Genomic DNA, 57671 nt, shown 5'->3' with positions numbered 1-57671 from the left:
CGTCGCAGCAAGGCAGTTCGCAGCGACGACGTCATTCACGTGAACGAAATCACGAGTTTGATTACCGTCTCCGTGGACCGTGATATCCTCATCGCGGACGGCTTGATCGAGGAACACGTCGATGACACCACTGTACTGTCCGCCGCGTTGTCGAGGGCCATAGACGTTGAAGTATCGAAGCGCAACCGTTTCAACTCCGTAAAGCTCGTGATAGAGTCGACAGTATTCGTCGGCCGTGTGTTTCTCGAGTCCGTATGGAGAAGACGGGTGCTTCGAGTCTGCCTCTTCGATCGGCATCGTCTCCGGATCACCGTAGATCGCCGCGCTGGATGCGAAAACGAACCGAGCGTTCTCTCGGCGAGCGTGCTCAAGCAGGCAAAGCGTCGCGTCGACGTTCGTTTCATGACTGTCGACAGGTGAGTCGATCGATCGCTCGACGCTCACGTTCGCGGCTTGGTGGAAGATCAGATCCACACCGTCGACAGCATCGGCGACGGTTTGATCCTCGCGAACGTCCCCCTCTATTAGTGTCGCCCGATCGTCAACCCACTCACGACGTCCTCCGGAAAGATCGTCGAGGACGACCACCTCGTTGTCATCAGCCAGGGCTTCGACGAGATGGCTTCCGATGAATCCCGCGCCACCAGTGACGAGGATCGAGCGCCCAGTCGGCGTATTCATACCATACAGTCACGGGTCAGCCGTAAGTTTCGTTCGAAGTCGGAACTACGTCACCGAACCGCTTCGACGACGTCGGCAAGTACTTTCCAGATCTGCCGTACGATCAGTTTCAGATCGTATGAGAATGATTGTCGTTTCACGTACTGGAGGTCGTATCGAAGCTTCTTGTCCGGCTCCGCACCCGTCACGTCGTGGACCTGTGCTACCCCCGTCAATCCAGGTTTCACGAACCAGCGTTTCCGCCAATCGATGACACCCGTCTGGATATCGGTGTCGAGCTCGGGACGTTCCGGTCGTGGACCGACGACGCTCATATTTCCTCTCAGCACGGACCACAGCTGTGGGATCTCATCGAGGTGAGTCTGCCGGAGCACACGACCGACTCGTGTCACCCGAGGGTCGACCTCTCCCTCATCCTCGTCGCTGATCTTTACGCCCGAAAGCTCTTCGGCGTTCTCGATCATCGACCGGAACTTATATACTTCGAACGTCTCGCCGAACACCGCCGTTCGCTCCTGGCTGTAGAGGATCGGCCCGCCGTCCTCCAGTTTGATCGCGGCGGCGATCCCCGCGATGACCGGGCTCAAGACGAGCAATCCGGACAGCGAGAACGCCACGTCGAAACCGCGCTTCAGGATGTGGTCTTGAACGTCCCACGGTTCGACGTCGACGTCGACGAGCGTCCCCACGTCGTCGTCGCCGGTCAACACCCGGTCGGAGTGCTCGCGGTGGACCTTCGCCGCGACCCCGTGTTCATAGCACGCGTCGAGCGCGCCGAAGAACTCCGCGCGATCGGTGTGCTCGAAGGCGAGCACCGCCGTGTCCACGTCGTACTCGACGAGCACGTCCTCGATGCGCGAGAGTCCCCCGAGCCGATCCAACCCCCTGATCTGCGCCCCACCGTCCGCGACCGCGGTCGCGACCGCCCGCGGCTCGCCCGATCCCGCGATCGAATCGAACGAGCTCGTCGGACAGAGGTAGCCGAGCAGGGGCAGGTCCACGTCGCCGGCGAGCCGTTCGATCTCCGCGGGGTCGTCGCCGACGACGATCACCCGATCCGTCTCGGTGCTCGGCCGCCGCCGGATCCACACGAACCACGCGGGGAGGAGAACGAGCAACGCCGGCGTGATCGCGATGAGCGTCGTCCGCGGGAGGCGGTAGGTGTAATCGAAGTAGCCCACGGCCGCGAGCGCGAACATCGCGACCATGACCCGCTTCTGGGCGAGCGCGACGGTGTCGAGGATGCGCCGTGGCCGCGGCTTGTACAACGGCACGAAGGCGGCGGTGACGACGACCACCGTCGTGGCGATCTCGAACAGCAGCTCCGTCCCCATCGGCGCGTCCGCCGCCAGTCGACCGACGACCGGAAGCCGACCCAACAGCCCGTGAACGACGGCACTGTTCGCGACCGTGACCGCGATCACGGTCAACAGCGCGACGCCGGCGACGCTTTCGAGCCGATACCGCCATCCGGAGAGCATCGAAGACATGTACCGACCGAAATGATAAAAATACTGTGAAGTCACGGGTACGGACTCCGACGTCGAAAACGCAGCGTTCCGTGAGACCCGGAACCAGAACCGAGCTCCCGCGACGGACGATCGAGATTCAACCGCCAACCGCGACGCGTCCTCCACTGGAGGCCGCCCCGTCGGGCACGGTCACCGTCCGGTTTCCGGTTACAGTCTCGTCTCCGGCGGATCCGGTTTCGACCTCGACCGTGTACTCGCCGGGATATGCAACGACGACGGTGTAGTTCCCGTTTCCGTCGGCGGTCGTCCGCCGCTCGTAGGCGAACGATCCGCCGGCGACGTCGACGGTCGTTTCGACCGTCACGGTCGCGTCCGGGTCGGTCTCTCCGGCCACGGTGGCGCCGGTCACGGGTCGGAACACCTTGATCGCGGCGGCGTCGGTGACGTGCTCGAGCCGGAACCGTCCGGAACCGTTCGCCGCCGGGGTCGCGCTCCCGTTCGCCTCGAACAGCTGGGCGTACCCGGAGTCCGGAGGCGCGTCGGCGTCCTCGATCTCGTGGATCGCCACGTATCCCACGCGGCCCTGGAACCGGTCGGCATGGACGTCCGGGTTCGGATCGCGGACGAACGGCTCGTAGTTACGCTGGGCGTAGGCGTAGCTGTTCGATCGCCCGTTCACGCCGTAGTTGAACATTCGGTTACGGCCCCACTCGGTCAGGACGTAGTCGGGGCCCTCGGTCGCGTTCGCGTCGGCGTCGATCCACTCGATCGCCTCGACTTCCGCGTCGGTCGCGGCGACGTTGTCCATCACCGCCGGCACCATGAAGAGGCTCAGACTCGCGACCAACAGGACGGTCGCGGCGGCGTAGCCGGCGTCGCGCCCGGAGACACCCGCGGGCCGGAGATCGAGTCGCACTCGGTCGGATCGCTCTCCGAAGGGCGTCGGTCGAGCCGCCAGGTCGATGACCGACAGCAGGTACACGATCCCCACGCCGGAGAGCACCGCGACGACCCCCGTGGCCTCCCCCGCGAAGCGGATCTGGACGAGTCCGAAGGTGACGAGCGTCGAGGCGTAGCCGATGATCACCAGCCACCGCGGCTCGTGATCGTACACGCAGCGCGCGCCGACCCACGCGAGCACGGGCAACGCCACGAACAGGAACCAGCCGAAGTGGTCGATCGGCCCGAAGATGACGCCGTAGTCGGTCGCAAAGAGGCTCCGCGTCTCGGCGATCCCCTCGCGACCGAGCAGCGACCCCGCGGTTCGTTCGGCCAGCCGATCGGCGACATCGGGGAGGAATCGGTTCACTCCCATCCAGATCGGGAGGACACTCGCCGCCGAGACCGCGAGATGGACGCCGGGATGAATCCCGAACCACCCGAGCACGGCCGCGGCGACCGCGACCAGCGCCACCCCGACCGCGACCAGAAGCGGCGCGTACACCGCGACGGGCTCCTGCCATCCGGCGCTCGTGTGGAGCACGTACGCGAGGAGGAACCCGAGCCCGAGCGCGCTCACGACGGGCGTGGCAGCGACGAGCGGGTTCCACCCGGCCCGCATGTCCGAGGCCGCCCGCAGCGTCGCGTACACGGCGAGTCCAACGAGAAGGATCGGCGATCCGTTCCAGGAGTGTGCCATCGCGGCGAAGACGACCCCGAGCCCGGCGACCACCAGCCACGTCGCCGGCGACGTGAGGTGGCCGAGCCGCGCGTCCGGATCGCGCGTCTCGTGATCCCGCGCGAGCCACGTTACGCCGACGATCGAGAGGGTGAGCCAGACGTAGTCGATCGCGTGGTGATCGAAGAAGCCGATCCCCGAGTAGAGCGCGTGTCCGGGGAGCAGCGCGAGGACGACGACTGAGGCCACCGCGACCCGCTCGTCGTTCGTCGTCCAGACCGCGATCAGGTAGACGCCGAGCCCGACGACGAGCGCCGCGACGACGGGGATCCACGCCACGATCGCCGCGGCGTCCTCGACTCCCCCACCAAGGAACTCCGTCGCCCACCAGCCGAGCGTGTACGCGAGCGGCTCGCTGTTCACACGCCCGCCGAGCACTTCAGCGATCGCCTCGAACGCGAGTCGGTCGGGGCCCGCCTCGGCGAGCCGCTCGACCCAGTAGAGGTAGTGGTACGGGTCGTTGCCCGGCAACACGACGCGGCCGTCACGGAACACGCTCCCGATCGTGACGATACGGAACGCGAACAGAAAGAGGAACGCCGCGAGGAGACCGCCGAGCAGGTCGCGGTGGAGCGCCGCGCGCCACCCGCGGAGCATCCGGTTGATCGTCCCGTCCTCGCCACCGCTCAGCCCGCTCACCGCACTCGCGAGTCCCCCCGATCCGGCCGCGTTGCTCGCGCCGGACTGATACGCCTCTCCCTCCAGCGCGGCCCGAACCGCCTCCCGATCGGCAACGCGATACTCGTCGCCCTCGCGCTCGACGATCCCCCGCGAGACCAACTCGCCGAAGGTCCCGGAGTCGACGTCGACGTCGTCGAACTCCCAGGGGCCGGAGTCGTCCGCCGCGAGGACCGATTCGAGCGCCGACTCGACCGCCGGTCGCTCCTCGAGGAGCTCCCGCGTCGCCGCGTGCGGGTCCGCCATTACCCGACCCTGTGCGGGCGACCGGGTAAAATCCTCCGTTGTCGCCGGGTCGTGCGCGCCTCACCCCGCCGTATACCGGGCGTTTTAGGTCCACGCCGCCGCCACCGAGCGTACATGCCTCGGATCCGCCTCCCGCTGATCCCGCGGGGCGTCCGGGTGGCCGCGGTCGCGCTCGTCGCGCTCGTCATTCTCCGCTACTCCGTCGTGCCCGCGCCGGGCAGCGGCACCTTCCGAACCGGCCCGTTCGGCCTGCTCGGCTACTCCACCTGGCTCCACCTGCTCGCGTACGGCGGCCTCGCCGCCGCGGCCGCGTACGCCCTCCACGACTCGCCACGGCCCGACTGGCAAGTCCTCGGCGTCGTCTTCCTCGCGGTCGCCGCCTACGGGATCGGGATCGAGCTGCTCCAGTCGACGCTCACCGCCCGGACTGCGGCCTACGGCGACGTGCTCACCAACGCCAGCGGCGCGGGCCTCGCGGTCGTCGCCTGGCGGATCGTGACCCGGTACGTGCGGTTCTATCGCGTCCGCCGCGTCGCGGACCTCCGGGTTCCCGTGGAGTAGCGGGCAGGACGCCGTCTCACCGGCGTCGTGAGACGAGCGATATCGAGGCGGTTCGGCCCGGTCGAGAGTATCGGGGAGAGGAATTCAGCCTTCGAGATACTGCCGTCGGAGTCGATCGACGTACTGCGCGTCCCAGTCCTTGATCTCGACGTAGTAGGTGAGTGCGGCCGAAACATATTAGACGGGGAGAACCGCCCAGGTTGCGAGCGTACGGAGGACGCGCGGCGTCGTGAAGAGGACGTTCCGGTCGTCGAGCGCGAGGGTGATGAGGAGGTAGTTGGTCGTATTGAACTCGTCAGTGACGAACAGGTCCGCCTCCAATTCGTTGGCCAGCCGGATACAGTTGGACTCCCCGCGATCGAGGCCGTACTCGAGCGGATCGTCGACATCGTGGGTCGACAGATGGTTGGCTGCCTGGAACACGAGGTCGGCAGCCGTAGACAGCAAGTCACCGCTCCCCGTCACATCGGTACGTTCGCCGAGGACGCTTGCAGGAACGTGAACGTCGTACGCGGTGAGGAGCGCTTTGAGAGGATCCGCTCCGGAGGGTGCCCTCGGACGGGCGTCAACGACGGGAAGAGCCAGATTCAACAGCACGTTGGTGTCGACGACGGCGACGGCTTTCTCCGGCATCCTCAGACGTGTGACTCGTCTTCCGGGGATTCAGACGAAGCGGAATCCGTCCATTCCGGGACATCACCGTCGTAGAAGGCATCGTCACTCGGAACGTCGTCCTCGAATCGAGGTTCAGGGGGAGTCCGATCGATCGATTCTCGGAGGAGTTTCATTCGGAGTGCCTCCTCGTGGCCGAGAATCGTTTCGACGGTGTCGTAGTCGACGCGGCCGTCGTAGTAGGCGTCACCGAGACGCCGGCGGAACGCCTCGTCGTTCGCGAGCGCTTCGAGTTCGTCCTCGAGGGCTTCGATGAGGAGGCGCGTCCGTGACACGTCGAGGATCTCGACCACGCTGTCGGCCCGTTCGATGAAGGACTTCGGGGCGTTGAAATCGACGCGGGTTTTCTCCTCAGCCATCGATCTATGTGTAGAACCTACACATACACAGATTCATCGCCGGCGCTCTCGCCACGAGGAGGAGCTACACCGATCCGACCGAGCACCGCCGCTGGTCGGTGTAGCGTCGCGATAAAGAAGGTCCGCGAATGACCGGCGCGGAGCCGGTGGTTAGCCTGACGGTGTGGCTGCCTTAGTCGCGACGCCGCGTCGCGAGCAGGGCAGCGGCGACGAGGGCGACGAGCGCGCCGAAGCCGGGCGTGCTGTCGTCCGTCGAGCCGTCATCACCGGAGCCGTCGTCGGAGCTACCGTCGTCGGGGGCTTCGGCGGTCAGCGTGGCCGTCTGGCTGTCGTCGTTGGTGAAGACACCGTGGTCGTAGTCACCGCCATCGAGACTGGACGTCCTGATCGGCGATAGTGTTACTGCCGACCTGGAACGTCATGGTCTGGGTGGTCGCGTTCTCGCCCGTGCTCTCGGCCGTCGCGGGGATGTCGATGACGTCACCGGACGTGACCGTCACGTCCTGCGGGTTGAGACCGGAGACCTGGAAGTTGGCAGGCTCGCCGACCGTCTCGACGATCCGCATATCGGAGCCCTCGACGGAGCTACCGGCGACATGGAAGATGACCGTGCCCGTGTCGTTGACGGACTGAGCGCTCACGTCGAATTCGGCGCTGAAGGTTCCGTCGCTGTTGATCTGGACGTCAGACGTCTCGACGAACGAGGGCGAGACGCCCTCAGCCGACTGGATGCGCACGCTGGCATCCGAGCCGGGAGCAACGTTTGTCGTTCCGCTGATGGTCGCAGACTCGCCGAGACCGATCTGGACCTCGTCACCGTCCATGTTGTCGAAGATCGCATCGCGCGCGGCGATCGTAAACTCGGCCGTCGACGTCGTCGAACTCCCAGGGGCCGGAGTCGTCCGCCGCGAGGACCGATTCGAGGGCTGACCCGACCGCCGGTCGCTCCTCGAGGAGCTCCCGCGTCGCCGCGTGCGGGTCCGCCATTACCCGACCCTGTGCGGGTGACAGAATAAAACCCTCCGTTGTCAGTGACCATGACTGAAGTCCGATCTCTTTCGCATTACGTCGTGAGGATCGAAACCACAATCCTCGAGGGCCCGAAACGGAGACCATGCCCGAAGACAGCGAACAACAGACCCGAGACGCAATTATGAAGGCCGCGTTCAACGCAGTGGCAATGAACGGATATTCCCAGGTTTCTATCACCGATATCACCGAGGAATTTGGGAAAAGTCGATCACTTCTCTACTACCATTATGATTCAAAAGATGACATTCTCGTCTCTCTTCTCGAATATGTACTCATCGAGCTCATGGCTGAACTGGAGAATGAATCGACTGAGACAGCTCGAGAGGAGCTCGAATTGCTACTTGAGAAGCTGTTACCGTCATCAAACGACGCAAGCGAGCGTGAGATGTACGCGGTGATTCTTGAGCTGCGTGTACAGGCCGTGACCAACGAGTCGTTTCGTGAGCAGTTCACAGCCGTCGATCAGCAGCTTTTCGAACGTATCGACGACATCGTCCAGCGAGGTATCGAAAACGGAGAGTTCCAGCCTGTTGATTCCAACCTCGTGTGCGAGCACATTTTCGCGAGCCTGAACGGCGCACATATGAATAAACTGACGACATCTCGTGACGGAATTACGGAACGTACCAAAGCATCACTATATGACTACCTCAACCATCGATTATACAGGGGCGACGAGAATACTTGATAATTTAACAACAGTATTCTCCGAGGAATATCTGTCATGATCTAGGTGGATGCTTTCTCGCTCGTAGTGACGAATCTGGTGTGAATCGTGAGACTGGCTCCTGGATTCCAACAACCAAATATCGGATATAAGAATCACACCGCGACAATCAAGTACGAATAATATCGTCGAACATGTATGCAGAGCATTGAAACCGTCAGATATCTCGATACGACTGGATCACTGTGATGAACGCAGAGAAACAATCACAGCCGTGTCGTCAGTCACATCTTGTTCGTCGATTTTGTTCCTCGTGGCGATTCGTATCACGATTCATTTTGTGTTTCGCTCTCTGTGTCGCGCTCGTGACTGTCGGGCCAACAACGAACGTAGTGGTCGCACAAGAAGACACCACGATCGGTGTCGAAGTTAACGGCGAACAACTCACAGAGAAAGAGGAGATTATTGTTCAAGCCGATCCAGCGGCGAACGTTACGGTCAAAACCAACACGCCGATTGAGTTCGTTGAGATCAGAATAAATGGTGAAATCTGGCGATCGTACAACCCCGATGATCGGTCGTTCTCGCGCAATGTCACCCTTGATCTCGATACAGACGAAAACACGGTCGAAGTTATCGTGAGTGCTGATAAGGTATCAACATTTACCACGACAATTACAAAGCATACCGCCGCACCGCGTGTTCAGTATTCATCACCATTCACTACTAGCATCATGGGTGCCCCTGATAACGAGACTAATGTTTCTGGTGGAGAAGTAACACTCGCTGGAACGTTTCACACAGTCTCTGAGGTTGAACGGGTCACTATCGAACACACTTATAACATTTCGGAAGCTAACGAAACCACGCGTGAGTTCTTTTATATCGATAACCCTGGAGACTCGTTTTCCCAAGACTTGCTGCTTGGTACCGGAGAAAATGAGATTGTTGCTCGATATACAGATTCACGCGGAAAGACGAATGAAGACGCGTTTACTCTGGTCGTAGACGATGCGACTGATCCGGAGATTAATCTTACGATCCCACCAGTAAGCCACTCGGATTCGGTCCGAATTCAAGGGACCATACGCGACAATACGAAACTTAACCGCGTCGAACTCAACCGCACGAGTAACAACGCATCAGACATATTGCTACTCGAGAGTGATACACGACCGGATCCAGATCGGATTACGATTGATATCAATAAACAAATCCAGCTCTACAACAATATTGATTCAAACGAATTTCGGCTTGTGGCAGAGGATTCTGCTGGCAATATCAATAAACATACATTTTCAATAAAACACAACTCCGATCCACAAGTGAATATTACGAGGACTACAGCTAACGCCACAACGGGGACACTCCGTATCACGGGTAACGTTTCGAAGGCGGAGATCACACGTGTGACAGTCGAGACGATTAATGGTAGTACCGGAGATCGGATCGATATTGCTCGAGAGTTTGATGTTGATCGGCCAATAAATCAAGTAAGATTCGATCAAACCCTTGCCGCTGGAGCGAGACAGACAGTCGTCAATATCCTGGTTACATACGATGATGACAAACAGTATACCGAGACTGAGTCTGTATTTATTGATGAAAAACAGACGGATAAAACTGACAGAGGTGAGAACGCTAGTGAGGTCGCCACTGATCTGAACAATCAAACCAACACGAATACTGATACCACTGACACAATGGTTACCGACGATCGTGTCGATAAAGAAGAATCCGTATCAGGCAATAAGAGCGATAGTCAGTCCGATAGCGGCGGTGGTACCACTGATGATGAATCTGGTTTTCTTCTGCTTGGTATCGGTGGTCGTGAGTTGTTTGGCGGCATCGTTATTGTGGGATCATCATACTTACTCGGTCACTGGGTGTAGTATCTCCACGTCGCGTGTGTTATAGAGTGCTCTGTTGACTCGATGGAAACGCTGCTATCCCTAGAGAACGTGAACCAAGATATGGGGCGCAAGAGACCGATAAGGATTCCGTGCCATAGAGCACGTTCTGTTGACTGGTCCATGTGCGAAAGAAGTCGAGTCATGGGCGCTACAGCCCGGATGCCGCGCGCCGCGGCATCCGGGAAAGCCCGAATACGTGAATCTCTGCTTCACGTGCTGGCGTCCCGAGTCACACGATCGCCTCTCCGAATGATGATGACCACTAGCCGGGCAGACAGACGAGGGAGCTGAGGGCCGCCAAACCGGCGGCCCTCAGCGGTCGGTCGGGGCTTTCTTTAGCACCTGCTATCGCTAGACAGCGACCGCGCCGCACACACGTTTCGACCGCCTACCGGCTGTGGAAGAAGCAGATCCCCAGACGGCGTAATCATTTTGTTGTTAGCCGTGGCTTGTCTAGCTAGCAGCGTTTCCATACGTGAATCCGATGATGGCACGGGGACCACAATCTCTGAAAGAGCGTTTATCCCGCTTTTCGTCGGCGATGAAGTGGATCGATCCATCCAGTAATCTCGATTCTCTCGCTCTCTGCCAAGATTCCATCTCCAAATTCTCTCGGCAGCAGCTCTGAATCGAGCACAGAATGACCCATTCCCGACGCTTTCTGCGGATTCAACAGAGGATTATAGAGTGATGATGGGCCTCTTCATCAGTGATGAGTAAAAACGCGTTGTGATCAGTTGTATTCAACCGGACCAGCAATCACGGTCCCACGACGCTCAACCGTGACCTCAATATCGAAATCTTCTGTGGACTTCTCGAGATTGAATTCACAGTTGATCGATCCATCGGATTCGACGATCGCCACACAGTTCTGTATCTGGCTAATCGCACCATTGATCTCCATGGCTTCTACTCGAACGATTAGCGAATTACTGGGCGCAAGGTTCGTGTCTCCATCAATGACAAGGCGCGGCGAACTGCCGATCGAAGGATCTTCCAACGCAACCTCTGGTTCCGCGACTGTAACCCGTTCAGTCAATTCCGTCCGCGGAAGGGTCTCAGGGGCGGTTTCATCCACCGAAAGACTGATCTCGTATTCTCCCGGCTTGAGTTCGCTCGTATTCACTTCGGCGACGAGATCATTCGCATCCGAATCGTAGACCGATTTGAGCGTAGCTAGCGGCGCAATCGCCTCCGTTCTCTGGTCGACGGATTTGATCCGGAGATCGACACCGTATCCGAGCGTTCCCTGTCCGGCAGGACCATACAGGACGATTCCCTCCTCTCGCACCGTTTCATTCTCACCATAGAGCGTAACCCCGACGTCATGTGATCCAGTCACATTAGGATTTCGTACGATGTATGACGCGAAGAAGCTGTCATTCGCGTTGATATCGATCGACTGGTCAAAGGTCACCGTGAGCCGACCGTTGCTCTCCGTTCGAATGTTCTGAATCGAGAGCAACTCGGAACGGTCAATGTAGCCGTCGCCCGTGGTGTCGATACCGAGAGTCTTGATATCACTCTGTGAAATCTTAGAAACATCTGCGACATCAGAGCTGCTACCAACATGATAATCAATCGTCATCGAATGCACAGAAACCGATTCGTTTGGCGAGATAGACATCGTGTGTGTAGTCCGGGCACCGGGGGAACTATTCGCAGCGAACACGAAATTGCGGACTGGCGGATCTGCGTCGACAATGCCACCGAGTCCAGGGACAGAAAACCGTGTACGGATGTGGTCTCCGGTAGCGGCCGTCGACACGTTCGCCTCTCCGTCAATATTCAGACTAGTAGTAGAGTCAGCTACATCAGTGGTTACTCTCGGAAGTGGCGTCTCGGGAGCCACAACGGTCGTATTACTCCCGCCAGCGTCACCAGGTTCTTCAAGATACAGTTTGGATGCGACGCTCGTTTCAGCCGTTGAGACGATTAGGTTGTACCGGCCACTGTCGAGTACGTCTCCAGAGCCTTCATACGAAGAGGAGATAGTTTCGACATCATCCGCAGCGTCGGTGGCCACGAACGTAGGACCCCGATCATCACTGGTAGCACGGAACGTATTGAAACGAACCCGGACGGTTCCGTCGTTGTCACCATCACGGACACGAAGTGTAGCACGAAAGCTCCGATCAGATGACCGGACACGGAGGTCAGCTTCCTCGGTGTTCCGTAATTGAAGATCGATCGTTGCGACATCCCCTTGTGTCACTGTAGACTGAGAGTCGCCAAACCCGACAGCGATATCAGATTGTGCCGTTACAGTCGTGATCGGTGCAATGAGAGCAACCATCACGACCAGCACGACGAGAGCCGGACGTGTGTTCATTTCACTACCGGATGTATCGCTGTGGTGGGTAAATACTTTCTGTCACCTCATGACATACTCTCAAGACTTTTGATGTCCGTAGTCGATGATCTCTTTGAGAAAGATTAACTTTGTGAGACTGTGTTGAATCGCTGTAAGGCAGAGAGATTCACTGTTTGACGAAGCGTTTGATGTTATAGACGACACACATCAGAGCGATCTCGCGGAACGATCGTCATGCGGTACGATGAATCGAGGTAAATCCGCAGACAATGGAGGAAACGAGTGCGTAATCCGCGAATCCGCCGCATCTTCCGGGGCGGCGAATTCGTCTCTATCGCCAGTAACTCCTTGAGCAACCGGCACAACTTCCCCGATGAAGCGGGAGATTGGGTCATAGGCAACTGAAGTCTCTCGCTTCAGCTCCTATGATTTAGCGCCCTACCTCGCTGCTGTATGGCGATTCAACACAGCCCTTTGTGACCACTTGGTGAATTATTTCACCTTATTCGCTCACGTCCAACAACGGTCGCAACTGGTGGTGCTGAGCGCTGTAGCTCAGAGTGGAGTACATCACGCACCAAAAATAGAATTCAAATCGCGGAAGGCCGAGCGAACGGATCGCCCGGTGTTTTTTGTTAGTTAGTCGCGACGGCGCGTCGCGAGCAGCGCAGCGGCGATGAGCGCGACGAGAGCGACGAGCGCGCCGAAGCCGGGCGTGCTGTCGTCGGTGCTGCCGTCACCGGAGCCGTCGTCGGAGGCACCGTCGTCGGAGGCACCGTCGTCGGAGGCACCATCGTCGGAGGCACCATCGTCGGAGGCACCGTCGTCGGAGGCACCGTCGTCGGAGGCACCGTCGTCGGAGGCACCGTCGTCGGAGGCACCGTCATCGCCACCGGTGTCGGGAGCTTCGACGGTCAGCGTGGCCGTCTGGCTGTCGTCGTCGGTGTAGACACCGTGCTCGTAGTCACCAGCATCGAGACTGGACGTGTCGATGCCAGTAAACTCGACCGTCTGGCTTCCACCAGCGTCCAGTTCAACCTCTTCGGACGCGATAGTGTTCCCGCCAACTTGGAACTCGACGGTCTGGCTACCAGCAGCGTCGCCCGTGTTCTCGATCATCGCAGAGACATCGATCGCGTCACCCTGCGTGACAGTGACGTCCTGCGGGTTAAGATCGGAGACCGAGAATTCCGGGCTCCCGGTGTCGCGTTCCTCGACGATTTCGACCTCAGCGCGGTCCGTGTTCTCGCCGTCGTCAGTTTCGACGACGTACGTACCGGGTTCGAGGTCGCTCGTGTCGACGGAAGTGTTCCACTGACCACTCGTGGCCCACTCGTCAGTGCTGGAGATAACCAGCGAGTCACCGTCTTGGTTCAGAACCTCAACGGTGATCGAGTTGTCGTCGGGGCGCAGGTTCGTCATGCCCTCAACGACCATCGTTTCACCGGTCGCAACCGGGTTGATGCCGTCTGCCTGAGCCACATCAGGGTAGATGGACTGAAGCGTCGTCTGGCTCTCCGTGTACCGGAAGCTCTGGGTGACCATCAGGTCGTCACTGGCCGTGTCGTCCGTCGTCTCGCTAACGATCAGCGAGCGAGCCTGGTCCCCAGTCACCGAGCGCTGGGTAACATCGTTGTTGACCCAGTCGACCAGGTCTTGGACATTATTGCTAGCGCTACCGGTGGGGAGTTCGCCGTCACCGACTGTATTGTCACGACTCTGTGAGATGAAGTGGGCAGTCACCGTCCCTTCGTTCAGCGAAACCCCATTGGGGTTGGCGCCAACGTTCGGGACGGTATTGTCTTCCACGTCGACGGTACCGTCGTCGTCCACGTCGACCGTCTCCGCGGCGACGTTACCGCGAGAGTCGACGTAGACGAGTGCGATCGTGTCCTGACCCTCTGCCGTACCCGTGATGTCGGCAGCGTTATCGAGAGTGTTGATCTGGCCGTTAACCGTCTCGAGCTGAGCGGACAGCTCACCCTGGACCGTCGTCAGGGACTGCTGTGTGCTCGTGGCACGGCTGAAAGCAGTCGTCTCAACCGTCGTGGAACCGTTGAACTCACTGTGGTCAACGACACCGTAACGGTAGGTTCCAGCCTGCGAGAGCAGATCGGCACCGGGCGTGTTCACGTTGAGACCGGGGCTGCTCAGTACGACCTCTTCCTGCTCGTACTCATCAGCGGAGTCGACATCGATGTCGGGGTAGAGGAGCCGCCACTCGTTGTTGCTGCGGACGTAAACGTCCACGGCCTCAGCACTGGTGGCAGTTCCGTTGATGTCGACCTGAGAGCCGATCGTGTACTGGTTGTCGGGACTCTCGATGGTGATCTCGCCCGACTCGACATCGAACGAGGTATCATCAATGGAGTCACCACTGAAATCGACTTGGTCGGACGAATTCGCCTCATACACGTCAAGAGTTATTGACGCGTCATCGAGAGTACCCGCGTCGATGGATCCAGTTGCCGTGGTGCCGTCGATCTCGACGACAGCGTAGGCAACGTCCGCAGTCGAGGGATTAGCGTTGTTGCTAGTGCTGTTGGCAAAGCCAACCTGCGAAGTGTCTCCAACGTTGCGGAAGACATCATCGATGTTGTCGCTGCGGAAGTCCTCCGCATCGATAGTGACGGTGTGGAACTGACCGTTCGTCCCACCGCTCACGGTGTACTCAAGGTTTTCACCCTGCGTGACCGACTCTTCACTGACCTCGACCTGCACTGTGTCGTCAGTCGTGAACTCGATGGTGTACTCTTCGACAACCTCATCGTGGTCGAGGTTGTCATTACCCTCGAAGATGACGGTGTACTCACCAGCGTCCTCGCCGGAGAGATCGAGGCTAGTGGAATCATCACCGCCAGAGAGAGTTGTCGAACCAGGGACAACCTCGCCGGTGATGTCCGTGCCGCTCGGGTCCTCGACTGTGATGGAAAGATCCTCGGCTTCGGGGAAGTTCCACTCAGCGACGATGTCGAGGTTGTCAGCGGCGTCAGGACCGACCTGACTGACGTCAGATCCAGAACCGCTGATCTGGACCTCAGAGGTGGTGATACGAGGCTCCTGAACGATGACCTCGAACCCGCTGCTCGTCGCGTACGTGCCGGTCGCCGCATCGGTGGCTATCGGCAGCTGAAGCGACGTACCCTCGGCGGATCCAGCGGTCTTCTGGAGTGCGCCGGGCGTGACCGTCGAACCATCATCGTCAATGAAGGTCAGGTCGTCCTCACCCTGATAGACGGTGGAACCATTGTAGACATCACCAGTGCCTGCGGACCGCTGAGCAGTAACCGCAGCGGTGTCAGAGGCGAACGCCTGGTTAGCTTGGCTGGTAGAAACCGTGCCGCTAACACTCAGGCTTGGCGCAGTACTGGGGTTGAACAGGTGGGCAGTGTGAGTACCGGGGAATCCACCGGCGTCTCCGATGTCAACGGAGACTGTCCCGTCGGGACTGCCAACATCTGTCGTGTTGATTCCTGCAACCGTCGTGGTGCCACCACTGGTGTAGGTGACGACAGCCGTGACATTATTGCCGGAGGGACCGCTGAGGCTGTCTACCTCAACGTCTACAGCACCATCTGAACCAAGATCTTGGTCATCAAACGTTACGCTTCCTGAATTGGCTGCTGCTGCTGGCGCAGCAGCGAAGCCAACCGCCACCATGGAAAGCACCATGATGACGCTGAAGAAGACCGCGTTGGCCTTCGTACGTGTATTGTCGTTTGTCATTGTTTGTTGTCTGTCTGCGTTCCGAGTGCGTCAGCAGTTTTGTCCACCACACTCCGTCTCACATCGTTCCCGCAGTGTGAGACGGTACACGTGTGCCGGATTACTCGCTCCTGCCGCGTTCGGGGATAGGGGCATCAGGACAATACGACGGTTCTTATAAATACTTTGTGTGTAGTCGAGAGTGTGTGAAACCGTCACAATCGGCGCGAGAAGTAGTGTGAATGTCGTTTTCGGATCATGTGTCTGACGCGAGACTGACGCGACGAAAACGATCCTCGATGCCGAAACATCACTAGAGGAGTTCTCCGAATCAGTAGATTCCTAGTACCGATCATCCCGATTCGCTCATGAGAGCCAACTCGGGATGTCACACGGGACGTACTAGTGTTCCGTTTCAAATAACCCAGCAACGATCGTCTCGATCAGTGCGTCTTCGATGGGCTCGTAGGACCCGTCCGGAATGACGGGCGTCTCGCGCGCCTGTGTGACAAACAATATCGATCGGAAGAGGCCGCGCACGATATCGGGATCATCGATCCGTACTATCCCACGGTCCACCCATTCTTCCGGTTGCGAAAGGATTCGATCGTATGTCGACAGTGACTCCGAACAGTGACTCTCTTGGTCACCCTCGTCGGTAACCTCGTCCAACTGATCTTCGATGATTCGGATCTTGCCGTCGACGAACAGCCGTCGGATCAGGGGGTTCGACTGTACTTCGGTTAACGTCGTCCGTAGGATCGTCTCCGCTTCCTGGTGCGGGGTCTCCGCGTCGGCTACCGCTGACTCCAGTGTTTCAAACAGCCGGTCACGCTCGTCGATCAGCACCGCGTGGTACAGTTCCTCTTTGGAATCGAAGAACTGATAGAACGTACTCGTCCCGATCCCAACCGCATCGGTCACGTCGCTTATGCGCGTGCGATCGAAGCCATGTTTGGCGAAAAGGTCGTGTCCCGCCTCGAGTAACTCTACTCGAACGCGATCTCGTTCCTCATCAGTGAAATTCGTCATGTTCTCTGACCATGATGCGAGGCATTCCTGTTATGCTCCATACCGGCTATTCGATTCGGAGAACAAAACGTTTATTGATTCGTGAACCAAGCACTGTGTGTGAAGTCCTTCAGTATCTTGTCGATGATGTTCCGCCCTCTAACCGAGTGTCTGTCACCCGCCGGGCACCGAACTGTTGAACCGGTGGGGGAGAGGTAGCGAATGCGAACCCGACCGCTGTCCGTCATTCTCGTGAGTGTTCTGCTCGTCACGAGTGGCATCGGTGTCGGCGTTGTCGGTGCGGAGCTGAGTGGCCTCGAATCTAGTGGAACCGCTGTAGGAAGTAGTACGGCCGCAGCGATGGGCAGTAGTACAGTTTCGGACGCACCCGCACAAGCGACAAGCAACGTTGGTGGGTCGCCTGATCTCGATGTGTACGCTGCAAATCCGAACCTCGTACCGGGACAGACGAATCAGGTCGAGTTGACGATCGCCAATGATGGAAACCTTCGGTTCGGCGATCCGTCCGTGGCTGAAACCGTAACTACCGCACGTAACGTCCGTGTCGACGCCGAGGCGGATGGTCCACTCTCAGTCGAATCCGGTGAGATCGCGATCGGTGGCGTGACCACGAACGCACCGGGAGAGGTACCTGTAAGTATTAACGTGCCGGATGATGTCGACGCTGGCACGTACTCACTCGATCTTGACCTGACCTACTCGTACTACTCTTCCGGCGAGGGTCGCACTGTGACGGTTTCTAGAGAAGTTGATCTTCGCGTGCGTGATGACGCCCGCTTCCAGGTCGTCGATGTCGAGAGCAACACGCAGGTCGGTGACAGCGGTATGGTTGAGGCGACAATCGAGAACGTTGGTACGGAGGTTGCCTACGACGCGGACGTGACGTTCGGTACGCAGAGTCAGAGTGTCACCGTGAGCGGCGGCGAATCAGACACGGTTCGAGTCGAACGACTCGAACCCGGTGAAACGACTACTGTTGCGTATGACGTAGGCGTCGCAAGTGGTCTCCCAGTCCAGCAGTACACGCTCGCTGGTTCCGTCCAGTTTGAGGATCCTGATGGGATTGCTCGCACTGATAGTGGACTTTCGCTCGGCGTCCTTCCACTGGCTGAACAGGAGTTTGATCTCACCGACATCGATTCGACGCTTCGGGTCGGTGGAGACGGTGATCTGGTCGGTACCGTGCGCAACGAGGGACCGCTTCCGGCTCGCAGTGTCGTGGTCCAGTATGCGGGCGATGACCAGACCGTGCTACCGGATGATCGTTCGGCTGCTGTTGGGACGCTTGCTCCCGGTGAGGCCGTAAACTTCTCGCTCCCGATCTCGATCAGCAGCGAATCCGAGGCCGGTCTCCGTTCATTGGAGATGGCAGTACGATATTACACTGACGAGGGGGAAACCCGCGTCGACGACGATCTCGTCGTTAATGCCGCGGTTGCCTCCGAACAGGAATTCACGCTCACCGATATCGAATCCGATCTGCGTGTCAACGAAGACGGCGAACTGCGGGGGACAGTAAGCAACAATGGACCCGTGTCGGCTCACACCGTCGTGGTCCAGTATACAGGTGAAAATCAGAACGTCCTTCCCATTGAGCGCTCGGCTGCGGTCGGAACGCTCGACACCGGAGAATCTGAAAACTTCACGCTACCGATTGCGATCGGTGGTGAAGCTGAGGCTGGCCTCCGCTCGCTGGATCTCACAGTCCAGTATCGTAACGATGACGGTGAGATCCGGGCTGACGAGAATCTCGCGGTCAATGTTGAGGTTGCCCCTGAACGCGATCGATTCACGGTAGCGATCGAAAACCGCACGATTGCGGCGGGCGGAACCCGAACCGTCGATGTCGCGGTGACGAACAATATGGATGAACCCGCCAGTGACATCGAGGCCCGCCTGTTTGCTGATGATCCGCTTGCTACTGGGAACACAGACACCGGATACGTTCAGTCACTTGACCCCGGCGAAACGACGACTATGACCTTCGAGCTGACGACTACCGGATCAGCGACACCGGGAAGTACGTATCCAATCTCGCTTGATTTCCGATATGACGACGCAGACGGTGATAGCCAACTGACTGATACGTCCCGCGTTCCGATCGACGTGGTCGAAAGCGAAGATGGCGGGCTGCCGCTTCCGATCATCATCATTGCGCTTCTCGTCATCGGGACAGCTGGACTCGTCATCTACCGGAGAGGGCAGTAGCAGATGTCGCTCGGCGAGCGAACCGAGGAGTGGACGCGGCGGCTTAACGACACCATCGTTGACCGCCCGCGGCGGATTATCGTCGCGTTTCTCGTACTCACCCTGGTGTTCGCCGGTGGTATGGGGCTCGTCAGCACGGATACAGAGGCCACTGACTCGTTCACTGAAGGGCTTGAGGAACAGGAGGCACTCGACGCCATCAACGAGGAGTTCGAGGATCCATTCGCAGCCGAGGAAGAATCGACACAGCTCATCCACTCTGGAAGTAACGTACTCACCAAGGAAGCACTACGCAGAGATCTCGTCGTCTTAGAGGAGATCAACTCACGTGATGACCTTCGAGTTGCCTCCTCGAACGGCCCCGCTACGGTAGTCGCACAGACGATCGATCCATCGGCGACTACTCCGGCCGAACAGCGGCGGGTGATCGAGTCAACCAGTGAGACTCGTATCCGGCAGACCGTTCGGAGCCTTTCTGAGGATCAGCGATTCACCGGAACCCTCTCGACTGATTTCAACCCGACGAGTGCGAGCGCTTCTGCGTCGATCACAGTCGTTTCACACGACGTTCCTACAGGCTTCTCCTCCGGAGATCTCCAAGAAATTCAGACGACGATCCGGTCGATCGCGTCGGATCAACCCGGTGAGATCACGGCGTTCGGTGGCGGGATCACGAACGCAGAACTCGGGGCAGTCATCGGAGATTCTCTCACGATTGTCATGCCCGTCGTTGTGCTGTTGTTGTTGTTGTTCCTGATCGTCGCTTATCGTGACCCGATCGATCTCTCGCTCGGGCTGTTATCGCTTCTCATGACCGTGATCTGGACGTTCGGATTCCTTGGTTTCTCCGGGATTCCGTTCAATCAGCAAATGATCTCGGTGCCCGTGTTACTGCTCGCAGTCGGTGTCGACTTCGGGATACACATCATTAATCGCTACCGCGAGGAGACGGCTGCTGGATACGAGGCGGTTGAGGCGATGCGTGAGGCAAATAATCAGTTGATGATCGCGTTTATTATCGTCACCGTGACGACCGTGTTCGGCTTCGGTGCGAACGTGATATCAGACCTCACGCCGATCCGGAACATGGGGATTGCCTCGGCGATCGGGATCGTGTTCACCTTCCTGATTTTCGGGCTATTTCTCCCTGCCGCGAAAATTGAGGTCGACAAACTACGCGAACAGTACAACGTGCCTGAATTCAACTCTGCGCCGATCTCCTCGGAGGATTCCACACTGGGGAAACTGCTCACGTTTCCGGCACAGGTGAGTCGGTACGCGCCGATCGCCTTCGTTGTCGTGTTGCTCGTGACGGGCGGAATGGCCGGCGCGTATGGCAGTGGTGTGGACACCTCCTTCGAAACGGAGGACTTCCTCCCGCCCGAAGAGCAGCCGGCATACGTGACTGAGCTACCAGAACCGTTCGCACCCAGTGAGTACACTGTTACCGAGACAATCAACCTCCTCGAAGATCGCTTTTCAACGAATCAAGACCAATCAGTTACACTGTATGTCGAAGGAAACTTTGAGGAGGACCATGCGTTGGAGGCGCTTGCGGATCCGAACGATGACGCGCCAGGAGCGCTTGCAGTCGGTGGTGGGGGAGCCGCCCGGCCGACGAGCATCGTGACGGTGATACAGTCACATGCGGAGAGAGATCCGGCGTTTGCCGAACTCATCGCTCGAAATGACGTGGATGGTAACGGCGTTCCTGACCGCAATCTCGGACTGATCTACGACGAGCTATTCGCCTCCTCAAGCGGTGATCGAGCGGAGCAGTATCTCACGCCAGACCGGCGGAGCGCACAAGTTGACTACGCAATAGAATCAGGTGCCTCACAGGCGGAAGCCGCAGCTGATTCCCGTGAATTTGCCGAGAAATTCCGGTTTGAGACAACCGCAACCGGTCAGCTTGTGGTCTTCGATGCCGTAACGGACATTATTTTTGATTCGGCGATCATGGGGCTTGTCCTCGCGATGGGATTAACTGGGGTATTCCTAATTATCGCGTACGCAGTCTTGGAAGGGAAGCCGCTTCTTGGTATCGTCAACCTCTTTCCCATCCTGATTGCCATCGCGGTGTTACTTGGGACGATGCGATTTCTTGGATTGTCTCTCAACGCTCTGACGGCGACGATCCTCTCGATCTCTATCGGTCTCGGTATCGCTTACTCCGTTCACGCCACTCACCGATTCATCGACGAGTTCAACGCAGGTGCTGACGCTCACGAATCGATGATCATTACGCTTTCAGGAACGGGTGGTGCTCTGCTCGGGAGCATGCTCACAACCTCGCTTGGGACGGGTGCGCTTGCGCTTGCGATCACACCAGTGCTTGGCGACTTCGGGCTCTTGATGGCACTGAGTGTCGTGTACTCGTTTGTGTTTACCGTCGTGGCGCTACCGCCAGCGGTACTGCTGTGGGAGCGATACCAAGGATTGTCCAACGGAATCAGCCCGCCTGTGACAAGTTGACATCCCACCTGCGGTGAAGAGGGATTTCACCTTGAACTTCCCCGTGAAATACCCCCACTCTCATGGAGATCTGCCGAAACGATACCATTCGATCTTCGGTGACACGGTTGAACCGCACGCTTTAGGTCCGATCACTCATCATTGAGTGACGATGGTTCGGATCCGACTCCCGTTGATCCCGCGGGGAGTTCGCTGGGCTGCGGTCGCGGTCGTTGCGTCCGTTATTCTGTTGTACTCGATCGTCCCCGCGCCAGGAAGCGGGACGTTCCGAACCGGGCCATTCGATGTTATCGGCTTCTCCACGTGGCTTCATCTGCTCGCATACGGTGCACTCGCCGCGACGCTCGCATACACACTTCATGACACCTTGCGGCCGAATTGGCAAATTCGGTCGTGTTTAGTTAAGCGTGAAAAGTGAGGCGGGAGAATTTCTTGCTGGTCTATGGCAGAAATTGCCCGCCTCAACGGTCATAGAGAGTGGATTGATTTGGATTTTGTGGAGCGCGAGCGGACACCCGAGCCGGCGATGGAGTTGGGTATTCAATCCCACGTTGCGGGACTCTCGCTGTCGAATACCGTCGAATTGCTCGGTTCGCTGGGTGTCCAACGCAGTCGAAAGGCCGTCCACGATTGGGTTCAGAAAGCCGATCTACAGCCGGAATCTGGGAGATCACCGAATCAGATTGCGCTCGACGAAACGGTGATTCGGATCAACGATCAGCAATTTTGGCTGTATGCCGCCGCCGATCCGCAGTCAAACGAACTGCTTCACGTCCGGTTGTTTGCGACGACTACGACCGCTCTCACAGAAATTTTCCTGCGCGAATTGCGTCAAAGACACGATGTCGAATCCTCCGTATTTCTCGTTGACGGAGCGAAACACCTCCAAACTGCGCTTTCCCGAGCTGGACTCCGATTTCAGACAGAACGCCACGGAAATCGAAATGCTATCGAACGCATTTTTCGAGAACTAAAGCGCCGAACCTCGTCGTTTTCGAACTGTTTCAGCCACGTCGAACCAGCGACCGCCGAAAATTGGTTACAGAGCTTCGCTCGATGGCTGAATGCTACTAACTAAACACGACCGCAAATTCTCACCATTGTTTTTTGTGTCGTCGCCGCATACGGCGTCGGAATCGAGTTACTACAGTCAACACTCACCGCCCGCACCGCAGCCTACGACGATGTTTTCACAAACGCTTCAGGTGCGGGCCTCGCAGTCATCGGGTGGCGATTGCTTACGCGCTATGTGGGTTTCTATCGCGCCCGGCACATGGCGGACCTTCAGGCTCCAGTAGAGTGACCTCTCACCTTGGGGCGCGGAATTGGGCTCGTTGCTTCTCTTCCGATCCAGAACCCAGTAGACATCGTGAGCCAATCAGCAACGATCTGTCGTCGATCGTCCCCCATGAATACGGGTCGGATCCACTCACAATCGGGGCGGCGGGTCAAACGTCGGACGTGTTCGTTCGATCCAGGTCCTCACTCCTTCAACAGCGGCCGCGAGGAGTTCGTCACCACGAGCAGGCTCGACAGCCCCATCGCGACCGCGGCGAAGAGCGGGTTCAGGAGTCCGGTCACCGCAAGCGGGATCGCGACCGCGTTGTACAGGAACGCCCAGCCGATGTTTCCCTTCACGCGCCGCCCCGCCGCCCGCGACAGCGCGAAGACCGTCTCGATGGACACGAGGTCGTCGTCGACGACCGCCACGTCGGCCGCGTCGGCCGCCATCGCCGTGCCGCCGCCGAGCGCGATCCCGAGGTCCGCGGCCGCGAGCGCGGGCGCGTCGTTCGTGCCGTCGCCGACCATCACGGTCCGCCCGCGACCCTTCAGCCGCTCGACCGTCTCGGCTTTCCCCTCCGGGGGCACGCCCGCGAACACCTCCGAGACCGCGTCGTGCTCGCGGAAGACGGTCGCCGCGCGCGCGTCGTCGCCCGTCAACACGACCACCTCGACGCCCGAGTCCGCGAGCGCGGTCACCGTCTCCTCCCACCCCTCGCGCAGCTCGTCGCCGACGACGACGAGCCCCTCGGCAGCGCCGTCGCGCCCGATCGCGACCGGGACGCGCCCCACGTCGCGGGCGGCCGCGACCGCCTCGCGGATCGCCTCGGGCACGGTCCACCCCCGCTCGTCGAACAGGGCCGGGTGCCCGACGACGACCTCGCGGCCGTCGACGACGCCGGAGACGCCCCGCGGGTGGCTCTCGAACGCCTCGACGGTCGGGTCGCCCGTGACGCCGACGTCCGCGGCCTCGCCCTCGGAAGCGTCGCCCGCCCCCTCGGTCACCGCTCCGCCGTCGGCGGCCGCGGTCCCGCCTCGCGCGTCGGCCTCGTCGACGGCGGCCGCGATCGCCCGACCGACCGGGTGTGCCGACCGCGACTCCAACGCCGCGGCGGCCGCGAGCAGGTCGTCGTCGACGTCGCGCTCGAGCAGGCGCATCTCGCCGGTGGTGAGCGTCCCGGTCTTGTCGAAGACGACGGTGTCGGCCCCGCGGATCCGCTCGAAGACGGTGTCGTCGAAGACGACGATGGAGCGCTCCAGCGCGTCGCGGATCCCGGCGGCGACCGCGAGCGGGGTCGCGAGCCCGAGCGCGCACGGACACGAGACGATGAGCACCGTGAGCCCGACGAGCATCGCGGTCGCGACCCCGTTCCCGAGCGCGAGGTTGGCCGCGGCGGCGACGACCGCGATCGCGAGCACCACGGGGACGAAGACGGTCGCGAGCCGGTCGGCGAGCTTCTGGACGCCGTGGTTGCCGCTCTGGAGGTCCCACACGAGCTCCGCGACGCGGTCGAGACTCGAGCTCGCCTCCTCGCCCACGGCGACCGCCAGCGAGCCGTCGGCGACGACGGAGCCGCCGACCACGGCGTCGCCGGGCTCCTTGCGGACCGGCATCGACTCGCCGGTGACGACCGACTCGTCGACCGCGGCGTCGCCGTCGACCACCTCGCCGTCGACGGGAACCCGCTCGCCCGCGCGGACGAGCACGCGGTCGCCCGGCTCCAGCGCGTCGAGCGCGACCTCGGTCGGCTCGCCGTCGGCCCCGTTCTCGTCGTGTTCCCCCGCTCCGGCCCGGCCGACCCGCCGCGCCGTGTCCACTTGAACCGCGGTGAGGTCGGAGAGGAGCTCCGTGGCCCGCCGTTTGACCGAGGACTCGTAGTGGTTGCCGACGGTGACGATCACGACGATCGCGACGGTCACGTCGTAGTAGATGGAGGGGTCGGGGAGCAGCGCGACCGCCAACGTGCTGTAGAGGTACGCGCTGACGGCGGCGAGCGCCACGAGCAGGTCCATGTTCGGCGACCGCGTCCGCGCGCTCACGTACGCCCCCCTGAGGATCGGCTTGCCGGTGACGAGGAGGACGATCGTCGTCAACACGCCGATCACGATGAAGAAGTACGTCCCCGACGTCGACGACATCGCCTGGTTGAGGTACTCCAGGGTCCGCTCGTTGTAGAACGGGAACGCGAAGTACGTCGGGTAGATCAGAACGACGTACTGGAGCATCACCGCCATCCCGACGAGCACGCCGATCGCGAGGCGCGCGGTCGCCATGTTGTCCGACTGCCGCCGCGAGAAGGCGTCGTCGCGGGAGTACGCGCTGTAGCCGAGGCCGCTCACGGCGTCGGCCAGGTCGTCGGCGGAGACGGCACCGGGGTCGTGGTCGATCCGGACCGTGTCGGTGACGTAGCTCGCGCTCGCGGCGCTGACGCCCTCGGTGTCGGTCGCGACCGTCTCGATGAAGGCCTCGCAGGTCGCACAGTGCATCCCGTCGACCTCGAGGAACGTCGCGTCGTGGTCGGCCGGGACCGTGTCGTCGGCTCCGTCCCGATCGTTCCCGCCGCCTCCGTCCCGGTCCCGCCGCGCCGCGACCTCCTCGGCGTCCACGTCGACGTCGCCGAGCGCGTCGTACACGTCCCGGCAGCCGGCACAGCAGAACCGGTTGCCGTCGTCGTCGACGACGTCGACGCCCTCGGTCGGGAGGTCACAGAGCGTACAGTCGGGGAAGGGGCGGTCGGCGCTCGCGTCGGCGGTCGTTCCGTCCTCCGCGGCCATGCTCAGGCACCTCCGAGACCGAGTATTCCAGTCATCCCGTCCATCCCCGCCATCCCGCTCATTCCCGCGTCGAGCGGGTTCCAGAACGGGAGCCGCGGGTGCGGGACGTGGACCCCGACCGACATCAGCCCGTGGGCGAACAGGACGTAGCCGAGCGCGAGGAACGCGACCCCGAGGAGTCGGTGGACCCGCCGGCGGTGTACCGCGTCGACGCTCCCGATCAGGGTGCCGTAGAGGAACACCGCGGGCATCGTCCCGACGCCGAGCGCGGCCAGCGCGAGCCCCCCCGACAGCGCCGACCCGCTGGCGAAGGCGTAGAGGTACGCCGGGTAGAGGATCGGACAGGGGAGGAGCCCGTGGACCGCGCCGAGTGCGACGATCCCCGGCCCGTTGGCGAGCCGGTCGACGTGGCCGGTCAGCCAGGCCGTGACCCGTCCGAGGCCGGGCAGGTGGACGCCGCCGGTCGCGCCGCCGAGGACGTACCGGGCGCCGACCGCCATCACGAGCGCGCCGACGCCGAGGCCGACGACGCCCCGGACCGTCCCCGCCGCGCCCGTCAGCGTCGCGGTCGTCACGAGAACGACCCCGCCGAGCGCGCCGAGCGCCGTCCCGATCAGCGCGTAGCTCGCCGTCCGGCCGAGGTTGAAGAGGGCGTGCTGGCGTACCTCGTAGGTGGTGAGGTGGCCGCCGCGGGCGTCGCGGTCGGTCCGGGTCGTCGCCGCGCCGCCCGCGCCGCCGTCGGCCGCGCCGGTCCCGTGCGTCCCGCCGTCGGTCCGGCCCGCGTCGGGGTCCATCCGGGCCGCGTACGTCGTGACGAGCGGCCCGCACATCCCGATACAGTGGGCCCCGCCGAGCAGGCCGATGGCGAGGAACAACAGGACGTCGACGCCGAGCAGGCTGGATGGGTCCATCGCGTGTTGCCGTCGATTGGTGGCGCGTGCGCTAATGGGTTTCGTCGGTTCCGGCCGGCGTGGGATCGACGATCCGGGCCGCGACGGCCGGGGGACGCCCCCTCTCACTCCTCGACGATCACGGCCCCGACCATCCCGCCGGTCTCGTGGGGGATACAGACGTAGTCGTAGCGGCCGGGGACCGAGAACGTGTGCGAGAAGCGGTCGCCGTTCTCGAGGCGGCCGCCGAACTCGTCGGACCACGCCGCGCGGGCGGCGGCCTCGCTTTCGAACCCGCCGGAGGCGAAGTACTCGGCGGCCTCGGGGATCGCGTCCTCGTAGGCCGTGACGGTGTGGCCGCGGACGCTCGTGTTCTCCCAGACGACGCGGTCCCCGACCTCGACGGTCACCGCCTCCGGGACGAACCCGGTGGCGGTCATCCCGACGTCGTACTGGTCCGCGAGACAGCCGGCGAGGGCGAGGGAGGTCCCGACCGCGACGCCGGCCGCTCCGGCGCGCTCGAGGAACCGTCTCCGGTGCATGTCCGTCCTCAGGGTTTCGGCGGTTTGAATACCGCGGTTGGCCCCGTCGTGCGGGAATCGGCCCCGACGACCGCCCCGCCGTCGCTGACTTCCGGTCGAGTACCATACTGGTTGGGTACATTACTTATTTTCCTTCCCGCTAACCTCAGGATACCGCATGATAGAGACAGCCGCGGCTGACCTGGCGGTGGCGTCACAGGCCCTCCCGTTGGAGTTAACACAGACCGACGTGTATCGAGAGATACGCGCCGACCGGCTGTTGAACCTCTCCTTCTGGGCGAACATCGCGCTCGCGGGGCTGTCGATCCTGCTCTTCGTCTACATGGGTCGAAACGTGGAGGACCCGCGTTCGCGGCTCATCTTCGTCGCGACGCTCATGGTCCCGCTCGTCTCCATCTCGAGCTACCTGGGACTGGCCTCCGGGCTCACGGTGAGCTTCCTCGAGATGCCGGCCGGCCACCCGCTGGCCGGCGAGGAGGTGCTCACGATGTGGGGTCGGTACCTCACGTGGGCGCTGTCGACGCCGATGATCCTGCTCACGCTCGGGCTGCTCGCCGGATCGAATGTCACCAAGCTGTTCACGGCGATCGTGATGGACGTCGGGATGTGCGTCACGGGGCTCGCCGCCGCGTTGACCACGTCGTCGTACGCGCTCCGCTGGTTCTGGTACGCGATCAGCTGCGCGTTCTTCGCCGTGGTGCTGTACGTGCTCCTCGTCGAGTGGTCCGCCGACGCCGAGGCGGCCGGCACCGCCGAGATCTTCGACACGCTGAAAGTACTGACCGTGGTGTTGTGGCTCGGCTACCCGATCTTCTGGGCGCTCGGCGCGGAGGGGTTCGCGCTGCTCGACGTCGCGATCACCTCGTGGGCCTACAGCGGCATGGACATCGTGGCGAAGTACGTCTTCGCGTTCCTGCTGCTCCGGTGGGTCGCCGACAACGAGCGCGTCGTCGCGGGGATGGCGTCCGGGCTCGGCGCGGCGACGCCGGGCGCCGCGCCCGCGGACGACTGAGTCGACCGGTCCCGCGGGTCACTTCCCCCAGAAGGGGTCCCGCTTCCGACGCGTCTCGAGGTAGCCGGCGAGCGCCTCGCGCTCGTCGGCGGTGATCTCCTCTTTCAGCTCCTGTTCGAGGATCTTCGCGTGTTTCTCGGGGAGTTCCGTCCAGAGGGTGTCGCCCTCCTCGATGTCGCGGCCGACCGTGGGGCCGTCGATCGCGATGCTCACGCGCTCGCCGGCGCGGGCCTCGTCGACGTCGTCGCCCTGTTTCTGGATCCCCGAGAGCCCGCCGACCCGCTCGAACTCGTTGCCCTCGAAGTAGCCGACGTTGCGGTTGTTCTGGAGCGTGCCGGAGATGACCTCGACGCCGACGACCGCGGGATCGTTCTGTCTGAAGGTGTGGTCGGGGAGGAGTCGGAACCGCGCGGGGCGGACCACCTTGTCCAGCACCGTCTCCTGTTGGGCGCGCTGGCGCTCCTCGACGTACGTCTCGTAGTCCTCGATCAGCTGGTAGATCACGTCGTTCGTGAACAGCTTCACGTCGGCGCTCTCGAGCTCCCGCTCGGCGTTCGCGAGCAGGTCGACGTTGAAGCCCAGGATCGCCTTGTGCTCGTCCTGGTTCGCGGTCTCCGCGACCGCGATGTCGCGGGGCGCGATGTCGCCGACCTCGGCGCGCAGGATCGGCACCTCCGCCTCGCGGAGCGCGTTCGCCATGGCCTCCAGCGAGCCGAGGGTGTCCGCCTTGATTACGACGCCGTCCTCCGCGGTGTCGACCTCGATCTCCGCGAGCTCGGCTTTCACCTCCTCGATCACCGCCTCGACCGGATGGTCGCGGACGACCCGGACGGGCGCGCCGGCCATCGCGTCGTCGAGGTCGGGCGCGGCGATCTTCACCCCGGCGGCCGCGCCGACCTCCGCGACCTTCTCGAACTTCTTCTCGGTGCGGATCTCCTCGAGCGGCCGCGGCTGGAGGAGCGCGCGGACCTCGGTGACGATCGGGTCGTTCTGTCCCCCGACGACGATCGTGTCGCCGTTTCGCACCACGCCGTCGTACACCACGGTGTCGATCGTGGCCCCGAACCCGCGCTCGTCTTTCACCTCGAGAACGGTTCCCTCGCCGGGACCGAACACGTCGATCGCCATCTCCTCCTTCATGAACCGCTGGGAGAGGCCCATCAGCACCGCGAGGAGGTCGGGGATCCCCTCGGCGGTGAGCGCGGAGACGGGGACGACCCCGATGTTCTTCTGGAAGTCCTGAACCCGCCAGTAGAGGTCGGCGGAGAAGCCGGCGTCGGAGAGCTGCCCGATGATCTCGTAGAGCTTCTCGTTGAGCATCGACTCCGCGCGCTCGGACTGCGCCTCCAGGCTCCGCTGGATCGGCTCGCCCTCCTGGGGGTTCCACCCCGGCGTCGTGTCCACCTTGTTGGCGGCGACGACGAAGGGCGTCCCCGTGCGCCGGAGGATGTCTATCGCCTCCTCGGTCTGCGGCTGGAAGCCGTCGTTGACGTCGACGACGAGTACCGCGATGTCGGCGAGCGCGCCCCCGCGGGCGCGCAGCGTCGAGAAGGAGTGGTGTCCCGGCGTGTCGATGAACAACAGTCCGGGGAGATCGAAGTCGTCCGGGTTCACGAGCTCGCCCGCCATCGTCGAGATGGTCGAGAGCGGGATGTCGGTCGCGCCGATGTGCTGGGTGATCGCGCCGGCCTCGCCCTCGCTCACCGCGGAGCCGCGGATCTCGTCGAGGAGGCTCGTCTTCCCGTGGTCGACGTGGCCGAGCACGGCGACGATCGGCGTCCGAAGGGTGTCCGTGTGTGTGTCGTCAGTCATGAGAATCGCCCCGAGAAGGTCGTTGTGTCCCGTTCGGCTCGGCCGTCAGTTAAGCCTTTCATCACGCGCTCGCGACGACGAGGGCGAGGACGGCCGCGCGGGCCCGTCGGCCGTCCGTCCGACGGCCCGTGGCGTTTAATACCGTCGACCGAAAGCGTGCGCACATGGCGAACATCCTGGCGGAGAACCTCTCGGGGAAGGCGGTGATGGGGTCGGACGGGACGGAGCTCGGCGATCTGTACAACATCACGATGGACCTGAAGTCCGGGCAGCTCCACCACCTGCTCGTGAGCCCGCACGAGCAGCTCAACCCCGAGCGCGTCACCTTCGACGTCGACGAGACGGGGCGACTCTTGGTGCCGGTCGCGAACGTACAGGCGGTGAAAGACTACATCGTCGTCGGCCGCTGATGAGAGTTCTCGACACGTCCGCGTTCATCCACGAGTACACCACCGACGACCCCGTGGTCTCCGTCCCGGAGGTCCACGACGAGCTCAGCGGCGAGACCGCGCTCCGGTTCGACGCCATGGAGGGGTCGGGGATGACGATCCACGTGCCGGCCCCGGAGGCGGTGACGAACGTCCAGCGCGCGGCCCGCGGCTCCGGCGACGCCGCGGAGCTCTCGGAGACCGACGTGCGGCTGATCGCGACCGCCCTCGAGCTCGACGCCGTCCTCGTCACCGACGACTACGCGATGCAGAACGTCGCCGAGCGGCTCGACCTGGGCGTCGAACCCATCGCCCGCGACGGGATCACGGAGGAGCGCGAGTGGCGGTTCCAGTGTGTCGGCTGCAGCCGGACCTTCGAGGAGAACCGCGAGCGCTGCCCCGTCTGCGGCAGCGACCTCACGCGCAAGAATCCGGCGTAGCGGCTCCCTTCGCCCGTCGACCCCGCTCCGCGGCCACCCGCAGGGCCGATCAGTCCGCCGGCTCCGAGTCGCCCTCGACGTCGACGCCGGCGGTCGCGGTCGCGGGGACGCGATCGGTCGCGGAGGCGTCCCCGTCCTCGGGCAGCTCCTCGGCGACGGCGTCGAGCTCGCTCCGCGGCAGCCGCCCGCGGAGCCGCCGTGCCACCCGCTTGGCCTCCGTCAGTTCGACCTCGGCGACCGCCCGGACCAGCGCCGCGGCGCGCTCGGCGCGGGCGCGCCGCCAGGACTCCTCGCGTGCCTGGTAGGTGCGGATCGCGCGCATGAAGTCCACCTCGGAGAACTCGGGCCAGTAGGGCGTACAGAAGTAGACGGCCGCCTCGTTGCCGTTGGCGTGCCACGGCAGGAAGTTCGAGGTGCGCTCGTCGCCCCCGGTTCGGACGATGAGGTCCACGTCGCGGATCGGGCGGTCGTACAGTCGGCGCTCCACCGTCTCGACGTCCACGTCCGCGGGGTCGAGATCGCCCTCGGCGACCTCGCGGGCGACCCCGCGGGCCGCGTCGAGCAGCTCCGTGCGCCCGCCGTACGCCAGGGCGACGTTGAGCGTGAACCGGTCGTTGTCGGCGGTCCGGCGCTCGGCGTAGTCGACCGCCTCGCGCACCCGCGACGGGAGCCGCTCGACGTCGCCGATGGCCCGGACCTGGACGCCCTGGTCGTGAACGCGGTCGGCGTCGGCGAACTCGAGGAGCTTGGCCTCGAGGAGGTCGAAGAGCGGCTCGAGCTCCTCGTCGGGTCGCTCGAAGTTCTCCGTCGAGAAGGCGTACAGCGTCAGCTCCGAGACGCCCAGATCCGCACACCAGTCGAGGACGCGCTCGGTCGTGTCCGCGCCGGCGCGATGGCCCTCCGGGGCGTCGCCGCCGCGCTCGCGGGCGTACCGCCGGTTACCGTCCTGGATGACGGCGACGTGGGTCGGGACCGTCTCCACCCGCCGGCGGAGGTACCGCAGGTAGGCGCGTTCGACGGCCGAACGGAGCCGGTCCAGCATGACCAGGACAACGCCGCGCGGTCGTATGTAGCTTGTCGTTCGCCCTCGCTGACGGTCGCCCCCGGTGAGGGGAGAGGCGACGCGGCCGACGCCCGGCGAAACCGTTATGCTTCGATCGGTGGACCGGGCGGGCGTGAACGCCGCGTACGTCTTCCGCGTCGCCTTCCGGCTCGATCCCGACGGGGCGCGCGCCGACCCGGACCGCTTCGAGACGACGGTGGAGCTCCCCGCGGCGGAGCCCGGCACGGAGGGGTGGCTGTTCTTCCACGACCGGCTCTGGCGCGGGGAGGTCGGCGACGAGCCGTCGGCCCGCCGGTTCCTCGGCGATCGGCTGGGCGTCGAGGTCGTGGCGGCGTCGTTCCGCGAGCTCCGAACGGACCGGGAACACCTCGACGCGCTCGAGGCCGCGATCGCCGCGGATCTGGACCGGTTCAACGCGGACTCGGTCGACGAGGTCCTCCACAAGTACCTCGGGTCGTCGATCCACGTCCGGGAGTGAGACCCGGCCGCGCCGGGCCCGCCGGTCGAGGTCCCACAACGCACTTATCGACGGGGAGCCTACGAACGGCGGCATGGTCCTCGCCGAGTACGACTTCCACCTGTTCGACCTCGACGGGACGCTCGTCGACGCCGAGTGGGCGTACACCCGCGGGGTGTTCGACCGCGTCGGCGACCGGCTCGGCCGACGATTCTCCGACCGCGAGGCGTACGTCCTCTGGCACGGGCTCGGCGGGTCGCGCGGCGAGACCCTCCGCGGGATGGGCGTCGATCCCGACCGCTTCTGGCCGGCCTTCCACGACGTGGAGGACCCGGTCGCCCGCGCGGAGGCGACGTACCTCCACGACGACGCCGCCCGCCTGCTGGACCGGCTCGACGCCGTGGACCACCCGGTCGGGCTCGTCACCCACTGCCAGCGGTTCCTCGCCGAGCCCGTCCTCGACCGGCTCGACCTCGGCTCCCGGTTCGACGCCGTCGTCTGCTGTACCGACGAGACCGGCTGGAAGCCGGATCCGGCTCCCCTGAAGGTCGCGATGGACGCGATGGGCGTCGACGCGCGCGACCGGGGGTACTACGCCGGCGACGGCGCGAGCGACGTGGGCGCGGCCTGGAACGCCGGGCTCGACGCGGTCCACGTCGAGCGCGTCGGCCACGACGACCGGGGGCGGTGCGTCCTCGGCGATCGCCGCGTGGAGGCGTTCGACGAACTGCTGGAAGCGACCTGACGGGGACGCCCACCCGACCCTCCGTCGCGGTGGCGCGTGCGAAACGAGCGGCCACGCCGCGAGTCGCGCGCGAGGGAGTCGCTGGCGCGGTTCCGCGCCAGCGACGAGGCTGGGGAGGGGTGAGGTGTGGCGCGGTGCTGGACGGTGCGGATGCGGAACGGGAAACCGCGCCCGTGACTTCCAGGGGGGAGCCGTCGTGACTTCCGCGAGGACCCGTCGTGACTTCCGCGAGGACCCGATCGTGTCCCTCCGGTTCACGCCCCTCGACCGAAACCGTCGTGAGGCCGCGACCGGAACGCGGCGTATGACGAAGTGGTTCCACAGCGGGCGGCGGCGCGACTGCTGTGCGCTGATCTACGAGGCCGGCGAGCTGCGGGCGCAGTCGCTCAAGAGCCGGCTCGAGACCCACTACGACGAGCGGATCGACCCCCAGAGCTTCTACGCCACCCTGGCCGCGCTCGTCGAGGCGGGGTACCTCGCCCGCCGGGTCGAGGGGCTCGCGGACGTCTACGCGCTCACCGACGCCGGCGAGACCGCCCTCCTCGACCACTACGAGTGGTTCTCGGAACGCGTCGAGGCCGGAGCCGGTCGGGTCGGGGAGGCGGGGAACGGCGCCGACGGGGCCGGCGACGTCCACGCTGGCAGCGACGAGGACGATCTAAAGGATTAATAACAATAAGGGAGAGAGTTATTATACATGACCGTCGTCAGCGTGTCGATGCCCGAGGAGTTGCTCAACCGGATCGACGAGTTCGCGGACGAACACGGCTACACCGGGCGTAGCGAGGTGGTTCGGGAGGCCTCGCGAAACCTCCTCGGCGAGTTCGAGGACGCGCGGCTGGAGGACCGCCGGCTGATGGCGGTCGTGACGGTGCTGTTCGACTACGAGACGACGAGCGTCGAGGAGCGGATGATGCGGCTGCGACACGAACACGAGGGGCTCGTCGCCTCCAACTTCCACAACCACGTCGGCTCCCGGTACTGTATGGAGCTGTTCGTCCTCGAGGGGAGCCTCGCCGACATCTCCACGTTCGTCGGGAAGGTCCGCGCCACGAAGGACACCCTCACCGTCGACTACAGCGTCACCCCCGTCGACGAGTTCGGCACCGAAGGGCTGGAGGCCGTGCCGGCCGCGGACGACGGCGGCCACGAGCACGGCCACGCCCACGGGCACGGCGAGGACGGCGAGGCCGGCGAGGACGGCGGGGACGCCGAGTAACGGGGACGACTCACGGCACGGGGGCGACGGGAGGGACGGCGAGACCGGCGGGGACGGCGAGACCGGCGGGGACGGCGAGACCGGCAGGACTACTGCCGCGAGGCGGAGACGGTCGCGATCGCGGTCGCGAAGTCCTCGCCCGTGATCGCGACCTCGTCGGCGTGGTCGTTCGCCGCCTCGCCGTGTGCGTCCGCGACCCGCTCGATCGCGGCCATCGCCGCCTCCCGGCAGACCGCCGCGATCTCCGCGCCGGAGTAGCCGTCCGTCTCGTCGGCGAGCCGGTCGAGGTCCACGTCGTCGGCGACCGGCTTCTCGCGGGTGTGGACCGCGAACACCGCCCGCCGCGCCTCGCGGTCCGGCTCGGGCACCTCGACGTGCGTTTCCAGCCGGCCGGGACGCAGAAGCGCGCGGTCGATCGCCGACCGGCGGTTCGTCGCGGCGAGCACGACGAGGTTCGGGTTGTCGCTCGCGCGGTCCAGCTCGGTCAAAAGCTGCGAGACCACGCGCTCGCCGACGCCGGAGTCGCCCCCGCCGGCCGCGTCGCGGTCGGCCGCGATCGCGTCGATCTCGTCGAAGAACACGATCACCGGCGCGGCCTGTCTGGCCCGGTCGAAGAGGTCCCGCACCGCCTTCTCCGACTCGCCGACGTAGCGATCGAGCAGCTCCGGTCCCGCGACCTGGACGAAGTTGACGCCGCTCTCGCCCGCGATCGCCCGCGCGAGCAGCGTCTTCCCGGTCCCCGGCGGCCCGTGGAGCAGGACGCCCGTCGGCGGGTCGGCGTTCGCCGCGTCGAAGAGCGGGCCGTACGTCAGCGGCCAGCTCACCGCCCGCTCGAGCTTCTCCTTCGCCCCGTCGAGCCCGCCCACGTCCGAGAAGTCCGTGGTCGGTTGTTCGGCGACGTACTCGCGCATCGCGCTCGGCTCGACCGCGGCGTGGGCCGCCTCGAAGTCGGCCCGCGTAACGGTCACCGAGTCGAGCGCCCGCGCGTCGCTTTCGCGGGCGCGGCGGAGCGCGGTCATCGCCGCCTCCTGGGTCAACCCCTCGATGTCGGCGCCGACGAAGCCGTGGGTCCGGCCCGCGATCCGGTCGAGATCCACGTCGTCGGCGAGCGGCATCCGCCGCGTGTGGACGTCGAGGATCTGGCGGCGACCTGCCTCGCCGGGAACGCCGATCTCGATCTCGCGGTCGAACCGGCCGCCGCGCCGGAGCGCGGGATCGAGCGAGTCCACCCGATTGGTCGCGCCGATGACGATCACGTCGCCGCGGGCGTCGAGCCCGTCCATGAGCGAGAGCAGCTGGCCGACGACGCGGTTCTCCACGTCGCCGCCGTCGTCGCGCTTGCCAGCGATCGAGTCGATCTCGTCGAAGAAGACGATCGCGGGCGCGTCCTCGCTCGCGCGCTCGAACACCTCGCGGAGCCGCTCCTCCGATTCGCCCTTGTACTTCGACATGATCTCCGGGCCGTCGACGGTGATGAACGTCGCGTCCACCTCGTTGGCGACGGCGCGGGCGATGAGCGTCTTCCCGGTGCCCGGCGGCCCGTACAACAGGACGCCCTTCGGCGGGTCGACCCCGAGCCGGGTGAACACGCCGGGCTCCGAGAGCGGTAGCTCGATCGTCTCGCGCACCAGCTCCAGCTCCTCGTCGAGCCCGCCGATGTCCTCGTAGGTCGCGCCGGCGGTGTGCTCGGCGGGCGGGTCCTCCCCGTCCGCGGGACGGCCGTCGGCGTCGGGCAACGCGTCGGTCCCCCCCGAGCCGGCGGCCCCGCCCGCTTCGCCGCCGGACGCGCCGGAGCCGCTTCCGGCTCCCGTCCGGGCTCCGGCGGAGCCCGATCCGGTCCCCTCCCGCGTCCCGTCGGCGTCCGCGTAGTCGACCGACACGTCGGTGCCGCTCGCGACCCGGACGGTGCCGGTCGGCCGCGTCTCCCGGACGACGAACCGGAGGCCGCCGAGCCGCTCGACGTGGACGGCCTCGCCGGGAGAGATCGGGCGATCGCGGAGGTCGCGGGCGAGCGCGCGCTCGACGACCTCGCGGCTCACGTCCACCGACGCGAGCCGGGCGGGCGCGGCGAGGACGACCCGGTCGGCGTCGACGACGTCCACGGGGCTGACGGTGACGGCGTCGCCGACCTTCACGCCGGCGTTCGCGCGGGTGTCGGCGTCGATGAGGACCGAGCCGTCCTGCGCGTCGGGGCCGCCCGGCCACACCTTCGCGACGGCGGAGCGCTCGCCGTCGATCCGGACCGTGTCGCCGCTGAGGAGGCCGAGTCGCTTGCGTGCGGATTCGGGGAGCCTGGCGATGCCGCGGCCCGCGTCGCGCTTCTCGGCGGCGCGGACCGTGAGCCTGACGCCGGCGGTGTCGTCCATGGAGCGTCTTCCGCCCGCTGGCCCTTTACCCTTACTCGGCCGCGTTCCCCGGCCGGCGGCGACGCCCCTCCGCCGACCGCAATCCCCTTACCCCGTCCGGCCGCGAGTGCGGGCATGCAACCGACAGGCGACCTCCGCGGCGACGCCGTCCACGTCGGCGGGGACGCCAGACAGCGGTTCTACGACTCGCGGGGCTACGGTCGGCCGGTCGGCGGGAACGCCATCGAGCTCTCCCGCGTCGAGGCCGCCCATCTGCTGTTCCGCGGCGACCTCGCCGGAGTCCGTCTCGGGGACGACGGGAGTCGATCCGGCGGCGCCGGCGATCCCGCGGGGTTCGAGCGGTTCTTCGTCGACAGCGCGGCCGCCGCCGACCGCTTCGCGGTGCGCTACCTCGTCTACGCCGACCTCCGCGACCGCGGCTTCTACCTCTCGCCCGCCCGCGACCCGTGGCCGGGCGGCCGGGCGGACGTGCCCGACGCGGTCGACGTCGTGGCCTACGAGCGGGGGTCGACGCCCGACACCGGGAACGTCCGCTACCCGGTGCGCGTCGTGGGCGAACGCGAGTCGGTCCCGGCCGACGGCGTGGCGGGCCAGACCCTCGCGGTCGTCGACGAGGAGAGCGACATCACCTACTTCGAGGCCGCCACCCCGGACCTGACGGGCTCGACCGCCTACGACCCGCCGGACGACCTGACCGGAGCGCTGCTCGCCGACCGCGTCGTGCTCTGGGACGCCCCGGCCGGGCTCTACGAGCGCGGCTTCTACGGCCAGCCCTTGACGGGTCGGGCCGCGGCGGTCGAGGGGGTGATCCAGCTCTCGCTGGTCGAGGCCGCGTCGCTCGCGGCCGACGGGATCCTCCGGCTCTCCGAGGCCGTCGACGGCGGCCGGGCGGACGGGGAGATAGCCGGGGGCTCCGCCGCGGCCGACGATGGTCGCCTCGCGGTCGACGGCGACGACCCCGCGGACGCCGCCGCCGCGATCGTCGCCCGCGGCCGCGCCGTGGAGGGCGACCGGTTCGACCGCCGGCTCGCCGCCTACCGCGCGCTCCGCGAGCGCCGGACCGTCCCCAAGACTGGCTTCAAGTTCGGCGCGGACTTCCGGACGTACCTCGACGTCGACACCGTGGAAGACCTCCCGCACTCCGAGCACCTCGTGCGGGTGGTCGCCCCCGACCACGTCTTCGCACCGCGGGAGCTCTCGCTCGACGTGCGGCTCGCCGGCGGCGTCCGCAAGGAGCTGGTGTTCGCGCTGACCGACGGGAGTGGAAACGCGGGAGACGCCGGGACCGACGACCGGATCGAGTGGCTCTCGGTCGGGAGGCTGACGCCGTGAGGCGCGGTCGAGGTCGATCGGGGTGGGACCGAACGACGCGGAGTCGGCCGAGGGGATCCCCGTGACCTTCGGCGTCTCGTTCTGGGCGCTCGTCGTCTTCGCGACGGTCTCGTGTCTGTTCATGGCCTGGTCGCTCGGGGCCAACAGCAACTCCCCGCCGTTCGCGCCGGCGATCGGGGCGAACGCGGTGTCGACGATGCGCGCGGCGTTCCTGATCGGGATCCTCGCCGCCGCGGGCGCGCTGACGCAGGGCGGGGCGATCTCCGAGACGGTCGGGGCGGACCTGATCGACGGCGTCGCGATCACGCCGCTCGGGGCGACGACCGGCCTGCTCGTGGCCGCGTCGTTCATGGCGTTCGGCGTCTACAGCGGCTATCCGGTCCCCGCGGCGTTCGCGACGACGGGCGCGATGGTCGGCGTCGGCCTCTCGCTCGGCGGCGACCCCGCGCTCGACACCTACCGCCGGATCGGGACGTTCTGGCTGCTCGTCCCGCCCGTCTCCGGCGGGCTCGCGTACCTCACGGCGACGCTGCTGCGGCGCGACGACGTGCCCGACACGGTCGGCGTCCCGCTGTTGGCCGGCGTGGTCGCCGGGATCCTCGCGAACGTCCGGCTCGGCGTGATCCCGCACCCGGAGCGCGCGCAGGGCTCCGTCGCCGAGGCGGTCGCGGCGGCGGTCGGCGGGGTGACGGCGGTTCCGACCGCGTTCGGCGTGGATCCCGTCGTCGTCCTCGTGACGCTCGCGTTCGCGGCCGTCGGGTTCCGGTTCATCCGCCGCCGGACGCGGGCCTCGGTGGAGAAGGGGATCCGGACGTTCCTGCTCGCCCTCGGCAGCGTCGTCGCCTTCTCGAGCGGCGGCAGCCAGGTGGGGCTCGCGACCGGCCCGCTGGAGAACCTCTACGGGACGGCGCTCGGGTTGCCCGCGATCGTCCTGATGGGCGTCGGGGCGAGCGGGATCCTCGCCGGCGCGTGGATGGGCGCGCCGCGGCTCCTCCAGGCGACCTCGCGGGAGTACGCCCAGCTCGGCCTCCGGCGGTCGATCGCGGCGCTCGTGCCGGGGTTCGTCATCGCGCAGGCGGCGATCACGCTCGGGATCCCCATCTCGTTCAACAACATCATCATCTCGGGCGTCATCGGCGGCGGGCTCGCCGCGGGGTCCGCCGGCGTCTCCCGGCGGAAGATCGGCGTGACGGTCGGGTTCTGGGTGATCACGCTCGTCACGTCCGTCGCGATCGGGTTCGGCCTCTACCGGCTCCTCTCGACGACCCTCGGGATCGCGTGAGGTCGGCGGTCGCGTGGCTCCGGCACCCCGGTCACCGGACGACGGTGACCGTGACGGGGGCCTCCCCGACGACCGCGCTCGCGACCGTCCCCAGGAGCCGCCGGGCGATCGAGCCGCGCTCGCCGCCGTGGCCGCCCATCACGACGTGGTCGACGTCGTGGTCCGCGACGTACCCCAGGATCGTCTCCGCCGGGTCGCCGGTCTCGACCGCCGTCTCGACGGGTCGGTTCGCGGCGGCGGCTCGCTCGCGGGCGTCCGCGACCAGCCGCTCCGCGCGCTCTGCCGCCTCCCGCTCGCGTTCCCCGTCCGGCTCCAGCACGCCGCCCTCGGTCATGCCGGCGTCCAGCGGGGTGACGACGTTCAACACCGTCACCGGGCAGTCGAAGGTCGCGAGCGCGTGTGCCAACGCCTCCGCGGCCAGCGGCGAGCCGTCCAGGGGAACGAGCACGTGGTCGGGGCTCATACCGGACGGTCGGTCGGCGGAGGCATAAAGCCCGCAAGCCGGGTGTGGCCTCGAGCCGGCGACCGCGGTTGTCGGGCGTGCCGGCCGCCGGCCGCGTGTGAGCCGCTCCCGCGCAAGCGAACGGTTTTTGCGTCGACCGACGGGAGGGGAGGTATGAACGAGGACACCCCCCGCACGGACGGCGGGACCGAGCGCGCCGACGGCGAGCCGAGCGAGGACGTCGCGCTCGACCCGTGGGGGTCGGCGTCGGTCGGCGACTACGCCGACCTCTTCGCCGAGTTCGGCATCGAGGCGTTCGACGACGTCGCCGACGACGTGGTCGACCCCCACTACCTGATGCGCCGCGGCGTCATCTTCGGCCACCGCGAGTACGACGTGGTCGCGGAGGCGATGGCGAACGACGAGCCGTTCGCCGCGCTCTCGGGGTTCATGCCCACCGGCGACCCGCACATCGGCCACAAGCTCGTGTTCGACGAGCTGATCTGGCACCAACGGCGGGGCGGCGACGTGTTCGGGCTGATCGCCGACCTCGAGGCCCACTCGGCCCGCGGGATGTCCTGGGACGAGATCGACGAGCACGCCCGGAGCTACCTCCTCTCGCTTCTCGCGCTCGGGTTCGATCCCGAGGAGGGCGAGCTCTACCGGCAGTCCGACAACCGCGCGGTCCAGGACCTCGGCTTCGAGCTGGGGTCGAAGGCGAACTTCTCGGAGTTCGAGGCGATCTACGGCTTCGACGGCGAGACGAACATCTCGCACATGCAGAGCGTCGTCACCCAGACCGCGGACATCCTCTACCCGCAGCTGGTCGACGAGCCGAAACCCACCGTGATCCCGGTCGGCCCCGACCAGGACCCGCACGTCCGGCTCACCCGCGACCTGGCGACGCGGATGCGCTACTTCAAGGTGACCGAGGCGTTCGCGAGCTTCGAGCTCGACGACGAGGAGCGGACGCTGGTGCGGGCCGCCTACGACGCGCTGGCGGGCGGCGACGACCCCGCGTCCGGCGACGAGGCGGGCGACTCCGACGTGCGCTGTGAGGACGCCGCCGCGTGGCTCGCCGACTACGAGCCGCCCGAGGTCGACGCCGAGGCGGTCGACCTCGAGGAGGCAAAGGCGAGCGCGCTCGACAAGCTCCGCGCGGGCGGCAGGGAGCCGCTCCGCCCGCGTGTCCGCTTCCTCGACCGCAACGCCACCGACGAGGCGTTCGAGGCGCTGATCGGGGCGATAGCGGGCGAGAAGCGCGTCTTCGAGGGCCACGTCGACGCGTTCGGGATGACGCGCGAGGCGGCCGAGTCGCTGGCGCGGGAGGTGGAGATCGACCACGACGGCTTCGGCTTCCGCCAGCCCTCCTCGATCTACCACCGCTTCATGACCGGGCTCACCGGCGGGAAGATGTCCTCGTCGATCCCGGCGAGTCACATCTCGCTCCTGGACGACCCCGAGGACGGCTACGACAAGGTGCGGTCGGCGACGACCGGCGGACGCGACACGGCCGAGAAGCAGCGCGAACTGGGCGGCGAGGCCGACGAGTGCCCCGTCTACGAGCTGTACGCCTACCTGCTCGCGGGCGACGACGACGGGCTCGCCACCGAAGTGTACTCCGAGTGCGTGAACGGCGAGCGGCTCTGTGGCGGCTGTAAGGAGCAGGCCGCCGAACTGATGCGCGAGTTCCTCGAAGAGCACCAGGAGAAACGCGCGGAGGCCGAGGAACTCCTCGAGGACCTCGACATCGACCTCGACTCCGACCGGCGCGGGACGGGCGGCGAGCACTGAGGACGCCGCCGATCTCGACGCCGATCTGACGCCGACCGTTCCGGTTCGGCCGGACGGGAGCGTGGGGACGGGAGCACGGCCGCTCCGCGACTGCGGATCCGGTATGAATGGTGGACGGCCGAGCTAGCCCGGCGTTCCGGCACGGGGTATCCCGGTTGCCTCCTCCACCCCGCGACCCGACGAGCGACGGGCGTCCGGCGGTGGGCTGCTCGCTTCCGCGCCTGACCCGTTGTCGCCGACGAACCGCGACGGACCGCTCCTGCGAGCGGGCGCCACGGACCGCTGTCCCCGGCGGACGAGGCTTCCACGTTGGCTCTCGGGGCCCGCGCCGGTCTATCCGGACGCGCCCGGTGTTCGGTCCCCGCTGAAGACTACCTCGCGGGTGACGAGCGGGGCCTAACCGCCCGACCTAGTCCGGGCTGTCCTACATCGGTGCCGCATAAGGGCCTTTCGTTCGCGGGAGACGAGCGGCGGACTACCCGAGCAGTTCCCGAGCGTAGACGCCGGCGGCGACCGGGACCGGCAGCGACGTGACGGTCACCGCGGCCGCGTGGTACTCGAGCCAGCGGTGTTCGCCGAACATCGTCGTCGGCTCGATCGAGAGCCACCAGAGCGCCGAGAGCAGCGTCGTCGCGGCCCCGAGGACGACGAGCGCGCCGGCGAGCGTCCCCGGATCGACGTTCCCCTGCTCGACGGAGGCGAACACGACCGCGCTCAACAGCGCGAACAGCGCGACCCCGCCGGCTCCGACCGGCCCGGCGGTGTAGTAGCCGGCGAGCTGGGCGTCGAACCCCGAGACGAGCGCGTACGGCACGGCGAGCAGGAGCGCGCTGACGAGGGCGGCGGCGATCCCGACCTGTCGGGAGCGGGCGCGAACGGTCATGTCTCGGGATACTCGGTCGGCGCGGTAAAAGGACCGGATCGCGGACGGCCGGCGGTCCGGTCGCCGCCACGCGACCGCGTCCCGTCACGCGACCCCGCCGCCGAGCCCGCACCGTTTTGGCCCCGCGGCGCGGACGGGCGGACATGTCGCTCGACATCGAGACGCCGGACCCCCCGGAGCTGTCCGCCGTCGACCCGAACGAGTACGAGGACGCCGAGGTCGCCGGCGGCGAGTACCGCCGCGAGGAGCTGTCGGCGTTCCTGCGCGAGGGGGCCTGGGAGGAGGCGTTCACGGAGTGGGCCGCCGACAGCAACCTCGACGAGTCGGACTGGCGGATAGTCGAGGACCTCGAGTTGGTCTCCCGGTTCGACTTCTTCTGGGACTCCTTCGCCGACCGCGTGGGCTACCACGCGCCGGGCATCCCCGAGGACTGGAAGGAGCGGGAGTACCACGCGGACCTCGACTCGTGGGGCTCCGTCTCCGCGATCAACGCCGGGCTCACGGAGCTCGGCCAGGTCGCCTGTGACGTGCTCAAAGAGGAGTACATCGACTGGGAGTCGGAGTACGAGGCCCCCGACGACCTGCCGGACTTCGACGCCTGACCGTGTCCGAGGACGATCCCGCGGCGTCGCCCGACCCCTCGCCGCCGACCGACCCCACGGCGTCGCCCGATCCCTCGCCGCCGGCCGGCTTCTCGCCGCCGCCGATCCCGGACGTCGACGCCGAGGCGGCCGAGGCGGCCCGCGAGCGACAGGCCGACCTGACGAAGCCTCCCGGCAGCCTCGGCCGGCTGGAGGACCTCGCGGTCGCGCTCGCCGGGCTGACGGGCGACCCCCGACCGACGCTCGCGGACCCGACCGTCGTCGTCGCCGGCGCCGACCACGGCGTGGCCGACCGGGGCGTCTCGGCATACCCGAAGTCCGTGACCCGCGCCATGCTCCGGAACGTCGCGGCCGGCGGGGCCGCCGTCTCCGCGATAAGCGAGGTCGTCGGCGCGGGGACGCTCGTCGTCGACGCGGGCGTCGAGGGGGCGCCGGTCGAGGCCGGCGGGAGGATCGAGGTCGTCGACGAGCGGATCGGCCCCGGCACGGACGACGTCGCCGCGGGACCGGCGATGTCCCGCGCCGACGCGGTCGCGGCGCTGTCGGCCGGCGTCCGAACCGCTCGAACGCGGCTCGCGGACGCCGGGATCGTCGCGCTCGGCGAGATGGGGATCGGCAACACCACGGTCGCCGCCGCGCTCACGGCGGCGCTCACCGGGGCGGACCCGGAGCGGATCACCGGTCACGGGACCGGCGTCGGCGAGGAGATCCGCGCGCACAAGGTCGCGGTCGTGGAGCGCGCGCTCGCGACGAACGGCCTCGTCGGCGCCGACGGGGGGATCGACCGCGACGAGGCCGAGGCCGGGTCCGCCGTCGACCCCGTCGAGGTGCTCCGGCGCGTCGGCGGCTACGAGGTCGGCCTCCTCGCCGGCGTCGCGATCGGCTGTGCGGCCGACCGGACGCCGGTCGTCGTCGACGGCGTCGTCTCCGGCGCGGCCGCGCTCGTCGCCGTCGCGGTCGCGGGGGACGTGCGGCCGTACCTGCTCCCCTCGCATCTGGGCGACGAGCCGGGCCACGCCGTCCAGCTCGACGCCCTCGGTCTGGCGCCGCTCTTCGATCACGGGCTCCGACTGGGCGAGGGCTCCGGCGCGGCGCTGGCGCTCGCGACCTACCGCGCCGCCTGCCGGAGCCACGACCGGATGGCGACGTTCGCGGAGGCGGGGATCGAGCGGTAGCGGGACGGTCGCGTACCGACCGTACGCGTCCCCGGAACGGACCGACCGCCCGCCGTCGACGGCCGCGAAACGGTCCGCTACCCGCCGCCGCTCCCGCCGTAGCCGCCCTTTCGCGCGTCGGCTTCCCGCTCGCGGCGGTCCCGGTCGTCGTCCGCGTCCGCCGCCCGCGTCGACCCCGATCCCGACCGGCGCGCGGAGAGCGTCCAGCCGAGGGCGTACGTCACGACCCCGACTCCGACGCCTCCGACCGTCCCGAAGAACTGCGCGCCGGCGAGAAACGAGACGGCGGCGAGCGCCGGCCCGCCGAGGAGGGCGTACCCGAGGTTCCCGCGCACGGTTCGTGGCACCGTCATGCCGTGACGGTTCGGCTCGCGCTTGAAGTCTCTTGTCCCGTCTCCGCGCGGGCGTTCCCACGACTCCGCCGTATTCAAATACGCGCACGAAGACCAACGGATATGGACGAGATCGACGACCAGTACACGCCCGCCGACGTCGAGTCGACGGTCGCGGAGTACTGGGACGACGCGGACGCCTACGAGGCGGCGAAGGAGGCACACGCCGACGACCCGCCCTTCTTCTTCGTCGACGGGCCGCCGTACACCTCCGGGCAGATGCACCTCGGGACCGCCTGGAACAAGACGCTGAAGGACGCCGTCATCCGCCACAAGCGGATGACCGGCCACCGCGTCACGGACCGACCGGGCTACGACATGCACGGCCTCCCGATCGAGGTGAAAGTCGAGGAGGAGCTCGGCTTCGAGAACAAGCGGGACATCGAGGAGTACGGCATGGAGCCGTTCATCGAGCGGTGCAAGGAGTTCGCCCTCGAGAACCGGGCGGCGATGGACGAGGACTTCCAGTCGATCGGCGTCTGGATGGACTGGGAGGAGCCCTACGAGACGGTCTCGCCGGAGTACATGGAGGCGGCGTGGTGGGCGTTCTCGAACGTCGCCGAGAACGGTCTCGTCGAGCAGGGGAAACGCTCCATCTCGCAGTGCCCGCGGTGTGAGACCGGGCTCGCGAACAACGAGGTGGAGTACGAGGACGTCGAGGACCCGTCGGTCTACGTGAAGTTCCCGCTGTCCGATCGGGAGGGCAGCCTCGTGATCTGGACGACGACGCCGTGGACGATCCCCGCGAACACCTTCGTCGCCGTCGACGAGGATCTCACCTACAACGGCGTCCGCGCGGAGACGGACGGCGAGGAGGAGCTGCTGTACGTCGCCGAGGCGTGCGTCGAGGACGTGCTCCGGGAGGGGCGGTACGACGACTACGAGGTGGCGGCGGAGCTCTCGGGCGACGACCTCGTCGGCTGGGCGTACGACCACCCGCTCGCCGATCGGCTCGCGGAGTACCCCGACTTCGAGGGCGCGGGGGAGGTGTACGCCGCCGACTACGTGGAGGCGGACCGCACCGGGCTCGTCCACTCCGCGCCGGGCCACGGGGAGGAGGACTTCCACCGCGGCACCGAGCTCGGCCTCGAGATATTCTGTCCCGTCGGCCCGAACGGCGAGTTCGCCGACGCGGCCGGCGAGTACGCCGGGCAGTTCGTCCGCGACGCCAACGACGACATCATCGACGACCTCGTCGCCGACGGCCACATGCTCGCCCACGGCACCCTCGAGCACAGCTACGGTCACTGCTGGCGGTGTGACACCGGGATCATCCAGCTCGTCACCGACCAGTGGTTCATCTCGATCACGGACGTGAAAGACGACCTCCTCGCGAACATGGAGGCCTCGGAGTGGCACCCGGAGTGGGCGCGCGACAACCGCTTCCGCGACTTCATCGAGGACGCGCCCGACTGGAACGTCTCCCGACAGCGCTACTGGGGGATCCCGATCCCGATCTGGGTCCCGGAGGACGCGGAGGCCGGGGACCTCGACGACGACATGATCGTGATCGGCACCCGCGATGAGCTCGCCGAGCGCGTCGAGGAGGACGTCGACCCCGACACCATCGACCTCCACCGACCCTCCGTCGACGACCTCACGATCGTCGAGGACGGGACCACCTACCGCCGCGTCGAGGACGTCTTCGACGTGTGGCTCGACTCCTCGGTCGCCTCGTGGGGCACCCTCGGGTACCCCAGCGAGACGGACGCCCACGACGAGCTGTGGCCCGCCGACCTGATCATCGAGGCGCACGACCAGACGCGCGGCTGGTTCTGGTCGCAGCTCGGGATGGGGACCGCGGCGGTCGGCGAGATCCCCTACGAGGAGGTGATCATGCACGGCTTCGCCAACGACGAGGACGGCCGCAAGATGTCCAAATCCGTCGGCAACATCGTCACGCCCGAGGAGGCGATCGAGCGGGCCGGTCGCGACCCCCTCCGGACGTACCTGCTCAGCCACGATCAGCAGGGCGTCGACCTCGCGTTCGAGTGGGACGGGCTCGCCGAGATCCAGGGGAAGCTCAACATCCTCTGGAACGTGTTCCGCTTCCCGCTCGAGTACATGGAGCTGGACGGGTACGACCCGGCCGACGCCTCCCTCGACGACGGCGAGCTCGAGCTCGTCGACCGGTGGGTGCTCTCGCGGCTCCAGTCCGTGGAGACGGAGGTCGAGGCGGCCTGGGACGACTACCGCGTCAGCGACGCGGTCAACGCCGTGATCGAGTTCGTCACCCAGGACGTCTCCCGGTTCTACGTGAAGGCCGTTCGCGACCGCATGTGGGAGGAGGCCGACTCCGCCTCGAAGCGCGGGGCCTACGCCACGCTCGCGACCGTCCTCGACGAGGTGATCCGGCTGCTCGCGCCGATCGCGCCCTACCTCACCGAGCGGATGTACCGGACGCTCGACGGCGAGGCGACCACGGTCCACCAGCTCGCGTACCCCGAGCCCGACGACGACCTGCGCGACCCCGACCTCGAACGCGACGTGTCCGTCCTCCGCGACGTGGAGGAGGCCGCGGCGAACGCCCGCCAGCAGGCCGGACGCAAGCTCCGATGGCCCGTCCCGCGGGTCGTCGTCGAGACCGACGACGACGCGGTCGCGGGCGCGGTCGACCGCCTCGCCGACCTGATCGCCGACCGCGTCAACGCCCGCGAGGTCCACGTCACGGACGCCTTCGACGAGCTGGTCGAGCGCGCCGAGCCGCGGATGGCGGCCATCGGCCCCGCCTTCGGCGGCGACGCCCAGAAGGTGATGGAGGCGGTCCAGGGCGCGACCCGCACGGCGGTCGAGGGGGGCGAGGTGGCGGTCGACGGCGAGCCCGTCGACCTCGACGAGGGAATGGTCGAGTACGTCGCGGAGCCGCCGGAGAACGTCACCGGCGTCGACTTCGACGGCGGGACCGTGTACGTCGACACCTCGCTCACCCCCGGAATCGAGTCGGAGGGGTACGCCCGCGACGTGATCCGGCGGGTCCAGGAGATGCGCAAGGACCTCGACCTCGACGTCGAGGCACGGGTCCGGCTCGGGGTCGCCGTCGACGACGACCGCGTCGCCGGCTTCGTCGACGAGCACGCCGACCTGATCGCGGAGGAGGTCCGCGCCGACGCGTGGCTCGAGGCCCCCGCGGACGCCGCGGACGGCCCCGACGGGCTCGTCGAGGAGTGGGACGTCGAGGCGGTGACGCTGACGATCGGGATCGAGCCGGTCGCGTAGCCTCGGGTCCGGCACTCCAGTGGGTGCGCTCCGGCGGCCGCCCCGATCGCCGTCCGTCGGTGCCACGGGGTCGCTCGGTCGACCCCGAAACGTATACCTAGTCCCCTCACCACGGTCCGGGTATGCGTGTTCGACCGGCGCGTCCCGGCGACGCCGAGACGCTTCGGACGACGGTTTCCCGCGCCCGCGAGGCGACGGTGTTCGACGACATCGGCGCGCCGCTTCTCGACGTCTCGGCCGCCGGCGTCAGGGAGGCGGCGGTGGGCGCGGAGTGCTGTTTTCTCATGGAGGACGACGACGGCCCCGTCGGGGTGGCGATCGCCCACCCCGACGAGGAGGGACCCGAGGCCGAACTCCTCGCGCTGTGGGTCCACCCGGAACACGTCGGAGAGGGCGTCACCGAGGAGCTGCTCTCCCGCGTCGCGTCGGCGCTGTCCGACCGGGGCGTCGACACGCTCCGCGCGAGCGTGCCCGACGACCGGCCGAGCGCCCACGAGTTCTACCGCGCTCACGGCTTCGACCGGCGCGCGGTGCGGCGCGGTCCCGCCGGCGACGAGGCGATAGTGGTGGCCGACATCGCGGCGCTCGGGTGACCGCGGCAGGCTCGACGCTCGCCGTCGCGGCCGCGTGTCGCTGGCCCGCGTTCACTTCAGCCGTTCCTGGAGAAACGAGGGGTGGGCGGCGGTGACGCCGTCGACGGCGAGCAGCTCGTCGTTGATCACGTCGCCGAGCTCGTCGCCGTCGGCGGCGCGCACCTCCGCCATCAGCATGTGGTCGCCGGAGGAGGTGTACAGCGCCTCGACCTCGTCGAGCGACTTCAGCTCGCGGGTCGCGGAGACGTACTTGCCGGAGTCCACGTCCATCCCCACCATCGCGATCGACTGCGTCGAGAGCTTCTTCGGGTCGACGTCGGCCGAGTAGCCGACGATGACGCCCTCCTCCTCCAGCTTGTCGATGTACTTTCGCACCGTTGGCTTCGAGACGTCCGCCCGCTCGGCGATCTCCCCGCAGGAGGCCTGTGCGTCCTCCTCCAACACCGAGAGGATGCGCTCTTCCGTCGATACGGTACCCATACGAGCTTCTTTGTCACCACGGAAAAAATACCTTGCGAACCCGAAAACGGGAGGCGAAACGCCGAACCGGGCCGGCGGGGCTACTCGTGTTTGTCGATGAACCGGTCGTACGAGCGCTCCCACTCGTAGTCGTCGTCCCAGTAGCGCTCGGCCAGCGGCTCCTCGGGCATCTCGCCGATCTGGCGCTTCTCCTGGCCGTAGGAGGGCCGGTCCTCGTCGACGTAGAAGCGGCCGGTGAGCACCTCGCCGTCGTACAGCGCCTCCTCCGTCGTCCGCATCATCTCCGCGGCCTCGACGCGGTCGGTCCTGTCGAAGTCGTAGTCGTCGGAGTCGTTGACGTCGATGTACGGGACGTACTGGCGGGCGTCCTTGTTCCAGGTCGGACACTGCGTCAGGAAGTCGACGTGGGCGAACCCGTCGTGTTCGATCGCCTCGATGAGGATCTCCTTCGCCTGGTTCGGGTTGACCGCGGCCGTCCGGGCGACGTAGGAGGCCCCGGCGTTGAGCGACATCGAGAGCGGCTTGAGCGGCTCCTTGGCGCTTCCGTGTGGCTGGGTCTTCGACTTGTGACCCTTCGGGCTCGTCGGCGAGGTCTGGCCCTTCGTGAGCCCGAAGATCTCGTTGTTGAACACGATGTAGGTCATGTCGTGGTTCTCCCGAGCCGTGTGGATGAAGTGGTTCCCGCCGATCCCGTAGCCGTCGCCGTCGCCGCCGGCGGCGATCACCTCCAGATCGGGGTTCGCGAGCTTCGCGGCGCGGGCCACGGGCAGCGAGCGCCCGTGGATCGTGTGGAAGCCGTACGTGTCGAGGTAGCTGTTCAGCTTCCCCGAACAGCCGATCCCGGTACAGAGCAGCGTCTCCTCGGGCGTGCGGCCGACCTCGGGAAGCGCCTGTTTCAGCGCCTTCAGGACGCTGAAGTCGCCACAGCCCGGACACCACGTCGGCTGCGGCTCGACGCCGGGCGTGTACTCGTCGCGGTCGATCTCGCGTTCCTCTCCGATGGCTGAAAACGTGCTCATGGGTTAATCACCTGCTGCTGGGACGAAGGTGGTCTGATGGCCGGACGCGTCGCCGTCGCCCTCGACGATCGCCGCCTCGAAGCCGTCGACGACCTCGGCCGGCTCGAACGGGTTCCCGTTATACTTCAGGAGGCTCGACAGCTTCTCCCCGTACCGGCCGAGGTTCTTCTGGACGAGGCCGCGGAACTGTCCAGAGGCGGTCATCTCGACGACGAGGACCTCCTCAACGCTCTCGATGAACGCCTCGACCTCCTCGGTCGGGAACGGGAGCATGTCGGAGACGCCGAGCGACTTCACCGAGACGCCGGCGTCGTTGAGTCGCCCGACGGCCTCCTCGACGGTCCCCTGCTGGCTCCCGAAGGTGAGGACCCCGTACTCGGCGTCGGCGGGGCCGGCGTACGAGCTCGTGTCCACGGTGTCCAGATCCGCGCGGATCGCCTCGAGCTTCTGGGTCCGCCGGTCGATCTGTGCGACGCGGTTGTCGGGCGACTCGCTGATGTGGCCCGTCGGGTCGTGCTCGTTGCCGGTCGCGAGGTAACGACCGCCCTTCTGGCCGGGGATCGACCGCGGCGTGACGCCGTCCTCGACGTCGTGCTGGAAGCGGTGGAACTTCCCGTCCGCCGAGTGGGGCTGCTCGGCGAGCTCCTCCTCGGTGAGCGTCTTCCCGAGCGTCGGGTTCGGCTCGCGGTCGAAGTGGCTCTTGGGGACGTTCTTCAGCTCCCCGCCGAGCTTCTGGTCGTACAGGAGGATCGTCGGGATCTGGTACTCGTAGGCGAGCCGAAAGGCGAGCCGGGACTGCTCGTACGCCTCCTCGACCGTGCCGGGGGCTAAGACGACCCGCTGGGAGTCGCCCTGGGAGGTGTACAGGACGTGCTCGAGGTCGGACTGCTCCGGCTTCGTCGGCATCCCGGTCGAGGGACCGGCACGCATCGCCTCGACGAGCACGAGCGGCGTCTCCGTCATCTCGGCGAGCCCGAGCGGCTCGGACATGAGCGCGAAGCCGCCGCCCGAGGAGCCCGACATCGCCTTGACGCCGGCGTGGGAGGCCCCCACCGCCAGCGCGGCCGCCGCGATCTCGTCTTCGACCTGCTCCGAGATCCCGCCGAGCTCGGGCAGGTTCTGGGTCATGATCGTGAACACTTCCGTCCACGGCGTCATGGGATAGCCCGCGATGAAGCGGCATCCCTCGTCGATCGCGCCGTACGCGATGGCGTCCGAGCCGGACATGAGGAGCTGCGTCTCCTCGTGTTCGCCGGTCGGGACCGACACGTCGACGTCGTCGACGTCGTACTCCTCGCGGACCTGGTCGTAGGCGGTCTCGAGGATCTCGAGGTTGGGGTCGAGGATCTTCTCGGGCATCGCGTCGCGCATCAGGTCCTCGACGTGATCGAGCTCCATGCCGATCAGCGCGCAGGTCGCGCCGACGCCGGCGGTGTTGCGCATCACCTCTCGACCCATGTCGCGGGCGAGTCCGCGGAGGTCGAGCGGGAAGACGTGCCAGTCGTTCTCCTCGACGCGCTCGTCGAAGTTCGGGATCTCCGAGGGGTCGAGGAGGCCCTCGTCGTAGACGATGACCCCGCCCTCGCGGAGCTCGTCGAGGTTCTCGGAGAGCGGCTTGATCTCCTCGTTCCCGTAGACGGCGCCCTCCTGCGGGTTGCGGGCGAAGGAGTCGCCGAGCGCCAGGAGGAAGTTGTAGCCGTCGCCGCGGGACTCGACCGGCCCCGACGCCGCGCGGATCTCCGTGTACGTGTGCCCGCCACGGATCCGGGACGGATAGTGCCGGTGTGTGAACACGTTCAGCCCCGATCGCATCAGGGCCTTCGCGAAGTTCTGGCTGGTGGAAGCGATCCCGTCGCCGGATCCTCCCGATATCCGCCAGATGAGTTCTTGATCAGTCATATCGTGGATCTTGGCCCGGTAAGGCCCAGTAACGCAACGTTGTGTCGGTCACCTCTTAGGGTTTGCTATGGATTCACATGAAACGATCATGAACGATCCCCGGAGCGAGGGTCCCTCGACGGCGCGTACGGGAGTTCCGTGATCAGGCGTGGAGCCCGAGCGTCGAGCCGGAGGCGCTCGCGTTCGGCGGCCGGGCGGCGGCGGTCCGCGCCCTTTTAGACCGTCCTCCGCCGAACGGCGGTATGCTCACGTTCATCGGACTCGGCCTCTACGACGAGCGCTCGATCACCGTCGAGGGGCGCGAGGCGCTCCGGTCGGCGGACCGCGTCTTCGCGGAGTTCTACACCAGCCGGCTGGTCGGCGCGGACGTCGCGGACCTCGAGGCGGCCCACGACGTCGATATCGAGGTGCGCGACCGGGAGGGGGTCGAGCGCGACCCGGAGCCGATCCTCGCGGCCGCGGAGGCCGGCGACGCGGCCTTCCTCACCGCCGGCGACACCATGATCTCGACGACGCACACGGACCTCCGCCTCCGGGCCGAAGAACGGGGGATCGAGACGCGAGTGATCCACGGCGTCACCGCCCAGTCGGCCGCCTCGAGTCTCACCGGGCTCCAGAACTACCGCTTCGGGAAGGCCGTGACGCTCCCGTTCCCGTACGCCCACGGCGGCGACGACGTGCCGGGAAGCGTACGCGAGACGATCGAGGCGAACCGCGAGCGCGGGCTCCACACCGTCGTCTACCTCGACATCAAGGTTGGAACCGGCCCGTCGGGCCCCGACCCCGACCACGAGGAGTACATGACCGCCGACTACGCGGCGGGCCTGCTCGCCGACGGCTGGCGCGACGCGCTCGCGGTCGTCGTCGCTCGCGCCGGCTCGCCGAACGCGGTCGTCGCCGCGGACCGACTCTCGGCGCTCGCCGGCCGCGAGTTCGGCGACCCGCTCCACCTGCTCGTGATCCCCGGCGACCTCCACCACGTCGAGGCGGAGGCGCTCGTCGGGCTGGCCGGCGCGCCGGAGTCGATCCTCGAGTGAGCGACCCGCGGGGGCCGCGACCCTCACGATTAATTATCGTGGGACGCGTCAGCGTGGCACATGACTAACGTACCCGTCGGTCGGCTCATGTCGACGACGCTCGTGACCGTCGGCGCCGACGCCACCGCGGCGGAGGCGGCCGACCGCATGCTGGAGACGAACGTGAACTCGATCCTCGTCGTCGACGAGGCGGGCCGCCTCGAGGGGCTGCTCACCGGGTGGGACTTCGTGCGGCTCGTCCGCGAGAACGACCCGCACGACGAGACGCTCGTCGGCGAGTGTATGACCGCCGACGTCGTCACCGCGTCCGAGGACGACTCGGTCGAGGCGCTCGCGGATCTGGCCGACGGCGAGTACAGCCACCTCCCGGTGACCGACGACGACGGGGTCGTGGTCGGGATGCTGTCGGCGACCGACCTCACGGAACACCTCGCCGGGCGGTAGTCTTCCAAGGAGCGACCCCTTGCGCCATCCGGAAGACCCAACACGCCCCACGGACGAGGTGTGGTATGGACTTACACGATCGCACCCGCGTCAGCGAGGTCATGTCGACGCCGCTGGAGACGATCGGCGGCGACGAACCGATCCGCGAGGCCGCCCGCCGCATGAGCGAGGGCGACATCAGCGCGCTCGTCGTCACCGCCGGCAGCGGCTGTATCGTCACTCAGAGCGACATCATCGGCGCCGTAGCGGCGGGAAAGGACACCGAGGAGACGCTCGTCCGCGACGTGATGACCGAGGACGTCGAGACCGTGACCCCGGACCTGCTGATGGAGGAGGTCGCCGCCATGATGACGATGTACGGCGTGAAACACCTCCCGGTGGTCGACGACGACTACGTCGGGATGATCTCCTCGACCGACGTGACCGCGCACCTGTCGTAAAAGCCGAGGGCGCGACGCCCGGTTCCGCCCGCTTCGAACACGCCAGCGGCGTCGATTCGCTCCCGGTTCGGTCAGTACAGCCGAAGCAACGAGCGATTGCGGTGGCGCGCCGGTGAGCGCCCGGAGGGCGCGAACCGCTCGCGAGGGACGCGGCGACTGAAAGGAGCCGCGAGGCTGGGGAGGTATGAGGTGCGGTGGTGGTGCTGTGCGGGGTGGGACTCAAAGGGGCAGTCGCGAGGACGAAGACGCGCGACGTAAGGACCGCAGCGAAGGAGCGTAGCGACTGAGCGAGGACCGCAACGAGCGCATCGAGTCCTCGCGGCTGGGGCTTTGGAGGGTGTTCACCGCAGTCACGTTCACCCCGTCAGCAACGACGGAATATCGAGCGACTGGGGTTTTGACGACGGTCACCGCGCCAGCAACGACCCTGTTCTCATCACCCCGATCACACACGAAACACCCGTTCTATAAGCAACCGGATTCTAGCGACCGTCTCGTGGCGCAACGGACGTACGAAAGAGGGTTCGATCGAACGCCCGCCTCCACTCGCTCCGTTCAAAGCGACAGCAGCGGCACGCCGACCGCCAGCCCGACGGCGATGAGCACCAGGTTCCAGATCAGTACCGGCCGGACGAGGTCACGGCCGACGCTCGCGGCGAAGGCGGTCTTCACGAGGATGCTCGAGACCGTCCCGGCGACGATCCCCGCGACCGCGGTGTCGACCGTGACCTGCCCGGTGCCCAGGAGCGAGACCGCGGTCGTCGTCGCCGTCCCCGAGGAGACGAGCCCCGCGAGGAAGGCGGTGGCGACGAAGCCGGTCGCGCCGAACGCCCGCTCGGCCCCGGCGGAGACGAGGAGCACGACGAGGAACAGCCCGCCGAACGAGAGCGCGTTCCGCAGACTGAACGGGGAGGTGAGTTCGGCCTCCACGCCGGTCCGCCAGTCGCTCCGCCAGAGCGCGAGCCCGACGCCGGCGAGCGTGATCGCGCCGAGGGGCGCGCCGACGGCGAGCGCGGCCTCGGGGACGAAGACGACGACGAGCGCCGCGTTCCGCAGCGCCATCGCCGCGTTCGCGAGCAGGATCGAGCCGACGGCGATGTCGAGGAGGTCGCTTCGGCCGGCGGCGCGCTTGGCCATCTCGGCGACGACCGCGGTGGAGTTCACGAGCCCGCCGAAAAAGCCCGTGACGGCGTAGCCGCGGCCCTGATACTCCTTGACGAGCACGTAGTTGACGAAGCCGATCGCGCTTATCGCGACGACGAGCGACCAGACCAGCCGCGGCTGGACGGCCCCCCACGGGTCGATCGTCTCCGCCGGCAGGATCGGGAAGACGACGAACGCGAGGATGGTGAACTCGACGGCGCTACGCACCTCCTCGCGGGAGAGCCCCCACGCGAACTGGTGGAGCTCGCGTTTCAACACGAGCAGGAACGAGGAGAGCACCGCCACCGTCACCGCCTCCAGAAAGAGGTCCGCCGCGACGAGGACGCCCACCCCGTAGGCGACGAGCATCGAGACCGAGGTGGTGAGCGACAGCCCCTCGACGTCCGGCTCGACGAAGCTCCGGACCGCCAGGAGGACCGCGCTGGCGACGATCAACGCGCCGCCGACGACGAGCAGCCCCGGCTCGTCCGCGACCGAGAACACCGCCGCGACCAGGCTGACGAGCGCGAACGTCCGGATCCCCGCCGACTTCTGTGACCACTCGCGTTCGAGCCCGAGGAACATCCCCAGAAGCGTCGCCAACACCAGCTTGGCGACGTTCGTCTCCAGGTAGATCAGGGGATCGACGCCGACGGTCGAGGCGATCGTGCCGACGTTCGAGACGATCGCGCCGCCCGTCACGGCCGGTCACCCCCGTCGCGGCCGGCGCGATCGTCGAAGTCGTCGAAGTCGTCCCGCGCGGGTCGCATCCCTCGTCACCTCCGGGGTCACCGGTTCGTCGGCTCGCGCGGAAGGTCGAGCGCCTCCGTGAGGTCGTGTTCCTCGCCGGTGAGCACGTAAAGCACGTCCTCGAGGATGACGACGAGCTCGGGGAGCTGTCTGGCGACGAGGTAGGTGATCCCGATCAGCGCGACGACCGCGAGCAGCTGGCTGATGATCCGGTCGGAGACCAGAAACGAGACGCGATACGGATTCGTCGCGCCGAACATCGCCAACACCAGCTCCGGCTGCCACTGCATGTACTGGTTGCCGGCGACGATCGTGATGAACGTCGTCCGGAGGATGTTGAGCACGTAGATGAGCGGGATCGAGACCGCGAGCGCCCGGATCTTCCGGTCGAGCGGCCCCTCCACGGCGGCGACGAGCCCGCCGAAGATCGCCATGCTGCCGAGGCCCGTACACGCCAACACGACGTTGATCCGCATGCGGTGGCCGTCCGCGAGCGTCCACCCGAAGGCCGCGTCGTACCCCTCGTAGCTCGTCACGCGCTCGGGGGCGTATCCGAGGAGGTCGATCATCGCGCCGGTGTGGTTCGCGACGATCTCGATGAGGATCCGCCGGGGCTCCGGGACCGCCACGCCGGCGAGCGTGAACGCCGGGATCGTCTCGAACGGCAGGTAGATGAACAGCATGATCGAGACGGCCCGCGTGAGCGTGAACAGCGACGCCCGCCCGTCGTACAGCAGGTAGCCGACGTAGAGGCAGGCGGGGACGCCGACGAGCGCGAGGATCGACTCGACGTAGCTCTGGTGTTCGAACGCGAAGTACGGCACCGTCGTCAGCCAGAACAGCCCGAACAGTCCCCACGTGCCCGCCGCCAGCGCCCGTCCCGCCGCGTACCCGCGGGCGTCGAGCAGCCAGGCGGCCGCGAAGAGGACCGCGACGATCCACGCGAACGTGAACGTGTCGGGGACCACGCTCAGGATCGCGGGAACGCCGGAACCGAACATGTAGGCAGGGTCGGTGGTCGTCGAATAAAGCCCTTGTCGTTGTCGGCGATCCGCGTTACGCCGCCGCCGTGGGGAGTTATCGCTCCTCGCTGTCGAGCACGCGGATCTGGTCGCCACGGACCGTCACCGGGATGGGGACGGTCGCCTCGTACAGCTCGACGGTCACCTGGTCTTTCCCCTCGTCGATGCGCTGGACGCGGGCCTTCTCGCCCTTGAACGGGCCGGCGATGAGCTCGACGATGTCGCCCTCGGCGATCCCCTCCACGTCCGGGGTCGGCGAGAGGAAGTGTTCGACCTCCGAGAAGGGACTCTCCGCGGGGCCGTCGGAGCCCTGGATGACGCCGCGGGCGTGGGGGATCTCGTCGAGGATCCGGGCGAAGACGCTGCCGTCCGACGCCTCGACCATCACGTAGCTCGTGAGCTGGTCGGGGGCGATGACCGCCTGGATCTCCGGCATCTCCTTTTCGGCGAGCATGTCCGCGACGGTCCGCTCCTGGCGGGCGGTCGTCTTGACCGAGAAGATCGGCATTACGCGCCGACCCCCGGCAGGAGGCTCATGATCGCGAACATCAGGAAGCCGAGGAAGCCGATGAGCAGGATCCCGGCACCGGCGATCTTCGACACCTGGAGGAACTCGTCGGTGCTCGGCGTGCTCGCCAGCTTCAACACGCGGATGTAGCTGTTGAGGTCGTACGGGACGTCCATGTTACGAGCGAGTTCGTGACGGGACGGTTTTTACCTTTTGATGCGGGCCGCCGGACGAGCACCCTCCCCCTCACTGTCCGTCTCCCCGCTCCGCGACCCACCGGACCCCGCCGACGACGCCGGCCGCCGTCAGGGCGTTCGAGAGGGTCCCCGGCGCGTCGTTCCAGGTGACCGGGTCACCGGTCGCCGCGCCGAGAACGACGAGCGCGAGGAGGGTCGCGGCGAACGCGAGAAGCGAGGCGTCGACGAACCCCGGCAGGCCGCGATCGGTCTCGAGCCGCGGCTCGTCGACGGACGGGGAGTCGTCGGGGTCGCCGGG

General features: G+C 66.1%; 51 protein-coding genes, 1 other RNA gene and 1 pseudogene (1 of these 53 running past the window's edge). 23 read left to right on the top strand and 30 right to left on the bottom strand.

Features of this window, described 5'->3' with window-relative positions:
• The 3 genes from DJ70_RS15220 to DJ70_RS15210 all read right to left on the bottom strand — a co-directional run.
• On the bottom strand, positions 1-681 hold the 5' portion of the coding sequence (locus DJ70_RS15220) for an NAD-dependent epimerase/dehydratase family protein (protein WP_094534463.1). The gene continues 228 nt to the left of window position 1, outside the view; only the first 681 of its 909 coding nucleotides appear in the window; its start codon is at positions 679-681; its stop codon lies beyond the left edge, outside the window.
• Positions 682-731: 50 nt separating this feature from the next.
• The gene (locus DJ70_RS15215; protein ID WP_094534461.1) at positions 732-2162 is read right to left on the bottom strand and encodes a sugar transferase; all 1431 of its coding nucleotides are present in this window, start codon (positions 2160-2162) and stop codon (positions 732-734) included.
• 127 nt (positions 2163-2289) lie between these two features.
• A complete protein-coding gene (locus tag DJ70_RS15210; RefSeq protein ID WP_094534459.1) occupies positions 2290-4755 on the bottom strand; it encodes a hypothetical protein in 2466 nt (821 codons plus the stop codon).
• A gap of 114 nt (positions 4756-4869) precedes the next feature.
• On the opposite strand from DJ70_RS15210, the gene DJ70_RS15205 reads away from it, so the two are divergent.
• Positions 4870-5316, top strand: coding sequence for a VanZ family protein (locus DJ70_RS15205; RefSeq protein WP_094534457.1), 447 nt, complete (start codon positions 4870-4872; stop codon positions 5314-5316).
• A gap of 177 nt (positions 5317-5493) precedes the next feature.
• Here the strand turns inward: DJ70_RS15205 and DJ70_RS15200 are convergent, their stop codons facing one another.
• From DJ70_RS15200 to DJ70_RS17545, 5 genes are all read right to left on the bottom strand, one after another.
• Positions 5494-5949, bottom strand: coding sequence for a hypothetical protein (locus DJ70_RS15200; protein WP_245810870.1), 456 nt, complete (start codon positions 5947-5949; stop codon positions 5494-5496).
• 2 nt (positions 5950-5951) lie between these two features.
• On the bottom strand, positions 5952-6281 hold the full coding sequence (locus DJ70_RS15195; RefSeq protein ID WP_245810869.1) for a hypothetical protein: 330 nt from the start codon (positions 6279-6281) through the stop codon (positions 5952-5954).
• A gap of 238 nt (positions 6282-6519) precedes the next feature.
• A complete protein-coding gene (locus DJ70_RS17085) occupies positions 6520-6660 on the bottom strand; it encodes a PGF-CTERM sorting domain-containing protein (protein WP_245810873.1) in 141 nt (46 codons plus the stop codon).
• 46 nt (positions 6661-6706) lie between these two features.
• Positions 6707-7171: a BGTF surface domain-containing protein gene (locus DJ70_RS15190; RefSeq protein ID WP_094534453.1), complete on the bottom strand. Its 465-nt coding sequence runs from the start codon at positions 7169-7171 to the stop codon at positions 6707-6709.
• Complete coding sequence (locus DJ70_RS17545) at positions 7161-7334, bottom strand: hypothetical protein (RefSeq protein ID WP_179234075.1); 174 nt, start codon at positions 7332-7334, stop codon at positions 7161-7163. The genes DJ70_RS15190 and DJ70_RS17545 overlap by 11 nt, the downstream gene beginning before the upstream one ends.
• A gap of 127 nt (positions 7335-7461) precedes the next feature.
• On the opposite strand from DJ70_RS17545, the gene DJ70_RS15185 reads away from it, so the two are divergent.
• Positions 7462-8067 carry a TetR/AcrR family transcriptional regulator gene (locus tag DJ70_RS15185; RefSeq protein ID WP_094534451.1) on the top strand — a complete coding sequence of 202 codons (606 nt, stop codon included), beginning with the start codon at positions 7462-7464 and terminating at the stop codon, positions 8065-8067.
• Positions 8068-8438: 371 nt separating this feature from the next.
• A complete protein-coding gene (locus tag DJ70_RS17080) occupies positions 8439-9938 on the top strand; it encodes a hypothetical protein (RefSeq protein ID WP_143421054.1) in 1500 nt (499 codons plus the stop codon).
• A gap of 754 nt (positions 9939-10692) precedes the next feature.
• Here DJ70_RS17080 and DJ70_RS15180 read toward each other — a convergent pair.
• The 4 genes and pseudogenes from DJ70_RS15180 to DJ70_RS15165 form a co-directional block, all read right to left on the bottom strand.
• Complete coding sequence (locus DJ70_RS15180) at positions 10693-12291, bottom strand: DUF7827 domain-containing protein (RefSeq protein ID WP_245810868.1); 1599 nt, start codon at positions 12289-12291, stop codon at positions 10693-10695.
• A gap of 209 nt (positions 12292-12500) precedes the next feature.
• Positions 12501-12660 (bottom strand): annotated as a pseudogene (locus DJ70_RS15175) (IS5/IS1182 family transposase); the annotation flags it as partial.
• 252 nt (positions 12661-12912) lie between these two features.
• On the bottom strand, positions 12913-15999 hold the full coding sequence (csg, locus tag DJ70_RS15170; RefSeq protein WP_094534449.1) for an HVO_2072 family ArtA-dependent S-layer glycoprotein: 3087 nt from the start codon (positions 15997-15999) through the stop codon (positions 12913-12915).
• Positions 16000-16380: 381 nt separating this feature from the next.
• Positions 16381-17010, bottom strand: coding sequence for a TetR/AcrR family transcriptional regulator (locus DJ70_RS15165; RefSeq protein WP_094534447.1), 630 nt, complete (start codon positions 17008-17010; stop codon positions 16381-16383).
• A 201-nt stretch (positions 17011-17211) separates the two neighbouring features.
• Between DJ70_RS15165 and DJ70_RS17075 the strand changes: the two genes are divergently transcribed.
• From DJ70_RS17075 to DJ70_RS15150, 3 genes are all read left to right on the top strand, one after another.
• Positions 17212-19218, top strand: coding sequence for a COG1361 S-layer family protein (locus DJ70_RS17075; protein WP_245810867.1), 2007 nt, complete (start codon positions 17212-17214; stop codon positions 19216-19218).
• A 3-nt stretch (positions 19219-19221) separates the two neighbouring features.
• Complete coding sequence (locus tag DJ70_RS15155; RefSeq protein ID WP_094534445.1) at positions 19222-21693, top strand: efflux RND transporter permease subunit; 2472 nt, start codon at positions 19222-19224, stop codon at positions 21691-21693.
• A gap of 442 nt (positions 21694-22135) precedes the next feature.
• On the top strand, positions 22136-22771 hold the full coding sequence (locus DJ70_RS15150; protein WP_094534443.1) for an IS6 family transposase: 636 nt from the start codon (positions 22136-22138) through the stop codon (positions 22769-22771).
• A gap of 404 nt (positions 22772-23175) precedes the next feature.
• Here the strand turns inward: DJ70_RS15150 and DJ70_RS15140 are convergent, their stop codons facing one another.
• From DJ70_RS15140 to DJ70_RS15130, 3 genes are all read right to left on the bottom strand, one after another.
• A complete protein-coding gene (locus tag DJ70_RS15140; protein WP_094534441.1) occupies positions 23176-25749 on the bottom strand; it encodes a heavy metal translocating P-type ATPase in 2574 nt (857 codons plus the stop codon).
• A 2-nt stretch (positions 25750-25751) separates the two neighbouring features.
• The gene (locus DJ70_RS15135; protein WP_094534439.1) at positions 25752-26660 is read right to left on the bottom strand and encodes a sulfite exporter TauE/SafE family protein; all 909 of its coding nucleotides are present in this window, start codon (positions 26658-26660) and stop codon (positions 25752-25754) included.
• Positions 26661-26764: 104 nt separating this feature from the next.
• On the bottom strand, positions 26765-27181 hold the full coding sequence (locus DJ70_RS15130) for a plastocyanin/azurin family copper-binding protein (protein WP_094534437.1): 417 nt from the start codon (positions 27179-27181) through the stop codon (positions 26765-26767).
• Between the two features lie 157 nt (positions 27182-27338).
• Between DJ70_RS15130 and DJ70_RS15125 the strand changes: the two genes are divergently transcribed.
• A complete protein-coding gene (locus DJ70_RS15125) occupies positions 27339-28193 on the top strand; it encodes a bacteriorhodopsin (protein WP_094534435.1) in 855 nt (284 codons plus the stop codon).
• An 18-nt stretch (positions 28194-28211) separates the two neighbouring features.
• Here the strand turns inward: DJ70_RS15125 and infB are convergent, their stop codons facing one another.
• The gene (infB, locus tag DJ70_RS15120; RefSeq protein WP_094534433.1) at positions 28212-30005 is read right to left on the bottom strand and encodes a translation initiation factor IF-2; all 1794 of its coding nucleotides are present in this window, start codon (positions 30003-30005) and stop codon (positions 28212-28214) included.
• 164 nt (positions 30006-30169) lie between these two features.
• On the opposite strand from infB, the gene DJ70_RS15115 reads away from it, so the two are divergent.
• Together DJ70_RS15115 and DJ70_RS15110 are read left to right on the top strand one after the other, a co-directional pair.
• Positions 30170-30415: a PRC-barrel domain-containing protein gene (locus DJ70_RS15115; protein WP_094534431.1), complete on the top strand. Its 246-nt coding sequence runs from the start codon at positions 30170-30172 to the stop codon at positions 30413-30415.
• A complete protein-coding gene (locus tag DJ70_RS15110; RefSeq protein WP_094534429.1) occupies positions 30415-30873 on the top strand; it encodes an NOB1 family endonuclease in 459 nt (152 codons plus the stop codon). The genes DJ70_RS15115 and DJ70_RS15110 overlap by 1 nt, the downstream gene beginning before the upstream one ends.
• Positions 30874-30922: 49 nt before the next feature.
• On the opposite strand, the gene uppS is transcribed toward DJ70_RS15110, so the two are convergent.
• On the bottom strand, positions 30923-31915 hold the full coding sequence (gene uppS, locus DJ70_RS15105) for a polyprenyl diphosphate synthase (protein ID WP_094534427.1): 993 nt from the start codon (positions 31913-31915) through the stop codon (positions 30923-30925).
• 133 nt (positions 31916-32048) lie between these two features.
• Here uppS and lwrS point away from each other — a divergent pair, with 133 nt between their 5' ends.
• The 4 genes from lwrS to DJ70_RS15085 all read left to right on the top strand — a co-directional run bounded on the left by lwrS (position 32049) and on the right by DJ70_RS15085 (position 34357).
• Complete coding sequence (gene lwrS, locus DJ70_RS15100) at positions 32049-32414, top strand: LWR-salt protein (RefSeq protein ID WP_094534425.1); 366 nt, start codon at positions 32049-32051, stop codon at positions 32412-32414.
• A gap of 73 nt (positions 32415-32487) precedes the next feature.
• Positions 32488-33138, top strand: a complete 651-nt coding sequence (locus DJ70_RS15095; protein WP_094534423.1) for an HAD family hydrolase — start codon at positions 32488-32490, stop codon at positions 33136-33138.
• 304 nt (positions 33139-33442) lie between these two features.
• On the top strand, positions 33443-33808 hold the full coding sequence (locus DJ70_RS15090; protein ID WP_094534507.1) for a PadR family transcriptional regulator: 366 nt from the start codon (positions 33443-33445) through the stop codon (positions 33806-33808).
• Positions 33809-33835: 27 nt separating this feature from the next.
• A complete protein-coding gene (locus DJ70_RS15085) occupies positions 33836-34357 on the top strand; it encodes a CopG family ribbon-helix-helix protein (RefSeq protein ID WP_094534421.1) in 522 nt (173 codons plus the stop codon).
• 89 nt (positions 34358-34446) lie between these two features.
• Here the strand turns inward: DJ70_RS15085 and DJ70_RS15080 are convergent, their stop codons facing one another.
• The gene (locus DJ70_RS15080; protein ID WP_094534419.1) at positions 34447-36723 is read right to left on the bottom strand and encodes an AAA family ATPase; all 2277 of its coding nucleotides are present in this window, start codon (positions 36721-36723) and stop codon (positions 34447-34449) included.
• 114 nt (positions 36724-36837) lie between these two features.
• Between DJ70_RS15080 and endA the strand changes: the two genes are divergently transcribed.
• Positions 36838-38055: a tRNA-intron lyase gene (gene endA, locus DJ70_RS15075; RefSeq protein WP_094534417.1), complete on the top strand. Its 1218-nt coding sequence runs from the start codon at positions 36838-36840 to the stop codon at positions 38053-38055.
• A gap of 121 nt (positions 38056-38176) precedes the next feature.
• Entirely contained in the window at positions 38177-39337 is a 1161-nt protein-coding gene (locus DJ70_RS15070; protein ID WP_094534505.1) for an inorganic phosphate transporter, read from the top strand.
• Positions 39338-39368: 31 nt separating this feature from the next.
• Here the strand turns inward: DJ70_RS15070 and DJ70_RS15065 are convergent, their stop codons facing one another.
• Positions 39369-39800, bottom strand: coding sequence for a universal stress protein (locus DJ70_RS15065; protein ID WP_094534415.1), 432 nt, complete (start codon positions 39798-39800; stop codon positions 39369-39371).
• Between the two features lie 153 nt (positions 39801-39953).
• On the opposite strand from DJ70_RS15065, the gene DJ70_RS15060 reads away from it, so the two are divergent.
• Entirely contained in the window at positions 39954-41573 is a 1620-nt protein-coding gene (locus DJ70_RS15060) for a tryptophan--tRNA ligase (RefSeq protein ID WP_094534413.1), read from the top strand.
• Positions 41574-41681: 108 nt separating this feature from the next.
• Here the strand turns inward: DJ70_RS15060 and ffs are convergent.
• Positions 41682-41990, bottom strand: an RNA gene (gene ffs / locus DJ70_RS15055) — signal recognition particle sRNA.
• 58 nt (positions 41991-42048) lie between these two features.
• On the bottom strand, positions 42049-42456 hold the full coding sequence (locus DJ70_RS15050) for a DUF7548 family protein (RefSeq protein ID WP_094534411.1): 408 nt from the start codon (positions 42454-42456) through the stop codon (positions 42049-42051).
• Between the two features lie 143 nt (positions 42457-42599).
• Here DJ70_RS15050 and DJ70_RS15045 point away from each other — a divergent pair, with 143 nt between their 5' ends.
• Both DJ70_RS15045 and cobT read left to right on the top strand, forming a co-directional pair.
• The gene (locus DJ70_RS15045) at positions 42600-43058 is read left to right on the top strand and encodes a hypothetical protein (RefSeq protein ID WP_094534409.1); all 459 of its coding nucleotides are present in this window, start codon (positions 42600-42602) and stop codon (positions 43056-43058) included.
• A 2-nt stretch (positions 43059-43060) separates the two neighbouring features.
• Positions 43061-44233, top strand: coding sequence for a nicotinate-nucleotide--dimethylbenzimidazole phosphoribosyltransferase (gene cobT, locus DJ70_RS15040; protein ID WP_218827815.1), 1173 nt, complete (start codon positions 43061-43063; stop codon positions 44231-44233).
• 77 nt (positions 44234-44310) lie between these two features.
• Here cobT and DJ70_RS15035 read toward each other — a convergent pair whose 3' ends face one another.
• On the bottom strand, positions 44311-44586 hold the full coding sequence (locus DJ70_RS15035) for a hypothetical protein (protein ID WP_094534407.1): 276 nt from the start codon (positions 44584-44586) through the stop codon (positions 44311-44313).
• 102 nt (positions 44587-44688) lie between these two features.
• Here DJ70_RS15035 and ileS point away from each other — a divergent pair, with 102 nt between their 5' ends.
• Both ileS and DJ70_RS15025 read left to right on the top strand, forming a co-directional pair.
• Positions 44689-47841 carry an isoleucine--tRNA ligase gene (gene ileS, locus DJ70_RS15030; protein WP_094534405.1) on the top strand — a complete coding sequence of 1051 codons (3153 nt, stop codon included), beginning with the start codon at positions 44689-44691 and terminating at the stop codon, positions 47839-47841.
• A 122-nt stretch (positions 47842-47963) separates the two neighbouring features.
• The gene (locus DJ70_RS15025) at positions 47964-48434 is read left to right on the top strand and encodes a GNAT family N-acetyltransferase (protein ID WP_094534403.1); all 471 of its coding nucleotides are present in this window, start codon (positions 47964-47966) and stop codon (positions 48432-48434) included.
• Positions 48435-48485: 51 nt separating this feature from the next.
• Here DJ70_RS15025 and lrpA1 read toward each other — a convergent pair whose 3' ends face one another.
• From lrpA1 to DJ70_RS15010, 3 genes are all read right to left on the bottom strand, one after another.
• The gene (gene lrpA1, locus DJ70_RS15020) at positions 48486-48914 is read right to left on the bottom strand and encodes an HTH-type transcriptional regulator LrpA1 (protein ID WP_094534401.1); all 429 of its coding nucleotides are present in this window, start codon (positions 48912-48914) and stop codon (positions 48486-48488) included.
• An 80-nt stretch (positions 48915-48994) separates the two neighbouring features.
• The gene (locus DJ70_RS15015; RefSeq protein ID WP_094534399.1) at positions 48995-49933 is read right to left on the bottom strand and encodes a thiamine pyrophosphate-dependent enzyme; all 939 of its coding nucleotides are present in this window, start codon (positions 49931-49933) and stop codon (positions 48995-48997) included.
• Between the two features lie 3 nt (positions 49934-49936).
• Positions 49937-51832, bottom strand: coding sequence for a 2-oxoacid:acceptor oxidoreductase subunit alpha (locus DJ70_RS15010; protein ID WP_094534397.1), 1896 nt, complete (start codon positions 51830-51832; stop codon positions 49937-49939).
• A 242-nt stretch (positions 51833-52074) separates the two neighbouring features.
• On the opposite strand from DJ70_RS15010, the gene dph5 reads away from it, so the two are divergent.
• The 3 genes from dph5 (at position 52075) to DJ70_RS14995 (ending at position 53753) form a co-directional block, all read left to right on the top strand.
• Complete coding sequence (gene dph5, locus DJ70_RS15005; protein ID WP_094534395.1) at positions 52075-52869, top strand: diphthine synthase; 795 nt, start codon at positions 52075-52077, stop codon at positions 52867-52869.
• 60 nt (positions 52870-52929) lie between these two features.
• Positions 52930-53313 carry a CBS domain-containing protein gene (locus DJ70_RS15000; RefSeq protein ID WP_094534393.1) on the top strand — a complete coding sequence of 128 codons (384 nt, stop codon included), beginning with the start codon at positions 52930-52932 and terminating at the stop codon, positions 53311-53313.
• A gap of 65 nt (positions 53314-53378) precedes the next feature.
• Positions 53379-53753 carry a CBS domain-containing protein gene (locus tag DJ70_RS14995; RefSeq protein ID WP_094534391.1) on the top strand — a complete coding sequence of 125 codons (375 nt, stop codon included), beginning with the start codon at positions 53379-53381 and terminating at the stop codon, positions 53751-53753.
• Between the two features lie 555 nt (positions 53754-54308).
• Here the strand turns inward: DJ70_RS14995 and DJ70_RS14990 are convergent.
• The 5 genes from DJ70_RS14990 to DJ70_RS17540 form a co-directional block, all read right to left on the bottom strand.
• A complete protein-coding gene (locus tag DJ70_RS14990; protein WP_245810866.1) occupies positions 54309-55598 on the bottom strand; it encodes an MgtC/SapB family protein in 1290 nt (429 codons plus the stop codon).
• An 86-nt stretch (positions 55599-55684) separates the two neighbouring features.
• Positions 55685-56647, bottom strand: a complete 963-nt coding sequence (gene artA / locus DJ70_RS14985) for an archaeosortase A (RefSeq protein ID WP_094534389.1) — start codon at positions 56645-56647, stop codon at positions 55685-55687.
• Positions 56648-56723: 76 nt separating this feature from the next.
• Positions 56724-57176 carry a transcription elongation factor Spt5 gene (locus DJ70_RS14980; RefSeq protein ID WP_066414290.1) on the bottom strand — a complete coding sequence of 151 codons (453 nt, stop codon included), beginning with the start codon at positions 57174-57176 and terminating at the stop codon, positions 56724-56726.
• Positions 57176-57352, bottom strand: a complete 177-nt coding sequence (locus DJ70_RS14975) for a protein translocase SEC61 complex subunit gamma (protein ID WP_066414288.1) — start codon at positions 57350-57352, stop codon at positions 57176-57178. The genes DJ70_RS14980 and DJ70_RS14975 overlap by 1 nt, the downstream gene beginning before the upstream one ends.
• A 70-nt stretch (positions 57353-57422) precedes the next feature.
• Positions 57423-57671: hypothetical protein (locus tag DJ70_RS17540; protein ID WP_179234074.1), on the bottom strand; the 249-nt coding region annotated here is incomplete at its 5' end.

The organism is Halorubrum halodurans, assembly GCF_002252985.1.
GTDB classification, from domain to species: domain Archaea; phylum Halobacteriota; class Halobacteria; order Halobacteriales; family Haloferacaceae; genus Halorubrum; species Halorubrum halodurans.
Note: the sequence above shows the minus strand (reverse complement) of the source record. Positions and strands in the feature narration are given on the sequence as shown.

Excerpts from the sequence above, each read along its gene's own strand:
- DJ70_RS15190 (WP_094534453.1), bottom strand. The coding sequence starts at position 7,171 with ATGGACGGTGACGAGGTCCAGATCGGTCTCGGCGAGTCTGCGACCATC.
- dph5 (WP_094534395.1), top strand. The coding sequence starts at position 52,075 with ATGCTCACGTTCATCGGACTCGGCCTCTACGACGAGCGCTCGATCACC.
- DJ70_RS15060 (WP_094534413.1), top strand. The coding sequence starts at position 39,954 with ATGAACGAGGACACCCCCCGCACGGACGGCGGGACCGAGCGCGCCGAC.
- DJ70_RS15130 (WP_094534437.1), bottom strand. The coding sequence starts at position 27,181 with ATGCACCGGAGACGGTTCCTCGAGCGCGCCGGAGCGGCCGGCGTCGCG.
- DJ70_RS15150 (WP_094534443.1), top strand. The coding sequence starts at position 22,136 with ATGGCAGAAATTGCCCGCCTCAACGGTCATAGAGAGTGGATTGATTTG.
- uppS (WP_094534427.1), bottom strand. The coding sequence starts at position 31,915 with ATGCTGGACCGGCTCCGTTCGGCCGTCGAACGCGCCTACCTGCGGTAC.
- DJ70_RS15090 (WP_094534507.1), top strand. The coding sequence starts at position 33,443 with ATGACGAAGTGGTTCCACAGCGGGCGGCGGCGCGACTGCTGTGCGCTG.
- DJ70_RS15185 (WP_094534451.1), top strand. The coding sequence starts at position 7,462 with ATGCCCGAAGACAGCGAACAACAGACCCGAGACGCAATTATGAAGGCC.
- DJ70_RS17075 (WP_245810867.1), top strand. The coding sequence starts at position 17,212 with ATGCGAACCCGACCGCTGTCCGTCATTCTCGTGAGTGTTCTGCTCGTC.
- endA (WP_094534417.1), top strand. The coding sequence starts at position 36,838 with ATGCAACCGACAGGCGACCTCCGCGGCGACGCCGTCCACGTCGGCGGG.
- DJ70_RS15215 (WP_094534461.1), bottom strand. The coding sequence starts at position 2,162 with ATGCTCTCCGGATGGCGGTATCGGCTCGAAAGCGTCGCCGGCGTCGCG.
- DJ70_RS15205 (WP_094534457.1), top strand. The coding sequence starts at position 4,870 with ATGCCTCGGATCCGCCTCCCGCTGATCCCGCGGGGCGTCCGGGTGGCC.
- infB (WP_094534433.1), bottom strand. The coding sequence starts at position 30,005 with ATGACTGACGACACACACACGGACACCCTTCGGACGCCGATCGTCGCC.
- artA (WP_094534389.1), bottom strand. The coding sequence starts at position 56,647 with ATGTTCGGTTCCGGCGTTCCCGCGATCCTGAGCGTGGTCCCCGACACG.
- DJ70_RS15095 (WP_094534423.1), top strand. The coding sequence starts at position 32,488 with ATGGTCCTCGCCGAGTACGACTTCCACCTGTTCGACCTCGACGGGACG.
- DJ70_RS15070 (WP_094534505.1), top strand. The coding sequence starts at position 38,177 with ATGGCCTGGTCGCTCGGGGCCAACAGCAACTCCCCGCCGTTCGCGCCG.
- DJ70_RS17545 (WP_179234075.1), bottom strand. The coding sequence starts at position 7,334 with ATGGCGGACCCGCACGCGGCGACGCGGGAGCTCCTCGAGGAGCGACCG.
- DJ70_RS15035 (WP_094534407.1), bottom strand. The coding sequence starts at position 44,586 with ATGACGGTGCCACGAACCGTGCGCGGGAACCTCGGGTACGCCCTCCTC.
- DJ70_RS15045 (WP_094534409.1), top strand. The coding sequence starts at position 42,600 with ATGTCGCTCGACATCGAGACGCCGGACCCCCCGGAGCTGTCCGCCGTC.
- DJ70_RS15025 (WP_094534403.1), top strand. The coding sequence starts at position 47,964 with ATGCGTGTTCGACCGGCGCGTCCCGGCGACGCCGAGACGCTTCGGACG.
- DJ70_RS14995 (WP_094534391.1), top strand. The coding sequence starts at position 53,379 with ATGGACTTACACGATCGCACCCGCGTCAGCGAGGTCATGTCGACGCCG.
- DJ70_RS14975 (WP_066414288.1), bottom strand. The coding sequence starts at position 57,352 with ATGGACGTCCCGTACGACCTCAACAGCTACATCCGCGTGTTGAAGCTG.
- lrpA1 (WP_094534401.1), bottom strand. The coding sequence starts at position 48,914 with ATGGGTACCGTATCGACGGAAGAGCGCATCCTCTCGGTGTTGGAGGAG.
- DJ70_RS15200 (WP_245810870.1), bottom strand. The coding sequence starts at position 5,949 with ATGCCGGAGAAAGCCGTCGCCGTCGTCGACACCAACGTGCTGTTGAAT.
- DJ70_RS15135 (WP_094534439.1), bottom strand. The coding sequence starts at position 26,660 with ATGGACCCATCCAGCCTGCTCGGCGTCGACGTCCTGTTGTTCCTCGCC.
- DJ70_RS15000 (WP_094534393.1), top strand. The coding sequence starts at position 52,930 with ATGACTAACGTACCCGTCGGTCGGCTCATGTCGACGACGCTCGTGACC.
- DJ70_RS15180 (WP_245810868.1), bottom strand. The coding sequence starts at position 12,291 with ATGAACACACGTCCGGCTCTCGTCGTGCTGGTCGTGATGGTTGCTCTC.
- DJ70_RS15085 (WP_094534421.1), top strand. The coding sequence starts at position 33,836 with ATGACCGTCGTCAGCGTGTCGATGCCCGAGGAGTTGCTCAACCGGATC.
- DJ70_RS15015 (WP_094534399.1), bottom strand. The coding sequence starts at position 49,933 with ATGAGCACGTTTTCAGCCATCGGAGAGGAACGCGAGATCGACCGCGAC.
- DJ70_RS15155 (WP_094534445.1), top strand. The coding sequence starts at position 19,222 with ATGTCGCTCGGCGAGCGAACCGAGGAGTGGACGCGGCGGCTTAACGAC.
- DJ70_RS15110 (WP_094534429.1), top strand. The coding sequence starts at position 30,415 with ATGAGAGTTCTCGACACGTCCGCGTTCATCCACGAGTACACCACCGAC.
- DJ70_RS15210 (WP_094534459.1), bottom strand. The coding sequence starts at position 4,755 with ATGGCGGACCCGCACGCGGCGACGCGGGAGCTCCTCGAGGAGCGACCG.
- DJ70_RS15050 (WP_094534411.1), bottom strand. The coding sequence starts at position 42,456 with ATGACCGTTCGCGCCCGCTCCCGACAGGTCGGGATCGCCGCCGCCCTC.
- DJ70_RS14980 (WP_066414290.1), bottom strand. The coding sequence starts at position 57,176 with ATGCCGATCTTCTCGGTCAAGACGACCGCCCGCCAGGAGCGGACCGTC.
- DJ70_RS15140 (WP_094534441.1), bottom strand. The coding sequence starts at position 25,749 with ATGGCCGCGGAGGACGGAACGACCGCCGACGCGAGCGCCGACCGCCCC.
- csg (WP_094534449.1), bottom strand. The coding sequence starts at position 15,999 with ATGACAAACGACAATACACGTACGAAGGCCAACGCGGTCTTCTTCAGC.
- DJ70_RS15080 (WP_094534419.1), bottom strand. The coding sequence starts at position 36,723 with ATGGACGACACCGCCGGCGTCAGGCTCACGGTCCGCGCCGCCGAGAAG.
- DJ70_RS15010 (WP_094534397.1), bottom strand. The coding sequence starts at position 51,832 with ATGACTGATCAAGAACTCATCTGGCGGATATCGGGAGGATCCGGCGAC.
- ileS (WP_094534405.1), top strand. The coding sequence starts at position 44,689 with ATGGACGAGATCGACGACCAGTACACGCCCGCCGACGTCGAGTCGACG.
- DJ70_RS15165 (WP_094534447.1), bottom strand. The coding sequence starts at position 17,010 with ATGACGAATTTCACTGATGAGGAACGAGATCGCGTTCGAGTAGAGTTA.
- DJ70_RS15115 (WP_094534431.1), top strand. The coding sequence starts at position 30,170 with ATGGCGAACATCCTGGCGGAGAACCTCTCGGGGAAGGCGGTGATGGGG.
- DJ70_RS15065 (WP_094534415.1), bottom strand. The coding sequence starts at position 39,800 with ATGAGCCCCGACCACGTGCTCGTTCCCCTGGACGGCTCGCCGCTGGCC.
- DJ70_RS15125 (WP_094534435.1), top strand. The coding sequence starts at position 27,339 with ATGATAGAGACAGCCGCGGCTGACCTGGCGGTGGCGTCACAGGCCCTC.